Source organism: Bacillus cereus group sp. BfR-BA-01355, from assembly GCF_022663675.1.
GTDB classification, from domain to species: domain Bacteria; phylum Bacillota; class Bacilli; order Bacillales; family Bacillaceae_G; genus Bacillus_A; species Bacillus_A thuringiensis_S.
In genome coordinates, this window is sequence record NZ_JAKUFY010000032.1 from 1 (window position 1) to 56,719 (window position 56,719).

Genomic DNA, 56,719 nt, shown 5'->3' on the forward strand with positions numbered 1-56,719 from the left:
TAGCGGAGCAATTTGCTGAAAAAGATAATAAAAAAGAGCTTCCTAGCTTTGGGAATACATTGTTTACAATTTTACTTCCAGTATTTCTTATGCTTGGTGCATCAATAGCAGAAGTTGCATTAAATAAAACGAGTCAACTAGCACAAGTATTACACTTTACTGGAGATCCGATTGTCGCTTTATTAATTGCAACTATTTACTCTTTCTTTAGTCTTGGATATGCAAAAGGTTTCTCGAAAGATAAAGTATTACAATTTACAAATGATTGCCTTGGTCCAATTGCAAACATATTGTTAGTGATTGGTGCAGGCGGCGCATTTAATAAAGTACTATTAGATTCTGGAATTGGAACGACAATTGCAGATATGGCGAAAGAATCGCATATTTCACCGATATTATTAGGGTGGGGAATTGCGGCACTAATCCGAATCGCAACTGGATCGGCAACTGTTTCTATGATGACAGCAGCTGGAATTGTAGCACCGATTGCAGCAAGTATACCTGGTGTAAATGTTGAATTACTAGCACTTGCAACAGGCGCAGGGTCATTAATTTTATCACACGTGAATGATTCGGGATTTTGGATGATTAAAGAATATTTCGGAATGACTGTGAAAGAAACATTATTAACATGGACCGCAATGGAGACTATACTATCAGTTGTAGCACTTGGATTAATTTCGATATTAAATATATTTGTATAGAATGGGAGATTGATTAATATGAAACTAGGTTTAATTGGATTAGGAAAAATGGGATTCCCATTAGCTGAACACTTACATGAAGACAAGCATGAAGTAGTTGTATACGATGTAAATAAAGAGCTTGTAGAAAAGGCAGGAAAACTAGGAATTACTGCACGTCATACATTAAAAGAAATGATCGCTGAATTAGAAGCTCCTCGTACGATCTGGGTAATGGTGCCTGCAGGAGAAGTTGTAGAGTCAGTATTAAAAGATGTGTATCCGTTATTAGATGAAGGTGATATCGTTATTGAAGGTGGAAATTCATTCTATAAAGATACGTTACGCCGTGCTGAAGAAGCAAAAAGCTTCGGATTACATTATGTAGATATCGGTACATCTGGCGGTGTAGAAGGAGCTAGATACGGTGCTTGTTTAATGGTTGGTGGAGAAAAAGAAATTTATGACCAATTAGAACCTTTATTTAAAGATTTAGCAGTAGAAAATGGCTATTCTTATGCTGGCCGCGTTGGTAGTGGTCATTTCTTGAAAATGGTTCATAACGGTATTGAGTACGGCATGATGCAAGCAATCGCTGAAGGATTTGAAGTACTAGATAAGAGTGACTTTGATTTCAATTATGAAGATGTTGCAAAAGTATGGGCGAACGGATCAGTAATCCGCGGTTGGTTAATGGACTTAACTGAAAAAGCATTTGCAGATGATCCTAAACTTGATGGCATTAAAGGTGTAATGAACTCTTCAGGAGAAGGGAAATGGACTGTTGAAACTGCGCTTGAGTTACAAGCAGCGGCACCAGTAATCGCGATGTCATTATTTATGCGCTATCGTTCTCAGGAAGATGATACATTCCATGGAAAAGTAGTTTCAGCACTACGTAATCAGTTCGGTGGACATGAAGTTGTAAAAAAATAAGGATGTTTTTGAAAAGAAACTTGTGCATAAGCGCAAGTTTCTTTTTTATAGTTTAAGAAATTACTAATTTACAAATACCAATCAATCATCGTTTTGTTGTCACAAATGACAGCTTCAACATTCATTGATTGAACAATATATTCTATATTTTCTTCTTTAGCTAATAATAAGGTTGTAAAGGAATCGTATATACTCATAAACGCATACTCATTGTCTTCGCCAGTAATAATTAACTCATTATTGCTAATGTCCCAAATATCTAATGGAGTAGTATTATTTACCTGTAATAATCCGTTTGTATCAAGAATTGGTTCAGAGAAATATAGATTTCTTGCACCTCTAGAACCGAGGAGTTTAAGTAATTTGTGTAATAAAAATATAGACGTATAATCTTCTGTTGGATAATAAAAATCTTTTTTTAAGTTTGAATGTAGCTTTTCAGCTAAATCCTCTCTTTTATATTCTTCTGAAAAGGCACTAATGGAAGTCAACATGGCCATTGCTAGGTCTGCGTATGAATGTAATCCACTACAAGACATCATTTCCTTCCAAGAAACGGACTTCCCATTATGAATGATTTCTTCAGCGCTAGGATAGATGTGCTCATATGGTCTTTTTCTCACAGACTTTTCCCATCCTAAAGGCATTTGGACAAAAGGATGTAGCAATATAGCTGCAGATTTAAAGTTTCTTGGTAGTTGTTCTAAAATTGGTGATTTGTCATCTAGCCAAATGTAATCCAACAAAATATAACCTCCTCTTAGACTTTGAAATGTACGGATTCCCGTATTATGTTTTTTTATATTGATTGTATCAAATATAAAGCGAAGCATGAAATATGTCCCAACATAAAAGTAAGAATAAATAAAATGAAGTTTTCATAAATAGTAAAAGGGTGCTTATGTCATCAGTATAGCTAAAAAATGTTGTTACATATGAGAAGAGCGTGTTAATAAAATATGAGGTGGTTAAATGGGAAATGAGCAAGTGAAGTCTGTAAAGGAAGAAAAAAAGTTATGTCTTTGTATGATCGTCAAAAATGAGTCTAGAATTATGGAAAGATGTTTAAATGCAACAAAATCAATTGTAGATTATGTTTCTATTTGTGATACTGGATCGACGGATAATACGCCTGAAATTATTGGAAATTGGTGTAAGGAAAATGAGATACCTGGGACAGTTCATCATGAGCCGTTTAAAAACTTTGGTTATAACAGAAGCTTAGCAGTTTCATTAGCGCAAAAAACATATCCAGAAGCGGATTATTTATTAATATTAGATGCGGATATGATTTTAGAGGTTGATCCGAATTTCGATAAAACGAGCTTAACGGAAGATCATTATCTTACATTGCAATATGATGTTCATATTAAATATTGGCTTACACGTCTATTAAAAGCTTCTTTACCATGGAAATCTGTCGGTGTTACTCATGAGTATTGGGATATAGATCGTTCAAAAGTTGGAGCGAATTACAATACGAGGGTAGATCGGTTAGAGACTCTTGTCGTGAATGATCCCGGAGATGGGGGGAGTAAAGCTGATAAATTTGAAAGAGATGAGAGGTTGTTGTTACAAGGAATAAATGACCCAGAAACAACGCCAGATTTGCATATAAGATATTTATTTTATTTAGCCCAGACTTATTTTCATTTAAGTCAATTTGAAGATTCGATTAAATGGTATAAAAAACGAGTGGAAGCAGGGGGATGGGTTGAAGAGGTATTCTATTCGTTATTGCGAATAGGATTTTGTTATGAGCAGTTAGCAAATCGTTCAGCAAATAAACAAAATGAAGTGACAGATGCTGATGAAAAAGAAAATGTTAAAGGGCAAGAAGAGCAATATTTAGCATTAGCTGTTTTTTATTTTCAAAAAGCGTGGGAATATAGACCAACTCGGGCTGAGCCATTATACCAACTTGCAAGGTTGTATCGATTACGATCTCAAAACAATATTGCTTTGATGTATGCTCTGCAAGGGAAGGAAATTCCTTTTCCAAAGGATGATCTTCTATTTGTAGATTATCATGTGTATGATTACTTATTTGACTATGAAATTTCTATTAGTGCTTTCTATATACCTCATAAAAAACATTTAGGGGCCGTGTCGCAAAAGTATTTGGAATCGATTAAAGAAGAGATTCCATTTCATATAGCAAATATAGTAGAGAATAATGCGAAATTTTATTAAATACATTTTCGGTTAAAGGAGTAGTGGAGTAATCATGGAATTAATGCGATGGGCGATTGAACTAGGAGAATCGGTGCATGGAAATACGTATGAAGAATTGATGCCACTACTAGACTATTATTATGATCGTGATCATTTAAAAGCGTATTGTATCGCAAATCTTCTTTTAAACATGGATGTATTAGATGAACATCGTGAAAGAATCGAATTAAGAAGATGCATCGCTGCTTATTATGCTGGATTATATAAAGTAGCAAGAAAACATGCAAATGAGTTAGCACTTAAACATCCGGATGTAGATTTATATAAAAATAATTTAAAATTAATGGAAGCTTATTTGAATAAAGAATATGATTATTGTCTTTTTATATGTCCAAAGACATACGGTAGTTTCATAGATGTTGCGCGAGCTTTAAAGTGGCGGTTGGAGCAGGAGGGAAATACAGTAATTATATCAGAAACAATACTGGAAAATGTAAAGAATACAGTTGTTTTTGGAGCACATACATACGCATATAACCCGAATCTTCTTCCGAAAGATGCAATTATTTATAATTTAGAACAGCTATACGAAGGAAGTCCATATGCGCACCCCCTTTATTTAATATTATTAAAAGATAGAGTGATTTGGGATTATAGTAAACAAAATATAGAATGGCTAAAACAAAAAGGGGTAGGAAAAGAAATAAAACATGTAGAAATGAACTATGCTCCAACTTTGGAAATAAAAAAAGATGCATTTGAAGATGAGATTACTGAAGATATTGATATTCTGTTTATAGGTGCCCTTAATCCGAGGCGGCAAGCTATTTTTGATCATCTAAAAGCGATTGCCCCGAATTTAAATATAGTTTTTAAAAATAATGCGTGGGGAATTGTTAGAAATGAATTGATTGCTAGAGCTAAAATTATATTAAATATTCATTTTTACTTATCAGGAATTCTTGAAACACCTCGCGTGTCTTATGCAGTCGCAAATAAGAAATTTATTATTTCCGAAAATAGTAATCCAGAAGATGAGGTAGAGTGGCCGGGAATTGTATTTACTCCGTACGAAAAAATAATTGAAAACGTAATGAAATATATAGAATTACCAGAAGAACGGAAAAAATTAGCGGAAAAAGCATATAATCATTTTGAAGCAAATGAAAGTTTAGGTACATTGAGTCTGAGAGATGAAACAAAGTAATTATACGAAACTCATACGAAAGTATGAGTTCTTTTTTGTTTATCATACTATTTTATGAAACAAGTTAACTCTTTATATTGTGTTTTGTATAGAAATTTCTGATAATATATAAGTAGAACTTGAAAACAAAGGGGAGAAATAATCATGAAACTAGTCGTTATTAACGGTACACCAAGAAAATTTGGTAGAACTCGCGTGGTGGCAAAATATATTGCGGATCAATTTGAAGGGGAATTATATGATTTAGCAATTGAGGAGTTACCTTTATACAATGGAGAAGAGTCACAACGTGATTTAGAGGCAGTAAAAAAATTGAAAACGTTAGTGAAAGCTGCGGATGGGGTTGTATTATGTACACCAGAATATCATAATGCGATGAGCGGTGCGCTGAAAAACTCTTTAGATTACTTAAGTAGTAGTGAATTTATTCATAAACCAGTTGCGTTGTTAGCGGTTGCTGGTGGCGGTAAAGGTGGAATAAATGCATTAAACAGCATGCGAACGGTCGCTAGAGGTGTTTATGCAAATGCAATTCCAAAACAAGTTGTGCTTGATGGATTACATGTGCAAGATGGTGAACTTGGGGAAGATGCCAAACCATTAATTCATGATGTAGTTAAAGAATTAAAAGCATATATGAGCGTATATAAAGAGGTGAAAAAGCAACTAGGAGTGGAGTGATATGTCCTCACTTTATCATGATTCTCGCTTGTATTACATTCTAGGGGCCAATAGTCTATCTGCTATTGGTTCCGGAATTGTTATGATAACGATTCCGTGGCTGTTAATTAAAGAGAGTGGAGGAGAGACAACGTTTGGTTATGTTTCTATCATTGCAACCCTCATTATGTTTTTATTAACACCACTCATTGGGCAAAGTATTGATCGTTTTTCAAGAAAATCTTTATTGCTATGTAACGAAGGAATCGGAATTGCCGTAATTGGAATAATGGTTATATGGGGATTTGCGGGGCAACCTTATCATTCTATTCACTATATTCTTATTTATATAGCCGGATCATTCTACTATTTATTATTTTATCCTACAATATTTGCGTTCAACCAAGAGATATTTCAAGCGGAACATTATAAAAGTTTAAGTGGAACGATGGAAATACAAGGACAGTTAACACAAGTTATTTCTGGAGCGGCCGCGAGCTTCTTAATTGAAATTGTATCTTTGAAGTGGATTTTGTTAGTAGACATGTTAACTTTTGCTGGAGCATTTTTTCTTTTCTTATGTATACCGTACGTAAAGAAAAAAGAAGTGAAAAGAAAAATAATATTTAAGAAGCAATTGTTTGAAGGAATTCACTTTATGAAAAAACGTCCTAAGCTCTTTTGGTTCTTACTGGCCACTTATATGCCGTTTATAGGTGTTATGATGGCAAATTATTTAATACCAGTTTATATTTCGGATATACTTAAAGTCAATGCCTTTGTATACGCAATAGAGGGGATGATGTACGGTGTTGGAGCGGTTGTTGCAGGAATCTGTATTCCACTCATAATGAAATATGTAAAAACAGAAGTTTCAATCGTTATGACGATGTTCATTTATGTAATTTCAATTACCGTAATGATTATTGAACCTTCCGTAATTTTCTTATATGGACTTGCAATTTTTCATGCAGTTGGAAATGCGGGTACAAGAGTGGCGAGAAATGTATTGATGATGGAGGAAATTCCAAACGAAGTAATGGGACGTGTAGACAGCTTATTTCGCCTAATTGGTACTGGAATACGAATTTTATTATTAATGTTGTTTACAGCGGGTGTATCTAAAGTCGGAGTCATGCTGCCGTTTTACGTATTAAGCTGCATATTGATCTTCTCATTAGGAATCGCTATTTATTATGTACTATCACAACGTAAAGTAGCGGCGCATGTTTCTAATAAATCAATCGTTTGAAAAAACACTTCTGCCTCCCTTTCTTTTTCTATATAATCAAAAGAAAGGGAGTGAATACTTATTTATGAACAAATGGATCTTTCTTATAATTTTATTATTACCGCCACTATACATCATTTATATGACGTTTCGAATGAACAAAGTTGCTCGTGAAAAATTGAGCTATCACTCTCCGTACGTTCTTATACTGGGTGCAAAGTTATTTGGAGATAGACCGTCTTTATCTCTTCAAAATCGTTTGGATGTAGCGTTGGAGTATTTATTTTCCCATCCTGAAGCGAAAGTAATTGTTTCAGGTGGTCAAGGAGAAGATGAAGATATATCGGAAGCTCACAGCATGAGAAACTATTTAATGGTACATGGTATAGATGAGAGTCGTATTTTAATAGAAGATCAATCTACAAATACGTATGAAAACTTAAAGTTTAGTATGGATTTATATAATGTGAAACATGCGGTAGTTGTAAGTAATACGTATCATTTATATCGAACGAAAATAATTGCAAAGCGTTTAGGCATGAAGATGGAGGCACTAGCTGCTGAAACACCAATTCGTTCTAAGAGAAAAATGTATGTTCGCGAATATGCTGCTATTATGAAAACAATATTGTTCGATCGTTAGAGCTCAAATGCGAGCTCTTTTTTAATTTAAAAGCGTATCATTTGAAATGAATGCCATATTCCATCAAAATAAAGGAAACAACAGTAAAGGAGTTGTATTTGTGATTCAATTTAATCATGTGTCAAAATCGTATGAAGATGGCACGAAAGCAGTGGATTCATTGCATTTAGAAATTAAAAAGGGAGAATTTTTTGTTCTCATCGGTCCGAGTGGTTGCGGGAAAACAACGACAATGAAGATGATTAATCGTTTAATCGAAACGACTGAAGGGTCGATTTTAATCGATGGAAAAGATATTCAACAATATAATATAAACGAATTACGTTGGGATATAGGATACGTGTTGCAACAGATTGCTTTGTTTCCTCATATGACAATCGCTGAAAATATTGCAGTTGTTCCTGAAATGAGGCAATGGAGCAAAAAGGAAATAAAAGCACGCGTCGATGACTTGTTACATATGGTTGGATTAGATCCGGATATATATCGAGATCGTATGCCTGATGAATTGTCAGGAGGACAAAAACAACGTGTCGGTGTCGTGCGAGCATTAGCCGCAAACCCGAAAATCGTTCTTATGGATGAACCATTTAGTGCGTTAGATCCATTAAGTAGGGAACAGCTTCAGAAGGATATTGTACAGTTGCAAAAAAAGATTCAAAAAACAATCGTGTTCGTAACACATGATATGCAAGAAGCATTATCACTTGGAGATCGCATTTGTATTATGAAAGAAGGAAAAGTTGTTCAACTAGATACACCAGAAGGAATTATACATAATCCGAAAAATGAATTTGTAGAGGAGTTCATTGGAAATCGTGGACGAACTTGGTATGAGGAGAAAAGTGTAGCAGATGTATTGCCGCTTGATCAAAGTGTGCAATTAGAAGGGCAGGCACTATCATTACATTCTTCTTTAGAAGAAGCGCTAGTTCGTGTGCGTGACGAGGAGGTCGTTCCAGTTGAAGAAAACGGTCAATATATTGGAGCGTTAACAAGTCGTCATATTGTCAATTACATTGTTGAACAAATGAAGGAAAGAGGTTAAACAGTGACTAATTTTATACAAACGTTCCAAGAACGAAAAATAGAATTACTAACTGCATTAAGTGAGCATTTACAAATATCGCTTATTTCATTATTTTTTGCAGTAATTATAGCGGTGCCACTTGGCATTTTATTAACAAGAAAAGAACGAATGGCTGAATTTATAATAGGAACTTCTGCGGTAATGCAGACAGTGCCATCACTTGCATTACTTGGACTATTAATTCCGTTAGTAGGAATCGGAAAACTTCCAGCGATTATCGCATTAGTTGTGTATGCACTATTACCTATTTTACGAAATACATATACAGGAATAAGGGAATTAGATGAATCACTAATAGAAGCCGCGAGAGCTATGGGGATGAATAGTTGGAGAAGGTTGTGGAAGGTAGAACTTCCTCTTGCATTGCCTATCATTATGGCCGGTATTCGTACAGCGATGGTATTAATTGTTGGAACGGCTACATTAGCAGCTCTCATTGGTGCTGGTGGGCTAGGTAAGCTTATATTATTAGGTATAGATCGAAATGATCATGCACTTATCATTTTAGGGGCCGTACCAGCCGCGTTACTCGCTTTATTCTTTGATATAGTACTTCGCATACTTGAACGACCGAAACGCTCTTCTAAGCGTGTTATACTGACGATATGTATAGTTGTAGTAATGATTGCTTCTCCATTTCTTTGGAGTACAGAAAAGAAAGATATTGTTATTGCGGGCAAACTTGGATCAGAACCTGAAATTTTAATTCAAATGTATAAGCAGCTTATTGAACAAGATACCGATTTACACGTACAATTAAAACCAGGTCTTGGGAAAACAGCATTTGTATTTGAAGCGTTGAAATCAGGTGAAGTAGATGTGTACCCAGAATTTTCAGGAACAGCGCTATCTACTTTCGTGAAAGAAGAACCAAAGAGTACAAATCGTGATGAAGTATATGAGCAGGCTCGCGTTGGACTGGAAAAGAAATATAATATGATTATGTTGATGCCAATGGAGTATAACAATACATATGCACTAGCCATGCCGAAAAAAATAGCAGATCAAAAGAATATAAATACTATTTCTGATTTAGGGAATGTTGCGCAGGAAGCCAAAGTAGGATTTACATTGGAATTTGCTGATCGTGAAGATGGTTATAAAGGAATGCAAAAATTATATAACTATAAGTTCTCGAATGTTAAAACGATGGAGCCGAAGCTGCGTTATAGCGCAATTCAATCTGGAGATGTTAACGTAATTGATGCATATTCAACAGATAGTGAATTGGAGCAATACGGACTAAAAGTGCTAAAAGATGATAAAGGGTTATTCCCACCTTATCAAGGAGCACCATTATTAAGAAAAGAAACGTTACAGAAATATCCTGAACTTGAAAAGGTATTAAATAAATTATCTGGAAAGATTACAGATGAAGAAATGCGAAAAATGAATTATGAAGTTAATGTGAATGGTAAAAGTAGTGAAGAAGTCGCAAAACAATTTTTACAAAAAGAGAATTTACTTCGTTAAATTTACAAGAAATATACAAATTTATATGTTTGAAATGACCGTTCATTACAAAATGAGCGGTTTTTTTGTGCATACTTATACATTTTTTCAAAAAAGTATTCCATTTTTGTTCATTTTCTTTTAGAATAAGTAATGTTTTCCTGAAAAAATATAAGAGAAACGTCTATTAGAGAAAAAGGTGACTTTAATAGTTGAACGAACATAACACCTAGAATGACAGATGGGGTGGTACAAATAGAAAAGAAATTAGGATTCTTTCCATTAATCGCATTAGTAGTTGGAACGATGGTTGGTGGCGGTGTTTTTAGTTTACCGCATGATTTAGCAGTAGGAGCAAACAGTGGCGCAATAATAATTGGCTGGTGTATTACAGCGATGGGAATGATTCCACTTGCGCTCGTATATCAAACGTTAGCAAGACAAAAACCGGAACTTGAAGGTGGAATTTATAGTTATGCACGTGCTGGTTTCGGTGAATATATTGGGTTTAATAGTGCTTGGGGATATTGGCTAGCAGGAATCTTAGGTAATGTCGCAACAATTATGTTACTGTTTAGTACATTAGGTTATTTCTTCCCAATTTTTAAAGGAGGAAATAATGTTGCGTCAATCGTTGGGGCATCACTTTTATTATGGACACTTCACTTTCTAATTTTATTTGGAATTCGTGAAGCTTCTATTATGAATGTTATCGCAACAATAGGAAAGTTAGTTCCAATCGTACTATTTATCGCTGTAATGGTAACAGCATTTCGCTGGGACACATTTACACATGATTTTTGGGGGGAAGGAACAATCTCAGTTTCCGCTATACTTGGTCAAGTGAAAAATACAATGCTTGTAACACTTTGGGTTTTCATTGGAGTTGAAGGAGCGGTTGTATTATCTGGAAGAGCGAAAAATAGCCGAGACGTTGGTAAGGCAACAGTAATGGGGCTTATTTTAGTAATGTCCATTTATATTTTAATTTCTGTCCTATCAATGGGAGCTATGACAAGAGGCGAACTTTCTGTGTTAGAAACTCCGTCAATGGGACATGTATTAGAGCATGTTGTTGGTCCATGGGGGGCAGGTGCGATTAATATCGGGTTAGTTGCTTCACTTGTCGGTACATTAATTGGCTGGTTTTTACTTGTTTCTGAAATTTCTCATGTAGCAGGAAAAGATGGCGTATTTCCAAAAGTCTTTACGAAAACAAATAAAAAGCAAACACCGCACATGGCATTATGGATTTCAAATGGTGTTGCTCAAATTATATTTATCATCGTTCTGTTTTCAGAATCAACATATCAAATTATGTATTTCATTGCATCAACATCAATTTTATTACCATATTTATTATCAGCGTTATTCCAATTAAAATTAGTCATTACAAACGAGCTAAAAGACGCTAAATTAAAAAATGGAGCGTTAGCTTTAATTGCTTCGATTTACTCTGTATGGCTTCTTTATGCAGCTGGTTTAAAGAATTTACTACTAGTTTCAATTGTGTATGGAATTGGAATTATTGTTTACACGTTTGCAAGAAAAGAACAAGGGAACCGTTGTTTTGCAGGTGCAGAGAGATATGTGATGTGGGCAATTATTGTTGCGGCTATCACATCACTGTATATGTTATTAACTGGAAATATAAAAATGTAAAAAGTCCTTTTTATTTAAAGGGCTTTTTTCTTTGTTTAGAGAATATTTACTACATAAGATATTCAGGAGGGATGAGAATGGAAGAAAAAGAACAGTTGTCTAGAATAATTGATTTAGCTAGTGAGTTAAGGAAAGTATTAGTGCAAGAATCTTTTTTTAATCATCATCCTGAATTGAGAGGAGTCATTGAAAATTTAGCAAGTTCTGTTGAAAATTTGGCGGAATTACAAAAAAGTAAAGATGAAAATGCTGAAGATCGATTACGTTACGTACTTGCTAAAATGAAAATTGCTCATAATGCAATTTTACAAGAGAAAAAAGCATTTCCTTCTCATTAATATACGTTTTAATTTTGAACCTGGCGGATAACGTCAGGTTTTTTATTTCTAGTTTTTCGTTTCTTTCATACACTAAGAATAGTATGAAAAAAGAAGGTGACTAAGGTGAGATTACATAAAGCTCTTCAGCCAAGTTTTATAAAACGAATGTACTATATGAGATTTTTAGGGAAATTTACAAAAGCAGAGAAAGAGAAGAGTGGAGAGAATTTCTTTGTACAATGCTTATCGCCAATACCATTCACTTTACAGGAACAATTTGCAAATGAACCATATGTATTTGAAGGGGTATGTAGTAATAAAAAGAATGAAAAAATCTTTTCGGAATTAAAGAAGAGGAAATTAGAAAAGCAATTAGTGATGTTTCGTCTTTATTATGAAAGAGGAAATGTATACGTGGAGTTAATATGTACAGAAGAACCGAAAGAAATAGCAAGCAGCTATAAAATGATTCCTGCACCTAAAGTTACAAATAATAAAAAAAGAGAGTCTTTAGAACGAAAACTTAGCAACGGTTATTTATCATTTCTTATGCCAAAATTTCCGAAAGACTTTGAGCCTCCCGAATTATTGTGGCATGATGGAAGACTGTATGGAAACATATCCTTAAAGTCATCAATTAGCTCAATCGCATATTTTGAACAGAAACGGGAATGTAAATATATAAACTGCAGTGACTGGACGAAGTATGTAGAAATAGCGGTAGAAGATCAATTATATTTTGTAAGTGATCATGTGTATGAGCAATTAAAAAAACGAATGCATGAAGAAGGTAAGATAGTTGAAGTAGAGGATATAAAAGTGCAAAAAGAGGAATGGGAATGGGATGAGCGTGAATCGTCCTTTTTACAGTATGTACAAAGTATGGTGCATAATAAAGGGCTATATTTGGATGAAACGGATATTTATAATTTCCATATAAGTGTAAAAACAAATATGTTAACGATTCTTGGTGGTATACCGGGCGTTGGGAAATCACGTTTTGTGCAAACTTATGCAGAAGCATTAGGGTTACAGTATGGGGAGGAATTGGTTTGGATTCCAATTTCGCCATCGTATCAAGAACCACATGATTTACTTGGTTACCTTCATCCGAATGGTACTTTTATTGAAAGTGAAACGAAGTTAGTTAGGACGTTAATGAAGGCGAAAGAAAATCAAAATCAACTGTATATAATCGTTTTTGATGAAATGAACATGTCTCATATTGAGCATTGGTTTACTCCATTTCTCTCTGTTCTTCAACTTGAAACAAAAAATCGTATTTTAAACTTGTATGAGGGTGTTCAGGACATTGAGAATTCAATTCCATCAACAATTGAAATTGGAGAAAATATTATATTTGTAGGTACTGTGAATTTTGATGAAACAACGAAAGAGCTCTCCGATCGATTATTAGACCGAACGAACCTAATAACGTTACAGAAAATTCCGTTTTGTGAGATGGGCATGGAACAGGGGAAAGTCGTATTACACCCACCTTTGAAAGTAACAGCGGGAGAATTTCGGATAAATTGGATGAGAAATAAAGCGATGATTGAAGTGTTTTCTGAAGAAGAATTAGAGCTATTAGATAAGTTGCATGTCGTATTGTCATCACATGATGCGTCTAAGGGAATTTCTTTCCGATGTGCAAATGCAATTGCGACTTATTTGCAAAACATACCGTTCCAAAATAACCATACCTATATGATCAGTAGAGAAGAGGGGTTTGATTTACAAATAAAGCAGCGTGTATTAACGAAAATCAGAGGGACCGAAATGATGGTTGGGTCTTTACTTTCTGAAGAAGCAAAAAGGGGAGCGACCTTAGTACCTCTTTTGCAATCTGCACTTGCAAACAGAGTATCTACATTTGAACATTCTTTAGCATATATACGAGAAAAACGTAGGGAACTGGAGCTGTATGGATATGCAAAATGAAGGGCGTTACGAAACAAAAATCGTTGATACGAATGAAACGCTCCCTTTTGTATTAAAGTTAATCATTGGAAATGAGGGGAAAGGAGATTATATTTTATTAAATCGTCTTTGTACATCTACTACAGCATTGGTTCAATGTATTTATAAAGTACAAGAATTAAAACCAATTAGATTGCAGTATAATTATGAAATCCCAATGAATATTACTTTTATATGGAATAAAGTATATGAGGGACAGAAAAATATAAAAGAGGCTCAATATGAAATAAATGAAAAAAAACAAAGAGTATTAATATATGAACATGGGAAAACAGAATTCTTTTATCCATGGCGCTGCGGTTTATACCATTTTGAAGTGCGCATAGAAGATACAACGTATTATGGCGCTTTTCAAATCGTACCGAAAAACTTTTTTGATGATCAATTTGAAATGATTCAAGACTATGTGAAGTCAATTTTAAATGAGTTGATTTTGGATAGAGGTTATTATAAAAAGACTTTCTCTGCACTTAGCGATATTGAGGATTCTTCTTATTTAGTGTTGCTTAGAAAGTTACCCCAAAAAATGAAAATGATAAAGCAAATCTTTAAGAAAATAGAATCAAGTTCAAAATTTATAAATGCATATAAATGGGAAGGAAAAGAGCGAAAGCCAACAAGAAGAGGAACTATAGTGGCAGAAAGAAAACCTTATGCCAAACATTATAATCGTAAGTTTATGGAACAAAAAAATAGTAAGGAAAATGCATTTCTTAAATATAAAGCGATGCAATTTTATCATTATTTAATTGAAGCTAAAAGTTTTTTACGTCAAACAATTGAAATCTTAGAAAGAGAAAAAAAGAAAAAATCAGAAGAGTTTCAAGCCGTAAAAACGATTATACAAACAATTGAGCGAAATGGATCGGTAACCGATAGAGAGAAGCAAAAATATAAAAATATACATTTACTAAAAGAAGCCGATTTACGAAAGAGCTCAATGAAAATACAAGAATATAAAATATTGGCGCATATCGTGCATGAAAATGTACAATACTTTCAAATGTTAATGCACTCTTCGTTTTGGAGGGAAGTTACTGAAACAAGTAACATGAACTTACATGATTTACCGATACCACATCAACAATTACTACATCATTTAGAAGTACTCCCGCAATATACGGATCAATCTCCATCGTTATTATTTGTTTATAAGCCAACGTTTTTAGTGTATGAATATTACGCTTTTTTTATCGTTATTTCAATTTTAGAGCAAATTGGTTTTGAGGCTAGAAACTCAATTCGTGAACAAATACAAGAACATTTTTATGTAGATGGATTACAAGATGGAACGACAGTAGTTTTAGAACGAGATGATATAAAGGTGCATGTCGCATTTAATGATTTAATTGAAACACATCCTCTTATTGCATTAAGTAAAGGTAGTAATTTTTACAATGGTGAGGATACGAAGAAGCCAGATATTCGCTTAGACTGTTATGTAAAAGAAGATGGGAACTACGTATATAAATCTTCTATTATTATTGAAGTGAAATACAGTCCAATGTACAATATTTTTCAGCATGTCGGAAATACAAAAGCAACTGAGCAAATGTATAAGTACTGGTCTATAAAGTATGTAGAAGAACAGGATGGAAAGCGAGTCTATTATCGAAGGTCAATTTATGAAGTCATTTGTGTATATCCAGGAAGCCATATGCATAGTAAAAAAATTGAGTCTGGATGCGGTGTTTTCTTGCAGTTATATCCATATAAGACGAAACAAGGGGAAGAGAAATTAGCTGGAAAACATGGGATGGTACAAATTTTTGAAAAATGGTTAAAAAGCATTCAGAAGTAAAAGAAATCCTTTTTCATAAAGGATTTTTTTAGATTAAGAAGAATTATATGCTGTATGGAAAGAAACATAATGTAATTTAGGTTTGAAAAGTGATACGAATGTGTTATTAAAAGGAATGTGAGCGCGGGATAAAAGTCGATTAAATTGGAATCTAATTCACTTTGCAGAATATAATAAGTCATAAATATTTTTAGTTGCATACGAAGATTTGTTCTTATATGATAGATAGTGAAAGCGTTATCAAAAACAGAGCGGCGATGGGAAAGGCGGTTAAATATGTTCCAGCGTGTTCAAACAAAGGAAGAACATTTTGGGTTCGAGCAACTATGGGGAGATTTTTGTGAAGAAAGAAACTTAATGTTTGTAGAACGTAATTTAAATCCATCACGATTTTTATTAATAGAAGATGAACATCCTATTGGTACAGTAGAATGTATTAAGTATACGGTACCTGAACAATCAAATTCTGAGTTTTTCTATCCGTTTTCTAAAAATGATTTAGTAAAAGATTTGAAGAATGTGTATGAAATAGGCAAGTTAAGTATTTCGAAAACATCTCGTGGGAGAGGACATTTCAAAAGGTTAACAGCTATTTTATTTATACATGCGTTAGAAACAAAAGCTGAATGGTACATTGCAGCAGTGACAAAAAGAATGTATATGTATTTACTTACACTCGGTTTTCCAATTGAACCGATAGATAATCCATTTCAGTTTCATGATACTTTACAAGGTGTACCAGTAAGAATTCATGCTCGAAAAGGGGTTACGCATTTGTATTCTTTAAAAGAATTTCGTGATGTGATTCAAGGGAATGCTCATGCACAGGCATTAATTGCAGAATACAGTAAAAATATTATGTTAACGAAATAAAACGAAGTGAATATGTATAATAAAGAGAATAATATTTTTATAAGATATAACTCTTCATTAAAAAAGACCCTTATTATTTTAATAAGGGTCTAAAAATTATAATCCAAATATACTAAAAATCATTTTGCGGCGCTTCGGTTTCTTTTCTCGTTCGTATGTTGGTTTTGAATCAGGAGTAATATAAATGGGTTCTTCTTTCGTTAGCGCAGCTTCTAACTTTTGAATTCGCTCTAACATTTCCTCCATTTCACGACGGTGTTGTAAAAGTTGGTACGTGACGACATCATTTGCCTTATCTTGCATTTGTTCTTCCATTCGATCGAGCCTTCTTGTAATAGTGTTTAATTGATTAGCTAATTGCTCAAAATCATTCGATGATATGTTTTGAACAATTGTATTGACTTGAGTTTTTAATTCTTCAACCTCATTTGAGGAAGCCTTTTGAGTAGGTTGAGGATTTTGAGACTGCTCTATTTGAAATAGATGGTGTTCTAACATTTGATCGACATCATCTTGTGTGAAAATAAAGTGGCCATATTTGTTTTTTTCTATCGTAAGATTTAATTGTTGCGCGATCCGGACAACAGCCTTTGGGCTAACACCTAATTTTTTTGCGATAAATGGTGTTTTATATTCCAAAATAATCCCTCCTATATATATCCTGTTGAATGATTTCGAGCTATGAAGTAAGTTCCCTTCTAGTGCGACAAAAGAAGTGTGGAATCGGCAAAGAAAGTGTTTTTTCACGAAATTGAGTTGAGAAGAATAGTTCGTTTAAATAAAAATGTTTTATCGTAACATTTAGAATAATTTGACTAGTGTAAATGAATTAGATTATCATAATGATAAATATCTTTTTTATGTATGCATATAATATATAAAAAGGTGGTTGCTAATGTAGAATTTTGTTAGAGTATTAGAATGCTTACTTCACTTGAATATAATTAAGTAGGAGGTGGCTTCCTTGCTTACAATGTAAGTAAGGAAAAGTATTTGGACATATATAGTATAAGTATAGTGATTGTTTTAATTGCCTTAACGGCATTTTTCGTTGCAGCAGAATTTGCAATTGTTAAAGTGAGAAGTTCACGAATTGACTATTTAATTGCAGAAGGAAATAATCGTGCAACATCGGTCAAAACAGTCATTACAAACTTAGACGAATATTTATCTGCTTGTCAGCTAGGAATTACTGTTACAGCTTTAGGAATTGGGTGGTTTGGTAAACCTGCGTTAAAGCAAATGTTTGATACGCTTTTTGCAAATTGGAATATCTCTACTCAACTAGCAGACATTTTTGCTGTAATTTTAGTATTTTTTTTAATTACTTTTTTACATGTTGTAATAGGGGAATTGGCCCCAAAAACATTTGCAATTCAAAAATCTGAACAAGTAAGTTTGCTTGTTTCTAAGCCGTTAATTTTCTTTTATCGTATTGCATTCCCATTTATTTGGATATTAAATGGTTCAGCTCGAATCATTACGAAGCTGCTAGGGTTGAAACCGCCGAAGGGGCATGATGAGGTTCATTCAGAAGAAGAATTACGGTTGTTAGTTTCAGAGAGTTATAAAAATGGTGAAATTAATCAATCTGAATATAAATATGTAAATAAAATTTTTGAATTTGATGATCGGATTGCAAAAGAAATAATGGTACCTCGAACCGAAATGAATATTATAAGTAAAGAAATGCCTGCTGAAGAAGCTTTGCAAAAAATGTCTCGTGAAAAATATACAAGGTATCCAGTTGTTGATGGCGATAAAGACCACGTAATAGGTTTTGTGAATTTTAAAGATATTTTTACTGAGTTTGTACAACATAAAGCTGTTAATAAAAAGACAGTAGAGCAATATATGAGACCAATTATTTTAGTTATCGATTCTATCCCAATTCATGATTTGTTTTTAAAAATGCAAAAAGAAAGAACACATATTGCTATATTGATAGATGAATATGGTGGGACATCTGGACTTGTTACTGTTGAAGATATTCTGGAAGAAATTGTTGGAGATATTCAGGATGAGTTTGATACGGATGAGCAGCCAGAAATTCAACAAGTTAGTGAAACGAAGACGATACTAGAGGGAAAAGTACTTGTTAGTGAAGTGAATACGTTATTTGGTTTAGGGATTGATGATGATGGTGTTGATACAATTGGTGGTTGGATTTTAACGAAGAATATAGAGATTGCTGAAGAGGATTCCATTGAAATTGAAAATTATAAGTTTTGTGTGAAAGAATTAGATGGACACTATATAAAAAGATTGGAAGTTACAAAGATAGTAGAATCGATTGTTATTTTAGAAGATGAAAAACAAATTTCATTACAAGAGCAAATTAGCTCGTAAACTCTGCTAAATAGCAGAGTTTTTTTGAGCATAATGTTTTTTGAGGGATAGGGGCTATGATACAATGACATAAGCCAGACCTTTCACTAGGTGAATTATTGTTGTATACATATATTTGGAAGGAGAAGAAGTATGAAAAAGCATTTATATATAAATGGAGATTGGAAATCTGTAAACACGTATAAACCATTATACGCACCATATTCTGAAGAAATATTAGCAGAAATTGCACAAGGAACGGAAGAAGATGTAAAAGAGGCTGTTATTGCTGCAAAAAATGCAATGACAAAAATGAATAAATTATCCGCATATGATCGTGCGATTATTTTAGAGAAGGTTGCACAAAAAATGGATGAAAGAAGAGAAGAATTTGCAGAGATTATTGCAAAAGAAGCTGCAAAACCAATACGTGCTGCTAGGGGAGAAGTGGATCGTACTGTTCAAACATACAAATTTGCAGCTGAAGAAGCGAAGCGTATATATGGTGAGACATTGCCATTAGACGCCGCACCTGGTGCGGATGGGCGTATTGCATATACAATCCGAAAGCCGATTGGTGTAATAGGGGCTATTACACCATTTAATTTCCCATTAAATTTAGTTGCGCATAAAGTTGGACCTGCAATTGCTGCCGGAAATACAGTTGTGTTAAAGCCAGCTGATCAAACGCCATTATCATCTTATGCATTAGTTGAGTTATTTGAAGAGGCAGGATTGCCAAATGGAGCTTTAAATATCATTTCTGGTCCTGGCTCCACGGTGGGTGAGGCAATCGTTAAAAATGATTATGTTGCTTCTATTACTTTTACCGGAAGTCCAAAAGTTGGAATCGGAATAAAACAAAAGGCTGGGTTAAAACGAGTTACGTTAGAACTAGGATCAAATGCTGCTGTTATAATTGATGAAGATGTAGAGTTAACAGATGAAATCATTGAACGTGTAAAATGGGGAGCATTTGTTAATAATGGGCAAGTTTGTATTTCCGTACAACGTGTTTTTGTACATGAAACGAAAATGCATGAATTTCTTTCGAAGCTAAAGAAAGCGATGGAATCAGTAGTTGTTGGTGATCCACTGCTTGAAGAAACGGATGTATCAGCTTTAATTTCAAAAAAAGATGTAGAGCGAATTGATATGTGGGTTCAAGAAGCAATCAAGGAAGGAGCAACTATTTTACACGGTGGTAAGAAGCGGGATGCAAGAATTTTTGAACCGACTGTATTAACAAATGTTCCAAATCATGTATCTGTGCAGTGCCAAGAAGTATTCGGTCCACTCATGACAGTAAATACATTTAAAGAATTTGATGAAGCGATTGAGCAAGTAAATAATTCGCGTTACGGCTTACAGGCAGGAGTATTTACAAATAATTTATTTAAAGCAATGCGTGCAATCGATGAGTTAGAGGTTGGTGGTGTCATGATTAATGATATTCCAACGTTCAGAGTAGATCATATGCCTTATGGTGGTGTGAAAGAAAGTGGCACGGGGCGCGAAGGAATTAAATATGCAATAGAAGAAATGACAGAAATGAAATTAGTATGTATTAAAAAATAAATTAGAAAAACTTAAACTTTGCGCTAAAAAAACGAGTAGGAAATGTTTACGATTCCATACTCGTTTTTTACGCTTCTAGTAACTATTTAATTAAGTGTAACTTTTACTTCATTTCTTGTTTGAAAATAGTATCTTCTACATAAATTTGTTCTTTATCTACAGCAGTAGCATGAGTTAATACTAAACCGATTGGTGTTTTTGTATCTTTATTTTGAACAATTGTAAAAGGAACATTTTTTTCGTTTGCTAATTTAATGTATTTTGATAAATGTGGGTAAGCAATGCCACCATTTAGGAGGAGTTGTAATGATTGAGAAGAGCGCATGCTACCCGCCACTTCAGAGTATACATTACTTTGCATTACTTGACCGATCGTTAAAGCGATTTCTACACGCTCACGTAATGTAGTTAAATACATATTACGTTCTTCTGGTTTGTTTTGCTTTTGGCCGTAAATGCCTTCTTGGAGATAATCTTCCACATTTTTATTTACCATATTTTTCACACCTTTCATTTTCTATTGTACGCAAGAATTAAAAATGATGCAAAAAAAAGTCGTGTTGACTACGGAAATAATGAAAATGTGTGAAGGAAAAAGGGTATTTGCATACAATTAGTTAAATAAGAAAGAAAAAAATAATTTTATCAACAGAAATTAACAAAATGTGACAAAAATCTATTAACGAATCATCTTTTTTGTGTTAATATTCAAAATATAAAGGGTATTCGTCGTATGGAAATGGAGGGAATGGAGGTTTTTCCAATCGATAAGGATATTAAAGAAATATTTTGTTCACACTTGAAAAACAATAGGCACCAATTCGTAGAGAACTGGAAAAACAAAATGATAATTTCCGAAAAAGATCCATTTAAACTAGAAGTAGTTCAAAATGGAGAGGATTTACTAGAGTTGATTATCGAACTTACTATGGAAGATAAAGATATAAATTATCTTCAACCGTTATGCGAGAAAATTGCTATTGAACGTGCTGGAGCAGATGCGAATATTGGAGATTTTGTTTATAACGCAAACGTGGGAAGAAATGAACTTTTCGAAGCGATGTGTGAATTAGATGTTAGCGCTCGTGAATTGAAACCAATTATGGCAAAAATACATACTTGTTTTGACAAATTAATTTATTATACCGTTTTAAAATACTCGGAAATTATATCGAAGAATTTAGAGGAAAAACAGCAATATATTAATGAAACACATAAAGAAAGGCTGACGATTTTAGGGCAAATGTCAGCTAGTTTTGTACATGAATTTCGTAATCCGCTTACTTCCATTATGGGATTTGTCAAACTATTAAAGGCAGATCATCCGAGTTTATCGTATTTAGATATTATTTCGCATGAATTAGATCAATTAAATTTTCGTATTTCGCAATTTTTACTCGTATCGAAAAAAGAAATGTGGAATGAATCGGAACGGTTTTGGCTTAATGACTTGTTTCAAGACATTATACAATTCTTATATCCGAGTTTGGTCAATGCGAATGTTTCAATTGAAAAGAATTTACCGTATCCAATTCCGCTTGTTGGTTATCGAAGTGAAGTGAGACAAGTATTTTTAAACATATTAATGAATTCAATTGATGCTCTTGAATCAATGAAAGAAGAACGAAAAATTATCATTGATGTATTTGAAGAAGATCAAGCTATTCGAATTGTGATAAAAAATAATGGACCAATGATTCCAGCTGAAAATGTAGAAACGATTTTTGAACCGTTTGTAACTACTAAAAAGTTAGGAACTGGTATTGGCTTATTTGTATGTAAACAAATTGTGGAAAAACATAATGGGTCCATTATGTGTCGATCAGATAACGATTGGACAGAATTTCAAATTGCATTTCAAAAATAAACAGTCTACACCAAATGAATGGTGTAGACTGTTTTAATTTGTGAGTATAACGGCTTCTAATTTAGGATCTTTAGTTGAATAACCTACTATTGAAATTGTATAAATAACATTTGGTTCAACATTGAATTTCGGTATAGTCAATAAAACGTTTTTATTATTTGCGAGTGAAATTTCAATATCCGCTGTACCGGGGCTAACTTGCAAAAAATCTGTTATCTGTTTAAAGAGTACATTTTCAAATAAATGATCTCCATCTTTTAAATCGACATTTACAACAGGGGTATCTGGAGAGAAATGTGCAAAGCGTATTTTGGCTTGACCAGCTGGTAAATGTGTATTATCAAGTATAGGTTGTAATTGTAGGTGATTATCACTATTTATTGCAGCAAGAGTATAAGTATGATTTCCCATTATTGGTACCAATGCTGAAAAGATTGGAGTTTCATTTCCGACAGGGACAATATCTATACGGTATTTACCTTGTACTAATGATAAATAAGGGCTGAATTGCTTAAATGAAATATTTTTAATAACTTTTTGTCCGTTTACTAAAATGTCAACCGCCGGTATATTTGGATCGGCATGAAAAATTCTTATATGTGACGGTAAAGTAGCTTCTTGTGAATCCCTTGTTTCATGCGCCTGTACAAGTTTTGAAAGTGCATCGCAATATTTCATATATAATTCTATATATTTTTTAGGATTACGAAACTGATAGTAACGTGCGAGCTGTTCGTATTGCGTAACTTCTTGTCCATATTTTTCAATTTCAGATTGAGACATGAACATTCCTCCTTTGTCATCATTAAAATTATATGCGAAGCAAGAAAGCGGTTATGCGAAAAAATGATTTTATAAAGGGGAAAATTAAAAATTTACAACAAATATGTTGTCATAAAGAGGTGCTTGTGCTTACGAGTATTTTGCAGAGTAAAGCAGTACATATGATTGCACGAAAGTAAAATAAATGCCAAATTGAAAGTGCATTTCAATAACATATTGAATACATGTCCAGCAATCGCTAGAAAACTAGGGTTTTTTTTAATTATAGGCAAATACACATACAAAGTGATAATTGTCCTACATAAATTATAAAGGAAAGGTAGTTTGAATCTGAGGAAAGGGGTGCCACTTCGGGATAGGGATATCCTGATAGTAATTGTGAATGAAGTTATGAAAAGGTTTTGTGTTATAGGCTGTAGGATGAATTTGTAAACTTGATTTTTCTATTTATTTTAGCAATTGACAGTATTAACCCATAAGAGAGCGTCATGACGAACTGATTAATGTGGTTAATCGGTTCTTTTTTTATAGTTTAAAAATGAAAAATTTACATATTAAATATGAATCTGAACTGATTAGAAAGGTGTAGCGTTGTCGAAATTTGTTTTAAAATATGCAATTTAAAGTAGGATAATAGGAAGGAGTTTAACGGGAGTTCCGTCGAAGTGTACAGAATGTCGGCATTTGAGGGCAGCTGGCATTATGCTATAAAAACATTTGGTGATGTAGTCATTTCATATAAAAGGGAGGGTTACTTGGGCGTATAGAAAAGGGTTGGTCTTCATTTTTAAGTTCTGAATTTTCTGTTTTATAGGTATTTTTAAGCACTCATTTGTATATTTTATAATAGTTTTTTGATAAATTCACTGCTTTTGCAGAGGATTCTTTTTTATGAAAGAAACGTCAATTTTCTTCATATATATATACAAATTGGAGAAATGGGGGAGCGCTATGCGCGATTACTTAATTAAACCACTTGTTGGTCAGCCGTATCCAATGATTTCACATGGAAAAGGTGTTTATTTGTATGATCAAAATGGTAATAAATATTTTGATGGTTCGTCAGGAGCAATTACGGCAGGTATTGGGCATGGCGTAAAGGAGATTGCAGACGTTATTAAAAAGCAAGCTGAGGAGATTGCTTTTGTTTATAGATCACAGTTTACGAGTGAACCAGCTGAAAAATTAGCGAAGAAGTTAAGTGATTTAAGTGTAGGAGATTTGAACTGGAGTTTCTTTGTAAATAGTGGTACGGAAGCAAATGAAACAGCTATGAAAATTGCAATTCAGCATTTTCAAGAGCGAGGTATTCAAGGTAAGCATAAAATTTTATCGAGATGGATGAGTTATCACGGTATTACGATGGGTGCGTTATCGATGTCTGGTCACCCACTACGTAGACAACGTTTCGTATCTATTTTGGAAGATTATCCGACTATACCAGCTCCATATTGTTTCAGGTGTCCTGTTCAAAAGGTATATCCAACTTGTCAGCTGGCATGTGCGACTGAATTAGAAAGATCAATTGAAAGAATTGGTGCAGAGCATATTGCTGCTTTTATTGCTGAGCCGATTATCGGAGCAGCTGGAGGCGCGGTTGTTCCGCCAAAAGACTATTATAAAGTCATTAAAGATATTTGCAACCATTACGATATTTTATTTATTGCGGATGAAGTAATGACTGGGCTTGGTCGTACGGGAGCATGGTTTGCGATGGAGCATTGGGGTGTAGAACCTGATATTATGACACTTGGTAAAGGGCTAGGAGCGGGATATACACCGATGGCAGCGACAGTTGTAAGTGATCGTGTTATGGAACCAATATTACGTGGATCACGTTCAGTAATGAGCGGTCATACGTTAAGTGCAAATCCATTGTCTGCAGCAACGGCTTTAGCTGTTATTGAATATATGGAGAAACATAATCTCCCTGAAAAAACAGCAGAAAAGGGAGAATATTTAATAAAAGGCTTACAGAAAGTTCAACAACAATCGACAATCATTGCTGATGTGCGCGGAAAAGGGTTGCTAATTGGAGTAGAATTGCAACCGTTTACAAAAGCGTCGGAGCTTATTTCGGTTGCAGCTAAAAATGGCCTGCTTTTATACCAAGCAGTTTCAGGGCAAGCAGGAAAAGAAGATAGTGCACTGCTAGTAGCACCGCCAATGACAACTACATATTCCGAGTTAGATGAATTACTTTCAATTTTCTCTAAAAGTGTGGAAGAGATGATGCAAAAAGGAGGGCATAGTATCGCATGACAACTATTACAAATACATTCGGTAAATTAAAAGAAATTGAGGAAGTAATTTCTTTGTTCCATGATGATATGACATTAATGTTTGGGGGATTTGGAGGGATTGGATCCCCTCCATCTTTAATACAGGCAATTTTAGAAAAAGGCGTTACAAATTTAAATTTGGTTGGAAATGACACTGGATTTCCTGATGTAGGTATCGGTCGTCTTGTTACAAATGAAAGAGTTAAATCACTAATTACTTCTCACATTGGCTCCAACCCAAATGCAGGAAGGCAACTAAACGAGGGAAGATTACAAATTGAGTTTTCTCCGCAGGGAACATTAGCAGAGCGCATTCGTGCTGGTGGTGTTGGTCTTGGTGGTGTTTTAGTTGATGTAGGTGTTGATACGATTGTGGAAGAGGGAAAACGAACGGTTGAAATGAATGGTAAGACATATTTAGTTGAAACAGCATTAACTGCTGAAGTTTCAATTGTATATGCGAAAAAGTCAGATCCGTTTGGTAACCTTGTTTTTGACAAAAGTGCACGAAATATGAATCCTCACGTAGCAATGGCTGGGGATATAACAATTGTAGAAGCAGAAGAAATAGTCCCGCTAGGAAGTTTAGATCCAGAGGAAATCGTCGTTCCAGGTGTTTTCGTAAATTATATTGTACCGTCGGAAGGAGTGAACTGGAAATGGGTATGGGCGTAGAAGTGAGAGATAAGATTGCTAGGCGAGCGGCGAAAGAAATACAAAATGGCATGATTGTAAATTTAGGTATTGGCATACCATCGCTTGTACCAAATCATTTGCCTGACGATATAAATGTTATGTTTCATGCGGAAAATGGAATCGTCGGAATGGGACCAACACCAAGTAAAGGGAATGAAGATGAAAATTTGTGTAACGCAGCAGGTTTACCAACTTCTCTTATAACAGGAGCGAGTTATTTCGATAGCTGTACAGCGTTTGGTATGATTCGAAAAGGTTTGCTAGATATAACGATTCTTGGTTCATTACAGGTAAGTGAAAATGGTGATTTAGCAAACTGGATTGTACCTGGAAAACGTGTTCCAGGCATTGGTGGAGCAATGGATTTAGCACAAAAAGCGAAGCGGGTCGTTGTTGTGATGAATCATGTTGATAAGTATGGAAATGCAAAAATTGTTTCAGAGTGTACATTGCCATTAACTTCAAAGAAATGTGTAGATTTAATTATTACTGATATGGCGGTCATGGAGGTAACTCCGAGTGGACTTATATTACAAGAATTAATGAGTCCATACACAGTAGAAGATGTAAAACGACATACAGAAGCTGATTTTCAAATTAGTTCTAACTTACTAGTAATTGAATGAAGGGAGATGTAATATGTGGAGCAATTAAAAAAGCAAGTTTGTGATTATATTGAGAGTCATGAAGAAGAAAGTGTAAAATTTTTAAAGCGATTAATTCAAGAAAAGAGCGTATCTGGTGATGAAAGCGGTGCGCAGGCGATTGTGATTGAAAAATTACGTGAATTAGGTTTAGACCTCGATATTTGGGAGCCTTCTTTTTCTAAAATGAAAGGTCATCCTTATTTTGTATCACCCCGTACAAGTTTTTCAGATAGCCCAAATATTGTAGCAACTTTAAAAGGAAGTGGCGACGGGAAATCTATGATATTAAATGGGCATATTGATGTAGTTCCGGAAGGGGATGTGAATCAGTGGGAACATCATCCTTATAGTGGTGAGAGAATAGGAAATCGTATATATGGCCGTGGAACGACGGATATGAAAGGCGGAAATGTCGCACTCATGCTTGCGATGGAAGCGATTATTGAATCTAGCATTGAATTAAAAGGAGACATCTATTTTCAAAGTGTAATAGAAGAGGAAAGTGGCGGAGCAGGGACATTAGCAACTATATTACGAGGATATAAGGCAGATGGTGTCATTATTCCAGAACCTACTAATATGAAGTTTTTCCCGAAACAACAAGGTTCCATGTGGTTTCGTCTACGTGTAAAAGGGAAAGCAGCACACGGTGGAACGCGTTATGAAGGGGTTAGTGCAATTGAAAAAAGTATGTTTGTTATAGAACATGTAAGAAAGCTAGAGGAGAAAAGAAATAGTCGAATCACAGATCCGTTATTTAAAGGAATTCCGATTCCAATTCCAATTAACATTGGGAAAATTGAAGGAGGGAGTTGGCCAAGTTCTGTTCCCGATGAATTAATTTTAGAAGGAAGATGCGGTGTTGCGCCGAATGAGACTATAGAGGCGGCAAAAGAAGAATTTGAGAATTGGATTGCTGAATTAAATGATGTGGACAATTGGTTTGTTGAAAATCCAGTAGAAGTAGAATGGTTTGGAGCGAGATGGGTTCCTGGTGAATTAGAAGAAAATCATGAACTTATTACCGCACTTCATCATAACTTTGTTGAAATCGAAGGGAACGAACCAATTATTGAAGCATCTCCTTGGGGGACTGATGGAGGTTTATTTACACAAATCTCAGGTGTACCAACTATAGTATTTGGTCCAGGAGAGACAAAAGTAGCACACTATCCAAACGAGTATATAGAAGTTGATAAAATGATAGCTGCCGCAAAAATTATTGCATGTACATTACTAGATTGGTGTGAGGTGAAAAAATGAAATACTATGAATCTTTTAGAGAACAGACGAATTGTTATACAGTAGAAGGCGTTTTAGATTATTTTAATAAACGTATCCGAGTAGACCACTATACAGGAAATGTTGAAAGTATTATACAGACAATTGACGAACTAGCAGAGAAACATTCTTTCACTAAATGTATTATTAAAGGAAAGGGAGAGCATGTTTCAACATGGCTCTCTTTCGGTTTTTTGTTGGAAGCAACGATACCTCATTATTTTCAAGGACACGATGCATACTTTTTTGTGAAATATAATAATGATGAAAGACGAAATAGTATGCATTGGACTGAGGAAGATACTATATTAAGCGGTGTAAAAGGAAAAGAAATAAAAGAAAAAGTAGTTCCAGAGAAATTTCTGCTGAGAAAAGCGACTGAAGAAGATGCAGAAGAATTAGCAACTGTATTCGGAAAAGTATTTGAAGTGTATCCGACACCTTTAAATGAAGCGAGTTATGTATTACAGACGATGAAAGAAGACGATACAATTTACTACGTGTATGAATTTGAGGGGGAAATTATTAGTACAGCATCTGCAGAAATGAATATAAAAGAAGGGAATGCAGAATTAACAAATTGTGCTACTTTACCTGAATATCGTAAACATGGATTTATGAAAAGTTTACTAATTAAATTAGAGGAAGAGCTCCGAGAAAAATCTATTTTCTGTTCCTATACAATTGCTCGATCGCTTTCTTTCGGAATGAATGCTGCATTTCATCAATTAGGCTATACGTATACAGGAAGACTGGCGAATAATTGCTACATTTTCGATAAGTTGGAAGATATGAATATATGGGTGAAAGATTTATCTAGCTATTCGAAAGCAGTAAAAATTCCGCCTCAAAATTCGGCTGTAAAGCAAAATAGTTAGGTGGAGCTGGGTGTTCGAAAAAGCCGTACTAATTAAAATATAAAATTGATCAAAATTATAGAACGGAATCGTCATGCTTACAATCGCACATAGGTATGCCGAAAATTCGGCATGTAATTGCTGGATTTTCGGCAAAAGGGGGGATGACATTGCTAGCAGTTTCGACACAAGAAGTCATTGAAGCGATTTTGGGCAGCATTGATGAGGCTATACACGCTGTAGATGAAAATGGAATTACAATATTTTATAACTCTGTAGCTGCAAAACACGATGGATCCAAGATTGAAAAAGTGTTAGGGAAGCATTTGTTAGAAGTGTTCCCGTCTTTATCAAGGGAAACGAGTACATTGATGAAAGTATTAGATACAAAAAAACCTATCGTACATCAAGTACAGCATTATCAAAATTTAAATGGTGAAGATGTTTGTACAGTAAATACGACGTTACCTATTTTTATAGATGGGAATATTGCCGGGGCTGTTGAAATTGCAAAGGATTACTCTACAATTCAAAAACTTACTGACACAATTGTTGATTTACAGTCGAAAATAAAACGGTCATCTAGAAAAAAATTGATTAAAAAGCATGCTGCATTTGAGACGATAGTGACAAATGATACGCGGTTTAAACAGACGAAAGAGCTAGCACAAAAAGTAGCACCAACAGACGCAAATGTTTTAATATATGGTGAAACAGGAACAGGAAAAGAACTGTTCGTACAAGCAATTCATGAAGCTTCTAAAAGAAAAAACAAGCCATTTATTGCACAAAACTGTGCAGCTTTACCAGAGTCGTTATTAGAAAGTTTATTGTTTGGAACGACAAAAGGAAGCTATACAGGAGCGATTGAAAGAGCTGGGCTATTTGAACTTGTTGATGGTGGTACATTATTTTTAGATGAACTGAATTCAATGCCTCTTGATTTGCAGGCAAAAATGTTACGAGTGTTAGAAGATGGAGTCATTAGAAGAATTGGTGATAATAAGACGAGAAAAGTAGATGTTCGCGTTATTACCGCAATGAACCAGCCTCCAGAAATATGTTTACGAGAGAATAAAATTCGCACTGATTTATATTATCGCTTAAACGTATTTTCATTATATATCCCACCGCTTCGTGAAAGAACTGAGGATGTACTATTATTAGCATCTTATTTTTTGAAAGAATATAATAAAAGTTATAAAAAAGGTGTACTTCAAATTGATGAGGAAGCGAAAGATAGACTGCAAGCTTATCAGTGGCCTGGAAATGTCCGGGAGTTAAAACATACGATTGAACATGCTGTCATAATTGCAGAAGGTAATACATTAACAGCTAATTGTTTACCGCGTACATTTCGGAAAGAGAATCTTCCGAAGAAGAAGAGCATATTGCCACTTAGAGAAGCACTTCATCAAACAGAAAAAGAATTAATAGATCAAGCGTTGATTGAAACGGAAGGGAATATATTACAAGCCGCAAAAATGTTAGGTATCCCTCGTCAAACGCTTCAATATAAACTGAGCAAGTACGACAAAACCGCCGAATAATCGGCGGTTTTTGTGTGTTTGCACGAATAAAAGAGCGTTTACATATATAAAAAGTAATGAATATAATGTTAAGTATTGATTTCATACAACGCTTAAAAATATTTTTTCGCTTATGTAATAGGGTTCTCCGCACATTTACTTATCAACAATGTAAAGTTGGCATAACTATTGCTTATATAAAGGATGAGCGTATAAAAAGGGGGAATAGCAATGTTACATGATGTATACAAACCAAATCGTCACTGGAAGGATATCGAATTATGGAAAGATGTTACTGAAGAGCAATGGAATGATTGGGTTTGGCAATTAACGAATACGATCAAAACGTTAGATGACTTAAGAAAAGTAATTAACTTAACACCTGAAGAAGAAGAGGGCGTTAAAATTTCAACGAAAACGATCCCGTTAAACATTACACCGTACTATGCTTGGCTAATGAATCCTGATGATCCACGCTGTCCGATTCGGATGCAATCAGTACCGATTTCGGAAGAGTTATATAAAACAAAATATGATTTAGAAGATCCGCTTCACGAAGATGAAGATTCACCAGTTCCAGGGCTAACACATCGTTATCCGGACCGTGTACTATTCTTAGTAACAAATCAATGTTCTATGTATTGTCGTTACTGTACACGCCGTCGTTTTAGTGGACAAATTGGAATGGGTGTACCGAAGAAACAATTAGATGATGCGATTGCTTATATTAGTGAAACACCACAAGTACGAGATGTATTAATCTCCGGTGGTGATGGACTTCTAATTAACGATAAAATTTTAGAATATGTATTAAAAAATTTACGAGAGATTCCGCATGTTGAGATTATTCGTATCGGAACGAGAGCACCAGTAGTATTCCCACAACGTATTACAGAAAATTTATGTAACATTATTAAAAAATACCATCCAGTATGGTTAAATACACATTTCAATACATCTATTGAAATTACTGAAGAATCGAAAAAGGCATGTGAAATGTTAGCGAATGCTGGTGTTCCAGTCGGAAACCAAGCAGTAATTTTAGCTGGTATTAACGACAGCGTTCCAATTATGAAAAAACTTATGCATGACTTAGTAAAAATCCGTGTACGTCCATATTACATTTATCAATGTGATTTATCTGAAGGTATCGGTCACTTCCGTGCACCAGTATCTAAAGGTCTTGAAATTATTGAAGGTTTACGTGGACACACATCTGGTTATGCTGTTCCGACATTCGTTGTTGATGCGCCAGGTGGAGGCGGTAAAATTGCACTTCAACCAAACTATTTAATCTCACAAAGTGCAGATAAAGTTGTACTTCGTAACTTTGAAGGTGTTATTACGACGTATCCAGAGCCAGAGAGCTATATTCCAGGAAGAGCGGAAGGATACTTTAAAGAGATTTATCCGAACTACGAAGAAAAACGTTCAGATGTTGGTATCGCAGGTCTTATGAGCGATAAGAAATTTAACCTCGTTCCAGACGACTTACAGCGTATGAACCGTCGTAAAGACTACGAAGATAATGATACTCATGCATCTTTAAAAGATAAACGTGATAAGCGTGATCAATTAAAAGATAAAAAATATCAAGCACAAATGGCTAAATTAGAAGAAAACGACAAAAAAACTGAGGGTGATGCAGTATGAATTGTATGTGGTGTGACAGTACAGAAGCGAAAGAAAGCTTGAATACTGTATATTGGGAATTACCAGATGGTACGAAAGCCATTGAAATCCAAAAGACACCATGTATTTCTTGTTCCTCGTGCGGGATGGACTATCAATCAGACCATACAGTAAAAGAAATTGAAGATCAGTTATTTTTAATTTATACGAAAGATTTACCAAAACAACTAACATATGAAGAATTAATGGGAAGACCACGTCTATTAAAAAGAAATTACTTCGACTTTTAACCAGCTTTTATGCTGGTTTTTTTCTTTTTTGCCTTGTATAATGTACCCAAGTTAGAAAGGTAGGGAATATTTTTGAAAAAGACATTTTACCATTATATGATGAAGCATCGTGCAGCTTTATTTAGAAATGAAATTTCAGATTTAGCAGAGGCGATGTATGATGATTTAAGTTTTCCGAAGCAATCTGAAGACTATGATGAAATTAGTTCATACTTAGAGTTGAGCGGAATGCTAGAAAGTATGTCTATATTTGATGAAGCCTGGGATTTATACATACAAGATAGATAAAAACTATTTGAAAACATACAGAATACATTACTTTATTTAAAGTGAAGTATTCTGTATGTTTTTTTATTGATTTGAAGCTAGTCTAGTTACTAGCTTTTCTTTTGAGTGTAACGTAAATTTTATAAGATTATAATTTTTATTGAAAAAATTTATGAATATAAGCTTCTGTGATAAGCGTTTTTATGTAGGTTGCATATACTGTTATCAAAATCACGACGTCAAAAAAAGGAGAGATAGAGATGGCAAGAAAAAAACAACCTAAATATAACGTAGGGGACATAGTCGTGATTACGCTATATGGAACCGTTGGGAAAATCACAAATATGAAGGTTTTAGATGGAGTTTATGTATACGAAGTCAATAATCACGATGGATTTTACGTAGAGCAAACGCTGCAGCACGTTACAGAGCAAGATATGAAGAAGGGCGATACGGAGTGGATTGAATTAAATTATAATTTCACGTTTGGTGATCTTGTGCAAGTAACTGGATATGATAAAGATGTTTTCCGTATTGTTGGTTTTCGTACAGAAGTATGGAGATATAAGAATGACGCATGGGAAGATACAATTTATGAATTGTCACGGATTACGGATGGTGAATGGTTAGAAGCGGATGAGTCAGATTTAACGTTACTTGCCAATGCTCAAACGGCAAATGCAATTTTGAAGAAACTGAAACAAGATAAAGCAGGTATGAATAAATTAGATTTAGGTAAGTTAAAGTCAATTAACAACTCGAAAAAAGTGAGTGTTAAGACGAATCGTCAAGAAATCATTGATGGATTACTTGATATTTATAACGATTATCAATTATTGTTCGATACATTTAAAGATGAAGAATATAAAATTGTAATGGATGTTGTTCATAATTATTTAGTTAAATTGACAGAGAAAAAATAGTTAACTAGAAAGAGAGAATAAATTGAACAACAACATATGCAGTATAAGGTATGCCTACAATTATTAAAAAAATAAAAAGCCACTTTATAAGAGAGTCTGCCCATTGATCTTCATGCATGAACTCTTCTTTTGTTTGTCCTACTTCATATTGATTTTCCATTATTATTTCCCCCTTTGAATAGCTTGTACTACAATCGTATGCATCTCGTCCAAAGCTTATGACCTATAAAAAAATAAAATCTATTTTTCTAATCTCATATACATAATTTTGAGATTTTTTCATAAAACAGAAATAAAGGAGTGATGCTCATGAAGGAAATTGAAGTCGTGATTGATACGGAAGAGATTGCGGAGTTTTTTTATGAGCAACTAATTGAAAGAGGGTACGTCCCGAAACGAGAAGAAATTGAAGATCTCGCAGATATTACATTTGAGTATTTATTAGAGAAATGCATGATTGATGAAGTTTTTGATGAAGAGGATGAATGAAAGTAACGACGGGCATAACTCGTCGTTTTTTTACTCTTTACAAACCTGTCACAAATATAGTCAATAATTATTGGTATAATTAAAATGAAATTTTACTCAAGAGGTGAAGGGATGTTCAAAAAAATTATTGATTCTTTATTAGGAAAGAAAAAATATCGTTCGTATTCAAGTAGTGATTACCGTCGTAGAGGGCGCTCGTATTCAAGTAGCGATTATAAACGACGTTCATCTGGTTATGGACATCAACATTATAAAAGAAAACGTAAAAGCCGTAGCTTCTTTTCAAGTAGCTGATGAAATGGCGTCGTGTACTAGCATTATTTGATAGACCACTGCGGAAAAATACAATTGTTGCAGAACGTTATAAAATTGAATCAGTAATTGGAATGGGCAGTTATGGGGTCACATATGTCGTTAATGATTTACAAGTAAATAGATATAAAGTCTTAAAACAATTAAGACAAAGTAAACAAAGATATGAGTCTGGTAGAAAATCATTTGAACAAGAGAAAATGATTTTACAAACATTAAATCATCATGCAATTCCTAGTCTGTATGATCATTTCATATGGGAGAAAAAGAGCTTCTTTGTGATGGAGTACATGCCTGGTAAAAATTTTGAAGATTATATTTTCATAGATGGGTATGTATATACAGAACGTGAAGTTTTTGAGATTTTATATGAAATATTAGAAATTGTATCGGTGTTTCATAGTGAAGGCATTATTCACCGAGATTTACGCATTCCAAACATATTAATGAAAGAAAATCAAATTAGTATTATTGATTTTGGATTGGCTAAATGGAAAGGTGAGGGTGATGAGAGAGCTACAACTTACGAAGGTGAACAAGCTTTGATGCGAGAAGTCCACTTTCGTAGCGACTTTTATGCACTCGGTCATTTCTCGTTATTTTTATTATATGCAGGATATGAATCTAATGAAAAACAGGAAAAACCATGGTACGAAGAATTAACTTTGGAAAATTATAATCGCGAAATGCTTATGCGAATGTTACAAATAAAAACGCCGTACTATGAGAATGTACAAGATTTAAAACAAGATGTAGCTTCTGCTTTAGAAAGGATGGAGACTCCATGTTTCAAAAGTTTTTAGCAAGCGTTGGTATTGGGAGTGCAAAGGTAGATACTGTTCTTGAAAAAGATGAGTATATTGTTGGGGAAGAAATAGTTGGAAAGGTTCATATAACTGGAGGTTCAGTTAGCCAGCAAATTGAAAGCATTTACTTAACATTATCGACGTCGTATGTACGAGAAGTGGATGATAAAAAAGTAACAGCAACGTATGATTTAGAGCGAGTACGCTTAACAGAACCATTTTCTATAGAACCGAATGAAAAAGTTGAAATTCCATTTTCTTTTCCAATGCCAATTGAAGCACCACTTACACTTGATATGAAAACGGTTTGGATTCATACAGGTCTTGATATTAAACATAGTATAGACCCAAGTGACCGCGACTACGTTCAAGTGTTACCCAATGCATTATTAAGTAGTGTTTTAGATAGTGTAAATGAATTAGGGTTTAAAGCACGTCATATAGAATGTGAAGAATTACCGCATCGATTACGTAAGCAAGTTCCATTCGCACAAGAATTTGAGTTTATTCCAGTTTCTGGAGAGTATTATGGGAAATTAGATGAATTAGAATTATTAATCTTGCCACGTGCATACGATCGACTAGAAATTATTATGGAAGTAGATAGAAAATCTCGTGTTTTAGCTGGATTATTCGCTGAGGCGCTTGATCTTGATGAGAAGGTGATTCGTTTTACCGTAACAAGAGAAGATATCCCTGAGATGAAGCAAAAAATTAATAATTATATTTTTTAATAAACTATGCATAAAAAAGAAATGGAGAGGAAAACTAAAACAACCGCTCCATTTTTTTGCATAGTGAGGTTATGTATGTGAAACGATATCGACATTTATACTTGCTAAGTTTTACGTTACTCATTTGTTTTGTCGTATTATCACTTTCGTATCATACCGCTTGTATTGAGAATTTTGACAATATAGTCGCACATTTTATTCAAAGCTTTCGAAACGATTATTTGACGACCTATTTTACTTGGGTGTCTTTTATCGGTTCCAAAAGGATATTTTTCCCATTACTCATTATTCTTGTAATGTATTTTCTCGTTAGAAAAAAGTTGCTTAGTGCATTGCTTCTAACAATTAATTACTACGGATCTCGTTATTTAAACAGTCTGCTTAAACTATGGTACGAACGAGCAAGACCTGATGTTACGCAGCTTGTTACTGCAACTGGATATAGTTTTCCGAGCGGTCATACGATGAATGCTACGGCTTTTTTAGGATTTATTGCATACGTCACAATTACTGAAGATCGTATTTCGTTGCATAAAAAATTGCTAATTATTCTTATAGCAAGCTTTGTTGTATTATCTATTTCAGTTAGCCGAATATATCTTGGCGTGCACTATCCATCTGACATATTAGCAGGATGGGCAGCTGGCGGTAGCTGGCTCGTTTTATGTGTTATATTCCATAAAACGTTCATAAAAAAAGAACCTATGTCATAATAGGTTCTTTTTTCATTGGCTCAACATGAATGTGTGCATGGTAAATTCCAAACTTTTTGCGAAGCATAGCTTCGATGTTGTCGGTAATACAGTGACTTTCTCCAACATCCATACGAGCATCTACTTCAATTGTAATATCAACGTACGTTTGATTCCCGTACATACGTGCTCGAATATCTACAATGTTTTCCACACCGCCAATATGCTCAATAGCATCAGCGTATTCCTCCATTTTATCAGGATCAATTCCATCTGTTAGCATATGAGAAGATTCTACGAAAATCTCCCATGCAGTTTTACAAATAATAAGACCAACAATTAAAGCGGCAATAGGGTCTAAAATAGGCATTTGGAACTGAGAACCGACAATACCTACTACAGTACCGATACTTACGAGTGCATCTGATAAATTATCTTTTGCAGCAGCTTCTAGTGATTTACTTTTTGTTCGTGCTGCAATTTTTTTCGTATACAAATACACGCAGTACATAACGACAGCAGAAAATAAAGCAACCCATGCAGCGAGTACATTAGGTGCTGCTTGTTTCGGATTTAAGAAAGATTGAATGGCACTAATAACAACTTCTAATCCGACTGTTGCCATAATGAAGGACGCAACAAGTGATGCGATTTGTTCGGCCCGTGAATGCCCATACGGATGATCTGGGTCACGAGGTTTACGAGATATTTTTAGACCAATTAATATCGCTAAAGAAGCACCGATATCCGTTAAGTTATTTAAACCGTCAGCACGTAATGCGCTAGAGAGGGTAATATAACTGATGATGATTTTCATAGAGGATAAAAATATGTAGGCCATAATGCTGACAATAGCACCTTTATCAGCTTCTTTATGAGAAAGAGTATCCATTTTAATCACTCACCTTTCTTTAAAGGAATTTCTTTCTATAAATAGAGTATCAAACGAAAGTCGTGTGGGTCTATACAAACATTGTTGACGTTTTATAGCTTTTTAAGAAGGGGATAACAAAGTTTCGTGAAGGAAAAATATGTTGAAAAGTACAAAGTCAGGGTGTGAACCTAATTAGAGTTTATTTACTAAAGAGATAGGAGGGTAGATGGATGAAGAAGCGAATACTTTTCTTACTATGTACTATTCTTATAATGACAGGGTGTAATTCATTAAACGATGAAAAACATCAAAAGATAATTGTGAAAACAGATGAAAGCCCTCTGAAAAATATTTTCCAGAGGGCTTTTATTTTAGTATGCTTCTAAAAACTCAGTAACTTGCTCTTCAGTTTTTGCATTAGCACTATGTAAGTGGCCTAGCTTCTCACCATTTTGGTATACAAGTAAACTTGGAATACCCATTACTTGATACTCTTCAGCGATACTTGGAAACTCATCTTTATTAATAGAATACCATTCAAATTTATTGAACTCTTCCATTACATCTCCGATAAAGTTGTCCATACGTACGCAATCTGGGCACCATGTAGTAAAGAACTTAACAACTACTGGCTCCTCGCTTGCGATGATGTCTTTGAATTCTTGTTCTGTTTTAATTTCTTTCATAAGTAAAACTCCTTTCAATATTACACGAATTTATATGCAAAATTCGTATTTGCAAACATGTTGCAAACTTATTATTTGTTTTTTAGTTTTGTAGTTCGTTCACACTTATAAAACTGTATTTTAAATTGTATATAACATGACTGCACTTCTAAGTGTGAAAATAACGGAACCTCACTTTTCTTTATAAGCTTTTTCCAGGATTGTGTCAAACTTCTGAATTTTATACAGCAATTAAAGAAGCCCACACTTTGATTGAGTGTGGGCAGAGTGACTAAAATTAATCGCTTATTAATTTCGAATAGATATTTAAATCGATAAGCTTTCCAGCTGATTTTTCGCTCTTTCTCAGAGTCCCTTCAAAAGTAAAGTTTAATTTTTCTAATACCTTTATGGAATTTACATTTGTAGGTTCAACTTTTGCTTCAACACGATATAGTTTTAAATGTGTAAAAGCATAATCTAATAAAGAGGATATTGCTTCAGGGGCATATCCTTTACCCCAAAATTTTTTTGAAATATCATAACCAATCTCAGTCTTTGAGTTTTCAAAATCTAAGGAATTATAGCCACATGAACCGATAATGTGATTAGATTCTTTTTCAATAATAGTAAAACGTATAGCTTTATTATTTTGAGCGAGTTCGTTAAGAAATTGAATCATATCTTTTGCCTGGCTTTCATCGGTGAAATTACTTATATTCATGAATTTAGTAATATCAGGATCAGACCATATTTTAAACATACTTAATGAATCAGATGCTTTCATTTGCCTTAAATATAATCGTTGTGTGTGTAGTTCAGTAATCAATACTTTTACCTCCGTTATGTTGTAAGAATAGGTAGTTTAAAAATATTGATATCTGCGCATAATTCAGTCCCTTCTAGATTAATTAACTTTTATTATACAAGAAAATTACTACAGTGAACAAAGGCGTTAATTGGTTTAGCTATTTTCTATAATTGATGGAATCAGAGAGACAAAGGAACATGGTTTCAGTGGATTTAAAGATTTTAGCCCGCTATTTGTGAGCAGTAAGACCCCACCTTAAAATTCAGCAGAAGCAAAGAAGTTAGGTGGGGGTCGGGCTGCCCGTAAAAGCCCGATTGGTGAGGGCTAATAATCAGTGGGGGATGAACACCCCCCATTGATTAGAGTTTCACTTTATTCAATTCTTTAACAAACCCCTTATCTGGAAATTAAAGAACGCCTTGGGAGAAAGGCGTTCCATGACCAAGGAATGTATGGAAAATGATACTAAATGATTCATAATGAGATGATCATAAGTATTGTATGTATTTCTCTAATGTATGTGAAGTCTTTATTTCATAATATCGAAAAAGAACATGCATATAAGCATGCTCTTTCACAAGAAAGATAGATTTCTATGAGTGGATGCCTCCATACAATAATATATGCTTGTCCAGTTAAAAGGTGAAAAGTTTTATTAAAATCGTTATTTCAATGGAGAAGCCCTAGGATTAGGAGGCTAGGGCTTCAAGTCATGGTATATCTCACACGAAATTATAAAAAGAAAAGAACGTACTGAAGATAACACATGAATATTTCATATTTTATTATAAAAACTGTATAAGGCTAGAATTTATATAAATGTAATGGAAATTAATTAATAAAAAATTTTATTAGGGATTTGCCTTAATCATTTATAACAGCCAAGAATATTTATAAAATATGACTGTAGAAACAGGTCCGATCTTTATAACGATGGAGGGAATTGGTGTGGACATAACTCAAAGTATGGCCAGAATAGTGGTTAATGGGAAAGATCTTCCGTTTACTTCAGTTAGAACTTCAATATGGAATCAAGGACCTGTAAATGATTTAATTGTTTCGACAAATCGGAGAGTCGAGGAGTTTTATCAATTTATGTGGTCACAAGTGCCAGTTACGCTCACAATGTATTTTCTTCAGGGAGCGGACTTGATGAGATTTGCTAGAATTGTTGGAATCAATTAAAGTGTAACGGGAGAATATATATATCATTTCTTTTGGGGATAAAATGAATTTAAAGCAGTTTAATAGCTGTTTTTTTATTTTATAGAGACATGATTCGAAGGCGAAGAATATGTATGGCTAGGAAGATTAGCTTAGATCGTGATATAGATAAATTATTATCGCTTCTGAGTTTTTAAAAAATTTTCAAGAAAATTGGGAGGTTCTAATTGGATATATATCAACGCTTGGTTATTAATAGGAAATATAATAAAGGTTAAAAAGTTTAATGGAAATTTATTTATTTTTTCGAATCATAAAATGAGCAATTTATGTGAAGAGAATAATGACTAGTGAGTGGTTTAATACATTTAAAGATAGGAACATAAAAAAAGCGGTGTTAGTAATATGTATTATACAAAACAATGTAGAGAAACGATCAATATATAGGTGTTATTTTTAAGGATGTTTATTTTTATAAGACAATATAATAAAGAAGGAACAGGTTAAGGGAAAGTTTGAATTTCTAACAGAGAGCTGTGTGATTAAATAGGATAAAAGTAATTATTTAATGTTGGGATAGGTTATAAATGGAGAACCAATTAAAAGAAATATTTGGTGCATTGATAGCAGCTATAGGTACAATAACTTCCGCTATTGGAAGTACACCGTTCTATTTTATAAGCAGTAATGTAAGGGAGAATCTGAATATATATGGAAACACATTGCAAGCAGTTGGTAACGCTTTAGAGGCTGATGGTCAAGGGGGAATTTCTCTTGAAAAAATTGGGAATGAAATCCAATCAATTGGTAATGTAACTGTAATATCAGGGTTAGTTATTGATTTTACAGATGAAACAAAAGTTAAATTAGTTATTTCTGGAAATTGGGCGCAGGCTTTAGGAGGACTTACAGCATTAGCAGATGAATTTGAAGATACTTCAGATAAGGATGAGTCTTTTAATGTTGTAGGAAACTTATTGCAAGCTATAGGAAATTCCTTGCAAGCGATTGGAGGAATATATGAGCTAAAAAGTATTAGAGGAGATCGGCAGGATAGTAAAGAAAATCTAGTAAATGATACAGGGGAAATTTTAGACAATCAAGCAAATAGTCAACCGGATAAAAAGAAAGAAGGCCAGTCAATAGATACCATAGGAAGTTGGATTCAAGCCGTAGGTTCTATATTTTCATTAATTGGACAAATACGTGAAGAAAGTGAGGAGTTAGAAGGGAGCGATAAATAGACTAGTTGTAAAAGAGCCTCACATATTGCGCATATTTGATAGTAGGAAATTTTTTTATTGAATGCTAAGTTTAAAATTATATGATGCAGTAAGTAAAAAGGGTTCAAGGAGTATTATTAGTTTAATAAAAAAGAGCGGTTAGCAAAAGCGAAAAGTTTTCATGAAAACTGGTAATAGAAACTGCTTTTTAGAAAAATAACATATACTTATTGAAAATGGAATACAGGAGTTCGTATTGTAGGTTTTGCATATGGCTATTCGTTCTCAGGAATTACACGTGAATTAGTAGGATTGTTAGTTTAGTAGTAATGAAACTTATGACGAATATTTCGATAGATGCCATTATCCAAGTGGTGTCTTTTTTTATTGTTAAGGAATAAATAAAAAAGAGAGTTTAAACCCTCTTTTTTATAATTATCTAACTATTATGCGCAAATTGGAATTCCTAATGCTATTAGAGTCAATGCTACTTGAAGAGAAAGTTCTAATCTAGCAATTTCGATTCCAGCAACTGAAATCACTAAAAGAGGTTGTCCATTAACGAACAAAACACAACTTTCCATGCTTACGCCTCCTTTCTAGTAATCTAATATAGTATATGGATTAAACTTAAAAAGTGTAATAGTTAAATGTATGAATTCAATATAATTAATAAATTAAACTATTATATTTAATAAATTAAAATTGACCTAACAGCTGCTTTTTTGTCACTTTATAAGAAGGGTCAGAATATATTAGAAGTATAAAAATTATAGGAGTGATAGATATGTTCTTTGCAAAGTTGCGTGGTAGAAATGAAGTTCCACCAGTAGAAACAGATGCTCGAGGAGAAGGTTTCTTTAAATTAAGCCGGGACGAGCTTAGCCTAAAATTTAAGTTGGATTTATTCGATATAGAGGATGTAGTAGCTGCACATCTGCATCTTGGATTAAAAGGAAAGAACGGTCCTGTTGTAGCTTTTTTATTTGGACCGATAACAAATCCAATTTCAATAGAGTGTGCAACTTTTACGGGAATGATTACTCAAGAAGATTTGGTCGGACCGCTAGTGGGTCAAACATTAGGCACTCTTATAAATGAGATTATATCTGGAAACATATATATTAATGTTCATACAGTACAACATCCTAATGGTGAAATTCGTGGACAACTAAATTATTGCTAATGAATTATGGCAGTAGGAAAATTTAGCGAGAAACAAAAAGCATCCGTTGAGTGTGCTTTTATTTAGAGAATGATATTTATATTGAAAATGTTTAACCTTAATAAGAGCTAGTGAATTAGCTTTTGCACTCACTGAAATATAGAATCATAACATATTTTGTAATAACTTATACGGAAGTGAGTTGAAAATCATGTTTTATTCATATTTTAATTCTCAAGCTGGCATGCGACCAGCGTATGGTACGTCTATAACGTATAGTGGAGCACAAAGTACAGTCCAAGCTATTCAACAAGCATTACAAATGCAAATGCAAATGCAGCAGCAAGGAGTACAACCATATTACTCATCCGTAGAGTATTTTTACCCAGTACATCATGTTACACCGTATGGAAGTTCTTTTCTTACTATTCCATATGGAACTGTATACAACTTATAACTAGTAAGGAATTATGTGGTGTATATAAATAAGGGTGCAGGTTAATAGCGCCCTTATGAACAATAAAAATAGCTAGTCCAAACCTTATAAATCAATCTTACATAATATGTAGTAATAAGTTTGAAAGGGGAATTAGTATGTCTTGTTATTACTACTGTAAGTATTGTAAGGAGTATAAAAAGAAGCACCATGATTGTTGTAAGAACACTAGTAAGTGCCATGATAACAAGGACAATCTTGTTAGAGCATCGGCATTTAGAGCTAGAAATACTGTGAATCAAAATGTTCCTGCTAATACTTTTGTGAAAGTGTTATTTCAAAATGAACAATTTGATTTAGCGAATGAGTATAATCCAGCAACATCTATTTTTATGCCGAAGACTAAAGGAGTATATTCTATTATTGGAACGATTGGTTTCTTTCCAAACGATCCAACTTTAAATTATAGAGCGCGTGTAGAAATTCGTGTGAATGGAAACGCAGCGATAGCTATAGATAATGACTTTTTTGGTCCAATAAGTTTTGGAAATGTAGTAAGTGTTTCGACGATTGTTCAATTGAATGCAGGGGATGAAGTTGAGGTTTATGCACAAAGTAGTATAGATGGAGTTTTAAGTCCTTTAGAAGATGGTGCACATTTTGAAGCAGCAAGATTTCCTTCTCCGATTAAATAAAGTCATTAAACATTGAGTTTACAGAAGCTTAAAGGTAAATCCTCACCGAAATGGTGAGGGTTTTTTACTCTATTAAAAATAGTAACAGGTCGTCCAAGCTATTCTAATCTATATAGCATACTATATAAAAATAAGTGTAAAGGGGGACTAACTATGTCTTATTATTACTGTAAGTATTGTAAAGATTACAAAAAGGAAAGTCATGATTGTTATAGAAAAAGTAGTAAATGTGATAGGAAGTATGTAAAGGTGAAGTGTTGTGATGATAAGAAAGAGGAGCTTGTAAGGGCATCGGCATTTAGAGCTGTGAATACAGTTAATCAACCTGTTCTAGCAAATACTCCTGTTAAAGTATTATTTCAAAATGAACAATTTGATCTAGCGAATGAATATAATCCAGTAACATCCATTTTCACTCCGAAAACTAGAGGGGTATATAGTGTATTAGGAAATATAACATTTTCTCCAAATGATTTTAATGTGAATTACAGAGCTAGAGTAGAAATTCGTGTAAATGGAAATCCAGCAATAGCGATAGATAATGATTTCTTTGGAACAGGAGTATTTTTTAATAATGATGTTTCAGTAACTACTATTCTTCAATTAGAAGCAGGAGATTCAGTTGAAGTTTTTGCAGAAAGTAGTATTGCGGGCGTAATTGTACAAAATGTTAATGGTTTAAATACGGTTCACTTTGAAGCGGCAAGATTTCCTTCTCCAATTAAATAAAACAGATCATTAAATGTTTTTTAGTAGGTTTAGTTAATCCCCTTACCAAATGGTGGGGGATTATTATTGTTTTTCTAAAATATATAAGTAAACAGGTAAAGTGTAGTTTAATTTGTAGAGGCTTTAACCTTATTTAGATAATGAAAAAAATAATATGTAAATAAGTAACATGCTTCTGAAAACTCAGTGTTAGTAAGTTTACTAGTTTTTTTATAGAACAAGAAAGACGAAATACATAAAAGATCGTATCATTACGTTTTTTCTTTACTATATAGAAATTACATATTGAACATAAATTTGTGTAGGGAATGCTAGTACACTGAAAAGAATAACATAAAGGCGATTACACTATATAAAAACAAAATCAATCCTAAGATGAGTAGTATTGGATGCAGCTTGAACATATTTGACCTCCTTGAGTACATAAAGAATTTTAATATATTGTTGGTCAATTTAGAAGGGGACGGTTACATAAAAAAAGAGCATACATAATAAGTACGCTCCAAAGAAAGATAGGTTTTATGAGTGGATAATCTCCATACGATAATATATGTCCTTTTAATAAAAACGTGTAAAAAATCAATGAATTATCAATGGAATATCATAAAATGAGTAATTTTAGTCTAGGAATGCAGTCATTTTCTTTCTCAGTTATTTTAGGTAACAAAGTTGTGAAAATCGTGCATTATGCGGACTAACAACGGGATAACGATCGTACTTCAGTTACATATTTCTTAAAGTCTGGATATTGCGTGATAGTTTGACATTTTGGGGTGCATAGTTGATTAATAATAGACACATTTGTAATTACTTCGTTACAAGGACCGAAAAATGTAACTTTTAGCTTTGAATTTGGTGGGATTTTGAACACGATAGGCTTTTTTTCCATGAAATCAGCTCCTAATATTGAGTATTATAATTTAATGGATATAGAGTCGTATTAGTATAATATGAAATTTCAGTGGATTTGCTTATAATAAAGAATTTCATAGTAGTAAAAGTGCTTAAAGATGTAAAAGGGAAATTGAGAATGCGAAATAAAATGTTTAATTAATATAATCAATAAATACGAAAATAGTTAATATAACTAATACATTTTTTAATTTGTTACATATCATGTTAGTAAGAATTGTATAAGGAGGTAGTATAAAATAGTGGAAGAAAATGTACAAGCTCAGCTTTCGCCACCGTGGATCACATATTTTAATGAATTAAAAAATTCAATAGGTGCTGATCCAACTGTTACAGTTGGGCCACTTATTCCTGTTGGTGGTAATTATATTATTTTAGTGCATGCGTTAAGTAATGAAAAAGCGAGAGCGTTAGCAACGTTTTTAAAATCTTTTGTACAATTTGGGAATGTAAGTGTGACAGTTATTGTAACGAATAATGAGAATGAAATTGTAAATCCATTTCCTTGTCCACTAGATGCATTTGAAATAGCTCATTTATTTCAAGTAGCACTAGAAAACAATCCTTATTTTGAACAAGTTGTGGTACAGCCTCAGTTCCCTGGCGGACCGAATGTTGTCTTTCCGGTGTTCACTGCGGAAGTCATTCAGTTTTTCAATGACGATATTTCTAACTTATGTCAAACGTTTACAGGTGTTGCTGCCAATGTATTTCGTGATGTAATGAATGATGAGGTTTGTGATAGCCCAATATTATTTTCTACAAGTTGTGTTATGAACAGTGAAAATACACAATTACAAAATAAAGATTTAACACCAAAATTGTTTTATTAGACTATAAAAAGACATTTTCAGTAATAGAAAATGTCTTTTTTATGCACCAATAGTGTTCAGGTTGGACAATTGTAGGTTAACAGGAATAATTTTCAATTAATTAAAATTTTTCTAAATCTCATATTTCATGGAAAGATAGTAATTTTGATTTAAGAATATATAGAAAATGAGGAATGATTTTTATTAACTGAAAGGGAATTGATACTGGAAGTTTTAAGTTAATATTATAAGAGGATTTTTTCTAATATCCGTAAAAATGATCAATACCTAAATTGATAGGATGAGACTACATAACAAATAGTAAGGTATATTTCGAATATGATAATATTTTTTGTGACATACATGTTAAAGCTAATAGAAATATTTCTGAAAGAGAATATATTTTGAAAAACAGTAACGATTCTTTTTATTTATATTATAGATAGCTAGTTTTAGAGAGATAAGGCTTACAATAAAACAAGCTATGAATAAGACATTAAAAAGGAGCTGGAATGTATGGGGTATATTGTAGATATTTCAAAATGGAATGGAACTATCAATTGGGATATTGCAGCATCTCAGCTAGATTTAGTGATTGCTAGAGTTCAAGATGGCTCTAATACGGTGGATTTTATGTATCAAAATTATGTTAGTGAAATGAAAAAGTATAGTATCCCATTCGGTAATTATGCTTTTTGCCGTTTTATATCTATTGCTGATGCAAAGAAAGAGGCACAAGATTTTTGGAATCGTGGTGATCAATCAGCTAAGTTTTGGGTGGTGGACGTAGAAGTTCAAACGATGGCAGATATGCAAGGCGGGACACAGGCATTTATTGATGAATTACGCCGTTTAGGTGCGGAAAAAGTAGGATTATATGTAGGGCATCACATGTATTTATCATTTGGAGCACGTAATATTGAAGCTGATTTCGTATGGATCCCTCGTTATGGAGGGAATAAGCCAGCATATCCATGTGATATTTGGCAATATACGGATTCAGGGAATGTTCCTGGGATTGGGAAATGTGATCTGAATCGATTAGTAGGAAATAAGTCACTTTCTTGGTTTATAGATTCGAACAAAGCAAATCAATCTAACATAGTGTATAAACAGCAACCGAATGGCATTGGTATTGCAGTTTCGAAATATCCTGATGGATACGGAATAAATTTATATGAGAATCCCATGAATCCTCAATTTACAGGTGCACTCACTCAGAAAATTCCATATTTAATCTTAACAGGTTATTGGGGAGGCGGTGAGCAAGATATGATTTGTTTAGGGAACGATAAGCAGTGGGCATATTTAAAACATTTTAAGGTGAAATGGTTTTATGCAACTTCGAAATATCCTGTCGGCTACAGAGTAAATTATTATGAAGAGCCTGAATGTATGAATTATAAAGGAAATATAGATGGATCGACATCTTTTCGAGTGTGGGGTAGAGTGGGAAATGCGGTAGATATCGGGCAGAATAGTTGGATACCTGAAGAACATGTAATTATTAAGTAACTATAGAAGCTATATTTTTTTTGGGGCATATAAAGAGTTTTCTTACTATACATAGTAAGAAAACTCTTTATATTTAAAAATGAAAATACATGATACATAGTCTACTCATATGAAATGAATTACATGTAGAAAACACACTGTTTTCACAATGACTGTGTATAGTTAATTTGCATAATGATAAAAGTGAGGTATTTGAATTGAAAAAGAAAAAGATATTTATTGGAACGATTATTTCATGCGTGATGCTAGCATTATCTGCATGTGGTTCCTCAGACAACGTAGTAACATCAAAAGTAGGAAATATTACAGAGAAAGAATTAAGTAAAGAATTACGACAACAATATGGAGAAAGTACTTTATATCAAATGATGTTAAGTAAGGCATTGCTAGATAAATATAAAGTTTCAGATGAGGAAGCAAAAAAGAAAGTAGAAGAAGCAAAAGATAAAATGGGTGAGAACTTTAAATCGACTTTAGAACAACTTGGATTGAAAAATGAAGATGAATTAAAAGAAAAAATGAAGCCAGAAATTGCATTTGAGAAAGCAATCAAAGCAACAGTTACAGAAAAAGATGTGAAAGATAACTATAAACCAGAAATGAAAGTAAGTCACATTTTAGTGAAAGATGAAAAAACGGCTAAAGAAATAAAGGAGAAAGTAAATAATGGTGAAGATTTTGCTGCCTTAGCAAAACAGTATTCAGAAGATACTGGTTCAAAGGAACAGGGCGGGGAAATATCTGGTTTTGCTCCTGGGCAAACAGTGAAAGAATTTGAGGAAGCTGCGTATAAATTAGATGCAGGCCAAGTAAGTGATCCAGTTAAAACAACTTACGGTTACCATATTATTAAAGTGACGGATAAAAAAGAATTGAAGCCATTTGATGAAGTAAAAGATAAAATTCGTAAAGATTTAGAACAACAAAGACTAGAAGATACGACAGGTAAATGGAAACAACAAGTAGTCAATGATTTATTGAAAGATGCTAATATTAAAGTGAATAATAAAGAATTTAAAGATACATTTAAATTTCTAGAAAAGAAATAATGACTGTAATCATAACTAGAAAAGGGAACTCATATAGAGTTCCCTTTTCTAATTAGTGTGTGAGTTATAAATAGATAGTAAGACAATACAATATTACATTTAAATATTAAGAATTACAATGGGAAATTATGGGTTTAAATTAAAGGAATTATAATTATTTCAATGGAAGTAGATATGATACGGTTTTCATTATGCAAGTTTGTTACATATATTTACTCTTTAATAATGGGTATCGAACATAATTTACAAAATAATACATATAATGTTTTTGAATAAATATTTAACGTGGATAATTAGTAAAAAGCTGAGCATTCGATTGGAAAGGATGTTCTTTTTAGTATGAAAATTTTAGGATAAAGAATGAATCGCTTTAAACGCGTCATTTACCATATCAATAAATTAAGGTGGAGAGAATATATGAAAGTAATCTTTCAGGGAGAGGGCGGCGCGAAAATTTTTGAGTCATATGATGAAAATATAAGTGATTTATTAGCAATATTAAAAGAAACGAAAGGGATTAAAATAGGGATGGTTGAGTATAAAGTGTTAAAGTACGAACTTAATTATTTTCGTCATCCGAAAAAATCGGATACAGAGAGAGAGTTACATATAATAGTACAACCTATGTATATGTAATAAAATATAATAATAAAAATCACTGATTCAGTTTTGCAAAGTTTCATAGAGTATGTAAGAAAAGAGAGTGTTGTAAATGTTCTCTTTTCTTATGCTTTGTGAGTTCGTTCATCATAGTATATGTTTTCAGTTATAGATGGTTAATAAACGAAAAAATTTAAAACTTTTTTGTTTGGGTAGGGATTTTATATATGAATAAATATACTATGAAGTATTTTTTATACGAATATTGGAGGAGTATAAAATGAGTTTAGCTAGTTACATAGGCTGTAATGTAGAAATTCCGTTAACGGTTCCAGATTCTAATGATGTAATTGTTTTTGGACCGTGTTTTTCAGATGAAAGTATGCTTGAAATTGTACAAGAGTATCAATTCCAAACAAATTTCACATATGAGGTTTCAACTAGTTGGGGAATTGAACTTGTCGAGTGGCAAAACGTAAAGGAAAAAAAGAAGCGAAAGAAAAACTTTTAACTTTATGCAAGATTATGGAAGGCTATTTGGAAGATGGAGACTATTTCGAATTATTTAGTTGTTGGGTTGGTGATGAAGGTAAGGAACGAGTAGGGGAATTGAAATTAAAAATAAATCATTTTAATATAGATGAATTATGTATTCCAGAAAGAACATTAGTTAGGATAGAAAAATAAAATTTGAAATATTTTTTAGAAAAAGGCGATTTCACTTTGTGTGAAGTCGCTTTTTAGTTGTTATATGTATTTCATTTTACATAAGAAATGAGAAGTTTATTTGATAAAGGAAAAAGAAAGTATAGAGGTAAATAAAATTGTGTTTTTTGTTAAAAAATAATAAGTATGGCTCTTCTCAAAAGAACGTAAGTTCGTGTATAATAAGAACTAATGTTCCTTAGAGGGATAACCTAATTATAATTTAGAAGTAAATCCGAGTTTAGTGAGTATTAAAAATAACTAAGGGATAGTATGACTAAATAAATGTATAAATGATCAAGGAGATAAAAAATGAACGATGTAAAGATACAAAAAGAAGAAAGAGAGTGGGTTCCGTTTACAGTAATATCCGAACAACTTTTAAATATGAGAAAGATTATTGGAGAGAAATTAAAAGTACAAAAACCGCTTTTAACAAATGAAGCAAAAGAGAGAATTTCTGATAAATTATTAAATTCATTACTGTCTGAGAAAGAAATATTGGTAACATATTTTGAAGATGGCTACATATTAACAAGCTACATGACAGTTGTACATATTAATCCGGTAAAACAAATTGTAATTTGTACAGACGCCTTTTATAAAACTTACGTATTTAACGCTATGGATATTATTGAAATAACGTAAAAGAAGCTGAATATTAAATGGCAGCTTCTTTTATTTCTGATTTATGAAATAAATAATACAAGAAAAAGCAGCTAGCTTCGTGCTAGCTGCTGAGCCCCAGGGAAAGGGAGAAAAAGATAGGGTACTCCAAAATCAACAAGAGCTGTCAAACAGCCTGATTATAGTATAGACAAATTAAAATTTTCTATACAGAAAGTTAAACATAAGATTAGGCTGTACCCACTTGGTTTTGATCTGCAAGGTCAGAATCAAATGTATTGGTCGCGCTAACACCGCTAAAAGTATTAACAACAAAACCAACGTTTGATGCGCCGGAGCCATTATAAGCTTTCGTATTTTCTTTCGGAGAAACGTTGTAGAAATCACCTAAGTTAAATGAACCATTACTATTTTGTACAACTAAATTTCCTACAACTGATGGCATAATTTTCACCTGCTTTATAATAAGTTGTTAACATTACTATATGGAGTTATAGTCCAGATGGTTCATACAATAAAAATTGTGGGATAGTAAAACGTTTGGAGCATGGATTTCAATAAAAGTGTGTTAAAATTAATATAATAAAGTTGAGTATTTTTTTGAAAAATTTATATAATTAATATATATGAAAATAAAGGAGGCAAAATGTAATGAAAGATATTATGAAAAAAGTTGATTTAACAGATGCCAAATCAAGTAATCTTGTTGCACTAATTTATAGTAATGAAGTTATATTAGTTGAAGACGCATTTTGTCCAAATGAAATAAAATTAAAGTTTAATGAAATTGCAATTTTATCTGCAATTAAAACAGCTCATATTGCGAAAGTTTCTATTAGGAAAGAACTTGAAGCGCTTTTTCATGATACGGGTGTTATATTAGTGAAACAAAATGTTGATTATGGTAGTAGTCAATCTATTACCATGCATTTTGAGCAATTTAAAAAATTGCAATATGAGATTGAACATTTAAATAAAAGTATGTCATAAGGCAGCTAAATAAAGGTTCTATCATAAAGGTGGAATGTGTTGTGTTGAAAAAGTGGTTTAAAAATTATTTGGGTGAATCGCATTGTAAACATAAATATATTTTTATTAAGATGCAGGATAATGAGGATTTTAAAAAAAGGTACATTAGGTGTAGTTTATATTTACCAGTGTGAGAAATGTGGAAAAGAGAAGTTGAAATGTAAAAACAATAATGAAATAAACAATGAATTTTTAGATAGGTAGCAAAAAGTAACCATGATGGTTACTTTTTTTGTTTATGTATGCAATATCAAAACTATTACTAAAGTATGAGTTGAGTTGATACTATAGTAAATGGCTGAATAAAAATGAAGAGAGTAATATATAGGGAAGGAGGATGAGCGAAATGAAGAGAAAAGAAATTGGTAAGTCTGTAATTATTACAGGTGTGACACAAGGGTTAGGACGTGCGATGGTTGATCGATTTCATGAATTAGGGTGGAACATATATGGTTGTGGACGCTCAAAAGATAAAATTGAAGAACTAAAAAAACAGTACAGTAAAATACATGATTTCCAAGTAATTGATATTTCAGATTCTCAGCAAGTTAACAATTGGGCAAATTATATACTTAATAGACATAAGGCTCCCAATCTGATAATAAATAATGCATCGATTGTAAATCAAAATGCACAACTTTGGAAAATTACGGCTCAAGAATTTGAAAATGTAATGAATGTAAACGTGAATGGTGTAGTAAATGTAATAAGAGCGTTTGTTCCAGCAATGGTAGTTAGGAAAGAAGGGATTATCATTAATATGAGTTCTAGTTGGGGAAGAGAAGGTGAGGCTGAGCTTGCGCCATATTGTGCCTCGAAATTTGCTATTGAAGGTATCACTAAATCTATGGCCCTGGAATTACCCTATGGCATGGCTGTAGTTGCTTTAGATCCTGGAGGGAGTATTAGTACTCCAATGCTGAAGTCATGTGCTCCACAATATATAAATGAATCACCTACACCTGAAACTTGGTCACATAAAGCAATTCAATATATATTGAATATAACAATAGATAAAAATGGAGATTCGTTGACATGTCCAGCATGCATATAAAAAAGCACCTTTAAGGTGCTTTTTTATATTGGTAGTACATTATATCATTCACAAAATCACATATGAAAAATAAAATAAACGATTAAGGGTGAGATTTGTTTGTTTTGAAAGCTTTAGAAAATATTTAAATAGGTGATAAAAATGAATCCACGCGGTTTAAAAGTGACAGGGGCATGGTTTCAAGTGGGAGGGAACCTTACAGCTGCTATTGGGACGACAAGAGGATTTATTGGAGAAGAGAAAGTTGAATCGGACCTTGTTATTGTAGGGAGCTCATTACAAGCCCTCGGGTATATATTACAAATCATTGCGAGCAAGTATGATGACGGGGAAGAAAAAAGAGAAAATCAAAATATAGGCTTAGAGAATCAAAGTAAATTACTTGATAAAATAGGAATTGAGTTATTAGCATTAGGGAATATATCAAATGTAATAGGAACATATTTTAATATAAATGAACAATTGAAAGAAAATGATTTTCTTATTATTATAGGGAACAGTTTACAATCAATCGGTGCTTTTTTAGGAGTAGAAGCAGCTTTGATGGATATAAATGTACTACAGAAAATTATTATACTAGGTAACTCCATGCAAAGTTTAGGAGCTGGATTACAAGCGTATCAAGGCGTTTCAAATTTATTGAAAGATGAGAGAGAAAATGAAGATAGTATTTTTGATAAGAAGGATGAGAGAATAATTGCACTCATTGGTATTTGGATACAAGCGCTTGGAACGTTAATTTCTGCAATTGGAGTAACTGCAATAGAGGAAGAAAATAGGCTAGCAAACAATGAAAAGTCTGAAATACTTATATAAGTAGAAGGAGAGACATTGATTTTAGAGGCAAGTTAAGATTAAAATAGTAGTAGGTTTCTTTGCGTATATTTTGAAAAGTGATATATAAAATACAAAATAAGGAGTTTTCAAGGGATGATGTATTTATTAGCAATTTTTCTTCCGCCTGTTGCTGTATTATTTTGTGGAAAACCAATTCAGGCAATAATAAATTTCATATTAACACTAATATTTTGGGTTCCAGGAGTTATACATGCAATTCTTGTAGTGCATGATAAAAAAGCTGATCGGCGTTTGAAAAAACAAATTCAAGCATATGATGAAATTAATAAGAGGAATCGAAGGTAATTTATCTGTAAAATATTTTTTAAAAAAAGGAGGATTAACCTCCTTTTTTTAGTGGGTGTTAAGTTTAAATTTTTGTGTGGCGGAAAGAATTTTTAATGTAAGTTTTATGATAATAACTTTTAGATTGTGCATGTAATAGGCCAGTATAGATACTTTCTGGTACATTAAAGAAATCGTACATACCATTCTTTAATTGGATTCGCAAAATCATAGAAAAAGGATTGTAGCCAACAGCAACTATATTTTTTGAAATCACGGGAGATAGCTTCATCATTACGCAACTCCTCACTTTTCATTTTTAATAATTTCTTGTAGATGTTGAGGTTATGAAGTTGAAATCCTTATAATTTAAGAGGTATTATACTTATATGCAATATATTAAATGTTTGTTATACGTAATTATAAGGAAGTTCACACGAAGTACATATCGTTGTGCTATTTTTATTTCACCTTTGATTTATAAATAAGAAAATATTGACCATTTGAAAAAAAGGTATATTATTTATACGAGGTATTAAAAATTCACTTTTTACATTCTATGCTTAAAGGGGCAGCGTTATTAGGAAAAATAGAAGTGAAAATAGTTTGTATAAGAAGTATTCTAAAAATTATAATCTGTGAATTGGGAAAATATTGAATGCTCCAGGTCAATATACTTTCTTAATCAAATTCATTTTAGAAAGTGACCTCAATATTTTTAAGTAAATCAACGGGAGAATTGAAAGGCAGGAGAAAGTAACATGTCAGAAAATTATCGTTCTCGAGAGGAACGACGACAAGTTAAAAAGAAAAAACAGCCAGCGTCTAAAACACAAAAACCAAAAGGTAAAACATCATTCTTTCGCAAGTTTTTAATTACTTGTTTATTACTTGGTATTGTTGGTTTAGTGGCGGGGGTTGCTACCTTTTTTGTAATGATTAAGGATGCACCAAAACTTGAGAAAGCAAAACTTGTTAATCCGTTATCCTCAAAAATTTATGATAAAAACGGGGATTTGGTATATGAATATGGAAAAGAAAAAAGGACGAATGTTACGTATGAGCAAATACCTAAATTAGTAGAAAATGCATTTTTAGCGACAGAAGATTCACGTTTTTATGAGCATAGCGGAGTAGATTTTAAAGGTACTGCCCGTGCTGTTCTAGTAAGTCTTAAAGGAGATTATGGTTCTCAAGGTGGAAGTACGATAACACAGCAAGTTATTAAAAACTACTTCTTATCAATGGACAAAACACCAAAGCGTAAGGCACAAGAAATATATTTAGCTTATAAGCTAGAACAACAGTATTCAAAACATGAGATATTAGAGATGTACTTAAATAAAATTAACTTAGGAAACCGTTCATATGGGATCGCAACAGCAGCACAAAACTACTATGGTAAAGAATTGAAGGACTTAACATTACCAGAAGTTGCGATGCTTGCAGGTTTACCGAAAGCACCGAATAACTATGATCCAACGAAAAAAGAAAATGTTCAAAAAGCAACAGAAAGAAGAAATGTTGTTCTAAACTTAATGAATCGACATGGATATATAACAAAACAGGAAATGGAAGAAGCATCAAAAGTTGACGTAGAAAAGGGACTCAAGCCTGCAACTCAACTACAAACAATGCCATATCCTGCATTTATGGATGCAGTTGTGAAAGAAGTAGAAAAAGAATTGCCAGATGCTAATATAGGTTCTGACGGTTTAGAAATTTATACAACGTTAGATCCGAAAGCACAGAAACTTGCTGATAATATTTTAAATAATAATATCATTGATTATCCGAACGATAAATTCCAAGGTGCATTTACATTTATGGATACGAAAACAGGAGAAGTTCGTGCTATAGGTAGTGGCCGTGGAGAAAATAAAGCTGTATTTAAAGGGCACAATATGGCAATTGAATTAGATCGTGCAGCTGGTTCAACGATGAAGCCGATTTTCGACTACGCTCCTGCAATTGAATATTTAAAATGGGCTACGTACCATCAAATTGATGACTCTCCATTTAAGTATTCAACGGGACAAGAAGTACGAAATTCAGATAGAAGTCACATGGGTCCAATTACAATGCGTGTAGCATTAGAAAAGTCACGAAATATCCCAGCAATTAAGACTGCGAAAGAAGTCGGAATTAATAAATCAAAAGACTTCTCTGAGAAATTAGGCATTACATTTAATGCAGCACCGACTGAATCAACAGCGATTGGTACAAATGAAGTATCACCAACTGAAATAGCGGGCGCTTATGCGGCATTTGGTAATGATGGTAAATATACGAAACCGCATTTTGTTAAGAAAGTCGTTTATCCAGATGGTAAGTCACAAAGTTTTGGACAAAAACCAAAACAAGTTATGACAGATTCTACAGCATATATGATTACAGATATGCTTCGTTCTGTAGTTAGATCAGGTACTGGTACATCTGCAAATGTAGCATCTTTAGATGTAGCTGGAAAAACGGGTACGACAAACTACTCATCAAAACAATTAGCTCAATATAAAATTCCAGAAAGTGCAACTCGTGATAGTTGGTTTGCTGGATATACACCGCAATATACGATGGCAGTATGGACTGGGTATATGAAAGATGGCAAAGACGAGTATATTAGTAGTAAAAATACGAAAATTGCACAGTTGATCTTTAAAGAAATGATGAGCGAAATGGCTACAGATAAATCACGCTTTAAAATGCCAAGTAGCGTCATTCAAGAAGGTAGTGAGCTACGTATAAAAGGTGAAAAACGTGATTCATCGCCAAATACTAGCGTACCGGATACAACGGAGCAACCAAAACAAGATCAACAGCAAAAAA

The 56,719-nt window shown here is 33.4% G+C and carries 62 protein-coding genes and 1 pseudogene; 51 read left to right on the forward strand and 12 right to left on the reverse strand.

From position 1 onward, the window contains the following. Together MR167_RS13100 and gnd are read left to right on the forward strand one after the other, a co-directional pair. On the forward strand, positions 1-704 hold a 704-nt coding region (locus tag MR167_RS13100; protein ID WP_242314796.1), incomplete at its 5' end, for a GntP family permease. 18 nt (positions 705-722) lie between these two features. Beyond that, entirely contained in the window at positions 723-1,619 is an 897-nt protein-coding gene (gene gnd, locus MR167_RS13105) for a phosphogluconate dehydrogenase (NAD(+)-dependent, decarboxylating) (RefSeq protein WP_000765981.1), read from the forward strand. A 68-nt stretch (positions 1,620-1,687) separates the two neighbouring features. Here gnd and MR167_RS13110 read toward each other — a convergent pair whose 3' ends face one another. Further along, positions 1,688-2,452 carry a DUF2711 domain-containing protein gene (locus MR167_RS13110; RefSeq protein ID WP_016098471.1) on the reverse strand — a complete coding sequence of 255 codons (765 nt, stop codon included), beginning with the start codon at positions 2,450-2,452 and terminating at the stop codon, positions 1,688-1,690. Between the two features lie 139 nt (positions 2,453-2,591). Between MR167_RS13110 and MR167_RS13115 the strand changes: the two genes are divergently transcribed. From MR167_RS13115 to MR167_RS13170, 12 genes are all read left to right on the forward strand, one after another. Beyond that, a complete protein-coding gene (locus MR167_RS13115; protein WP_000526233.1) occupies positions 2,592-3,812 on the forward strand; it encodes a glycosyltransferase in 1,221 nt (406 codons plus the stop codon). Positions 3,813-3,846: 34 nt separating this feature from the next. Continuing rightward, positions 3,847-5,001, forward strand: a complete 1,155-nt coding sequence (locus MR167_RS13120; protein ID WP_000422331.1) for a CgeB family protein — start codon at positions 3,847-3,849, stop codon at positions 4,999-5,001. A 144-nt stretch (positions 5,002-5,145) separates the two neighbouring features. Continuing rightward, positions 5,146-5,682, forward strand: a complete 537-nt coding sequence (locus MR167_RS13125; RefSeq protein WP_000780355.1) for an NADPH-dependent FMN reductase — start codon at positions 5,146-5,148, stop codon at positions 5,680-5,682. A gap of 1 nt (position 5,683) precedes the next feature. Beyond that, on the forward strand, positions 5,684-6,913 hold the full coding sequence (locus MR167_RS13130) for an MFS transporter (protein WP_016077771.1): 1,230 nt from the start codon (positions 5,684-5,686) through the stop codon (positions 6,911-6,913). A 64-nt stretch (positions 6,914-6,977) separates the two neighbouring features. After that, a complete protein-coding gene (locus tag MR167_RS13135) occupies positions 6,978-7,535 on the forward strand; it encodes a YdcF family protein (protein WP_014895232.1) in 558 nt (185 codons plus the stop codon). Positions 7,536-7,635: 100 nt separating this feature from the next. Continuing rightward, positions 7,636-8,583, forward strand: a complete 948-nt coding sequence (locus MR167_RS13140; RefSeq protein ID WP_000614075.1) for an ABC transporter ATP-binding protein — start codon at positions 7,636-7,638, stop codon at positions 8,581-8,583. A 3-nt stretch (positions 8,584-8,586) separates the two neighbouring features. Next, on the forward strand, positions 8,587-10,098 hold the full coding sequence (locus MR167_RS13145; protein ID WP_000181021.1) for an ABC transporter permease/substrate-binding protein: 1,512 nt from the start codon (positions 8,587-8,589) through the stop codon (positions 10,096-10,098). A 213-nt stretch (positions 10,099-10,311) separates the two neighbouring features. Next, a complete protein-coding gene (locus MR167_RS13150) occupies positions 10,312-11,739 on the forward strand; it encodes a basic amino acid/polyamine antiporter (protein WP_000129439.1) in 1,428 nt (475 codons plus the stop codon). A 77-nt stretch (positions 11,740-11,816) separates the two neighbouring features. Then, complete coding sequence (locus MR167_RS13155) at positions 11,817-12,077, forward strand: hypothetical protein (RefSeq protein ID WP_000391447.1); 261 nt, start codon at positions 11,817-11,819, stop codon at positions 12,075-12,077. Between the two features lie 105 nt (positions 12,078-12,182). Beyond that, complete coding sequence (locus tag MR167_RS13160; protein WP_001236574.1) at positions 12,183-14,000, forward strand: AAA family ATPase; 1,818 nt, start codon at positions 12,183-12,185, stop codon at positions 13,998-14,000. After that, on the forward strand, positions 13,990-15,840 hold the full coding sequence (locus MR167_RS13165; protein ID WP_002162815.1) for a hypothetical protein: 1,851 nt from the start codon (positions 13,990-13,992) through the stop codon (positions 15,838-15,840). The genes MR167_RS13160 and MR167_RS13165 overlap by 11 nt, the downstream gene beginning before the upstream one ends. 276 nt (positions 15,841-16,116) lie before the next feature. Continuing rightward, the gene (locus tag MR167_RS13170) at positions 16,117-16,713 is read left to right on the forward strand and encodes a hypothetical protein (protein ID WP_000487795.1); all 597 of its coding nucleotides are present in this window, start codon (positions 16,117-16,119) and stop codon (positions 16,711-16,713) included. Between the two features lie 96 nt (positions 16,714-16,809). On the opposite strand, the gene racA is transcribed toward MR167_RS13170, so the two are convergent. Next, positions 16,810-17,352, reverse strand: a complete 543-nt coding sequence (gene racA / locus MR167_RS13175) for a chromosome-anchoring protein RacA (RefSeq protein ID WP_000456012.1) — start codon at positions 17,350-17,352, stop codon at positions 16,810-16,812. Between the two features lie 354 nt (positions 17,353-17,706). Between racA and MR167_RS13180 the strand changes: the two genes are divergently transcribed. Together MR167_RS13180 and MR167_RS13185 are read left to right on the forward strand one after the other, a co-directional pair. Next, positions 17,707-19,062 carry a hemolysin family protein gene (locus MR167_RS13180; RefSeq protein WP_000356245.1) on the forward strand — a complete coding sequence of 452 codons (1,356 nt, stop codon included), beginning with the start codon at positions 17,707-17,709 and terminating at the stop codon, positions 19,060-19,062. Between the two features lie 132 nt (positions 19,063-19,194). After that, positions 19,195-20,619 carry an aldehyde dehydrogenase family protein gene (locus tag MR167_RS13185; protein ID WP_000716437.1) on the forward strand — a complete coding sequence of 475 codons (1,425 nt, stop codon included), beginning with the start codon at positions 19,195-19,197 and terminating at the stop codon, positions 20,617-20,619. Positions 20,620-20,722: 103 nt separating this feature from the next. Here the strand turns inward: MR167_RS13185 and MR167_RS13190 are convergent, their stop codons facing one another. Next, positions 20,723-21,115 (reverse strand): YueI family protein, encoded by a 393-nt coding sequence (locus MR167_RS13190; RefSeq protein WP_000247560.1) that lies wholly within the window; start codon positions 21,113-21,115, stop codon positions 20,723-20,725. 237 nt (positions 21,116-21,352) lie between these two features. Between MR167_RS13190 and MR167_RS13195 the strand changes: the two genes are divergently transcribed. Continuing rightward, on the forward strand, positions 21,353-22,486 hold the full coding sequence (locus tag MR167_RS13195) for a BA2291 family sporulation histidine kinase (RefSeq protein ID WP_000425087.1): 1,134 nt from the start codon (positions 21,353-21,355) through the stop codon (positions 22,484-22,486). A gap of 33 nt (positions 22,487-22,519) precedes the next feature. Here MR167_RS13195 and MR167_RS13200 read toward each other — a convergent pair whose 3' ends face one another. Beyond that, positions 22,520-23,269 carry a DUF4397 domain-containing protein gene (locus MR167_RS13200; protein WP_000083279.1) on the reverse strand — a complete coding sequence of 250 codons (750 nt, stop codon included), beginning with the start codon at positions 23,267-23,269 and terminating at the stop codon, positions 22,520-22,522. A gap of 951 nt (positions 23,270-24,220) precedes the next feature. Here MR167_RS13200 and MR167_RS13205 point away from each other — a divergent pair. The 10 genes from MR167_RS13205 (at position 24,221) to MR167_RS13250 (ending at position 33,673) form a co-directional block, all read left to right on the forward strand. Beyond that, positions 24,221-25,531 (forward strand): aspartate aminotransferase family protein, encoded by a 1,311-nt coding sequence (locus tag MR167_RS13205; RefSeq protein ID WP_001205879.1) that lies wholly within the window; start codon positions 24,221-24,223, stop codon positions 25,529-25,531. Beyond that, on the forward strand, positions 25,528-26,226 hold the full coding sequence (gene atoD / locus MR167_RS13210) for an acetate CoA-transferase subunit alpha (protein WP_000208111.1): 699 nt from the start codon (positions 25,528-25,530) through the stop codon (positions 26,224-26,226). The genes MR167_RS13205 and atoD overlap by 4 nt, the downstream gene beginning before the upstream one ends. Then, positions 26,211-26,873, forward strand: a complete 663-nt coding sequence (locus MR167_RS13215; RefSeq protein ID WP_000525278.1) for a CoA transferase subunit B — start codon at positions 26,211-26,213, stop codon at positions 26,871-26,873. The genes atoD and MR167_RS13215 overlap by 16 nt, the downstream gene beginning before the upstream one ends. A 15-nt stretch (positions 26,874-26,888) precedes the next feature. Then, positions 26,889-28,157: a peptidase gene (locus MR167_RS13220; RefSeq protein ID WP_000436696.1), complete on the forward strand. Its 1,269-nt coding sequence runs from the start codon at positions 26,889-26,891 to the stop codon at positions 28,155-28,157. Beyond that, complete coding sequence (gene ablB / locus MR167_RS13225) at positions 28,154-29,053, forward strand: putative beta-lysine N-acetyltransferase (protein WP_000878599.1); 900 nt, start codon at positions 28,154-28,156, stop codon at positions 29,051-29,053. Before MR167_RS13220 ends, ablB begins: the two co-directional genes overlap by 4 nt. Before the next feature lie 143 nt (positions 29,054-29,196). Beyond that, a complete protein-coding gene (rocR, locus tag MR167_RS13230) occupies positions 29,197-30,582 on the forward strand; it encodes an arginine utilization transcriptional regulator RocR (RefSeq protein ID WP_014895234.1) in 1,386 nt (461 codons plus the stop codon). Between the two features lie 210 nt (positions 30,583-30,792). Then, entirely contained in the window at positions 30,793-32,214 is a 1,422-nt protein-coding gene (gene kamA, locus MR167_RS13235) for a lysine 2,3-aminomutase (RefSeq protein WP_000902145.1), read from the forward strand. After that, positions 32,211-32,483 carry a YokU family protein gene (locus MR167_RS13240; protein WP_000995766.1) on the forward strand — a complete coding sequence of 91 codons (273 nt, stop codon included), beginning with the start codon at positions 32,211-32,213 and terminating at the stop codon, positions 32,481-32,483. Before kamA ends, MR167_RS13240 begins: the two co-directional genes overlap by 4 nt. Before the next feature lie 72 nt (positions 32,484-32,555). Continuing rightward, complete coding sequence (locus MR167_RS13245) at positions 32,556-32,771, forward strand: YozE family protein (RefSeq protein WP_000750717.1); 216 nt, start codon at positions 32,556-32,558, stop codon at positions 32,769-32,771. 239 nt (positions 32,772-33,010) lie between these two features. Then, positions 33,011-33,673, forward strand: a complete 663-nt coding sequence (locus MR167_RS13250; protein WP_000101498.1) for a hypothetical protein — start codon at positions 33,011-33,013, stop codon at positions 33,671-33,673. A 4-nt stretch (positions 33,674-33,677) separates the two neighbouring features. Here MR167_RS13250 and MR167_RS13255 read toward each other — a convergent pair whose 3' ends face one another. Further along, a complete protein-coding gene (locus tag MR167_RS13255) occupies positions 33,678-33,833 on the reverse strand; it encodes a DUF3930 family protein (protein ID WP_000431485.1) in 156 nt (51 codons plus the stop codon). A 149-nt stretch (positions 33,834-33,982) separates the two neighbouring features. Here MR167_RS13255 and MR167_RS13260 point away from each other — a divergent pair, with 149 nt between their 5' ends. From MR167_RS13260 to MR167_RS13280, 5 genes are all read left to right on the forward strand, one after another. Further along, positions 33,983-34,162, forward strand: coding sequence for a YozD family protein (locus MR167_RS13260; RefSeq protein WP_000658451.1), 180 nt, complete (start codon positions 33,983-33,985; stop codon positions 34,160-34,162). A 111-nt stretch (positions 34,163-34,273) separates the two neighbouring features. Next, positions 34,274-34,456, forward strand: a complete 183-nt coding sequence (locus MR167_RS13265) for a hypothetical protein (protein WP_000473371.1) — start codon at positions 34,274-34,276, stop codon at positions 34,454-34,456. Beyond that, complete coding sequence (locus tag MR167_RS13270) at positions 34,456-35,277, forward strand: serine/threonine protein kinase (protein WP_000872072.1); 822 nt, start codon at positions 34,456-34,458, stop codon at positions 35,275-35,277. The genes MR167_RS13265 and MR167_RS13270 overlap by 1 nt, the downstream gene beginning before the upstream one ends. Beyond that, positions 35,259-36,014 (forward strand): sporulation protein, encoded by a 756-nt coding sequence (locus MR167_RS13275; RefSeq protein WP_242314798.1) that lies wholly within the window; start codon positions 35,259-35,261, stop codon positions 36,012-36,014. The genes MR167_RS13270 and MR167_RS13275 overlap by 19 nt, the downstream gene beginning before the upstream one ends. 77 nt (positions 36,015-36,091) lie before the next feature. Next, complete coding sequence (locus MR167_RS13280; RefSeq protein WP_002082842.1) at positions 36,092-36,727, forward strand: phosphatase PAP2 family protein; 636 nt, start codon at positions 36,092-36,094, stop codon at positions 36,725-36,727. On the opposite strand, the gene MR167_RS13285 is transcribed toward MR167_RS13280, so the two are convergent. The 3 genes from MR167_RS13285 to MR167_RS13295 all read right to left on the reverse strand — a co-directional run bounded on the left by MR167_RS13285 (position 36,717) and on the right by MR167_RS13295 (position 39,074). Beyond that, complete coding sequence (locus MR167_RS13285; RefSeq protein ID WP_000380385.1) at positions 36,717-37,598, reverse strand: cation diffusion facilitator family transporter; 882 nt, start codon at positions 37,596-37,598, stop codon at positions 36,717-36,719. The genes MR167_RS13280 and MR167_RS13285 overlap by 11 nt on opposite strands. 353 nt (positions 37,599-37,951) lie before the next feature. Next, positions 37,952-38,266: a thioredoxin family protein gene (locus MR167_RS13290; RefSeq protein WP_000658787.1), complete on the reverse strand. Its 315-nt coding sequence runs from the start codon at positions 38,264-38,266 to the stop codon at positions 37,952-37,954. Positions 38,267-38,543: 277 nt separating this feature from the next. Continuing rightward, entirely contained in the window at positions 38,544-39,074 is a 531-nt protein-coding gene (locus MR167_RS13295; RefSeq protein WP_000627265.1) for a GNAT family N-acetyltransferase, read from the reverse strand. Between the two features lie 882 nt (positions 39,075-39,956). Between MR167_RS13295 and MR167_RS13300 the strand changes: the two genes are divergently transcribed. Both MR167_RS13300 and MR167_RS13305 read left to right on the forward strand, forming a co-directional pair. Then, the gene (locus MR167_RS13300; RefSeq protein ID WP_002082840.1) at positions 39,957-40,241 is read left to right on the forward strand and encodes a hypothetical protein; all 285 of its coding nucleotides are present in this window, start codon (positions 39,957-39,959) and stop codon (positions 40,239-40,241) included. 566 nt (positions 40,242-40,807) lie between these two features. Continuing rightward, on the forward strand, positions 40,808-41,464 hold the full coding sequence (locus MR167_RS13305; RefSeq protein ID WP_106081175.1) for a DUF6944 family repetitive protein: 657 nt from the start codon (positions 40,808-40,810) through the stop codon (positions 41,462-41,464). 425 nt (positions 41,465-41,889) lie between these two features. Here MR167_RS13305 and MR167_RS13310 read toward each other — a convergent pair whose 3' ends face one another. Then, positions 41,890-42,027 carry a DUF3956 family protein gene (locus tag MR167_RS13310; RefSeq protein WP_000443218.1) on the reverse strand — a complete coding sequence of 46 codons (138 nt, stop codon included), beginning with the start codon at positions 42,025-42,027 and terminating at the stop codon, positions 41,890-41,892. Between the two features lie 203 nt (positions 42,028-42,230). Between MR167_RS13310 and MR167_RS13315 the strand changes: the two genes are divergently transcribed. The 4 genes from MR167_RS13315 (at position 42,231) to MR167_RS13330 (ending at position 44,468) form a co-directional block, all read left to right on the forward strand. Next, positions 42,231-42,629 (forward strand): CHRD domain-containing protein, encoded by a 399-nt coding sequence (locus MR167_RS13315; RefSeq protein WP_000464544.1) that lies wholly within the window; start codon positions 42,231-42,233, stop codon positions 42,627-42,629. A 190-nt stretch (positions 42,630-42,819) separates the two neighbouring features. Next, entirely contained in the window at positions 42,820-43,065 is a 246-nt protein-coding gene (locus tag MR167_RS13320; protein WP_242314800.1) for a DUF3947 family protein, read from the forward strand. 137 nt (positions 43,066-43,202) lie between these two features. Next, complete coding sequence (locus MR167_RS13325) at positions 43,203-43,739, forward strand: C1q-like domain-containing protein (protein ID WP_014894775.1); 537 nt, start codon at positions 43,203-43,205, stop codon at positions 43,737-43,739. Positions 43,740-43,892: 153 nt separating this feature from the next. Beyond that, positions 43,893-44,468, forward strand: coding sequence for a complement C1q domain-containing protein (locus tag MR167_RS13330; RefSeq protein WP_000122944.1), 576 nt, complete (start codon positions 43,893-43,895; stop codon positions 44,466-44,468). A 694-nt stretch (positions 44,469-45,162) separates the two neighbouring features. Here the strand turns inward: MR167_RS13330 and MR167_RS13335 are convergent. Further along, positions 45,163-45,357 carry a hypothetical protein gene (locus tag MR167_RS13335; protein ID WP_000412557.1) on the reverse strand — a complete coding sequence of 65 codons (195 nt, stop codon included), beginning with the start codon at positions 45,355-45,357 and terminating at the stop codon, positions 45,163-45,165. A 265-nt stretch (positions 45,358-45,622) separates the two neighbouring features. Here MR167_RS13335 and MR167_RS13340 point away from each other — a divergent pair, with 265 nt between their 5' ends. The 7 genes from MR167_RS13340 to MR167_RS13370 all read left to right on the forward strand — a co-directional run bounded on the left by MR167_RS13340 (position 45,623) and on the right by MR167_RS13370 (position 50,709). Next, the gene (locus MR167_RS13340) at positions 45,623-46,213 is read left to right on the forward strand and encodes a hypothetical protein (protein WP_000392278.1); all 591 of its coding nucleotides are present in this window, start codon (positions 45,623-45,625) and stop codon (positions 46,211-46,213) included. A gap of 495 nt (positions 46,214-46,708) precedes the next feature. Beyond that, positions 46,709-47,707 (forward strand): glycoside hydrolase family 25 protein, encoded by a 999-nt coding sequence (locus tag MR167_RS13345; RefSeq protein WP_242314802.1) that lies wholly within the window; start codon positions 46,709-46,711, stop codon positions 47,705-47,707. 197 nt (positions 47,708-47,904) lie between these two features. Next, a complete protein-coding gene (locus MR167_RS13350) occupies positions 47,905-48,756 on the forward strand; it encodes a peptidylprolyl isomerase PrsA (RefSeq protein ID WP_242314804.1) in 852 nt (283 codons plus the stop codon). Between the two features lie 417 nt (positions 48,757-49,173). After that, positions 49,174-49,392, forward strand: a complete 219-nt coding sequence (locus tag MR167_RS13355; RefSeq protein WP_000864273.1) for a hypothetical protein — start codon at positions 49,174-49,176, stop codon at positions 49,390-49,392. Positions 49,393-49,636: 244 nt separating this feature from the next. After that, positions 49,637-49,867: a hypothetical protein gene (locus tag MR167_RS13360; RefSeq protein ID WP_014895236.1), complete on the forward strand. Its 231-nt coding sequence runs from the start codon at positions 49,637-49,639 to the stop codon at positions 49,865-49,867. Further along, a complete protein-coding gene (locus tag MR167_RS13365; RefSeq protein ID WP_003264217.1) occupies positions 49,822-50,043 on the forward strand; it encodes a hypothetical protein in 222 nt (73 codons plus the stop codon). Before MR167_RS13360 ends, MR167_RS13365 begins: the two co-directional genes overlap by 46 nt. 330 nt (positions 50,044-50,373) lie before the next feature. After that, complete coding sequence (locus MR167_RS13370) at positions 50,374-50,709, forward strand: YolD-like family protein (protein WP_002082834.1); 336 nt, start codon at positions 50,374-50,376, stop codon at positions 50,707-50,709. Between the two features lie 208 nt (positions 50,710-50,917). On the opposite strand, the gene gerPF is transcribed toward MR167_RS13370, so the two are convergent. Further along, positions 50,918-51,133, reverse strand: a complete 216-nt coding sequence (gene gerPF / locus MR167_RS13375; protein ID WP_001141569.1) for a spore germination protein GerPF — start codon at positions 51,131-51,133, stop codon at positions 50,918-50,920. Between the two features lie 206 nt (positions 51,134-51,339). On the opposite strand from gerPF, the gene MR167_RS13380 reads away from it, so the two are divergent. From MR167_RS13380 to MR167_RS13400, 5 genes and pseudogenes are all read left to right on the forward strand, one after another. Next, positions 51,340-51,678 carry a hypothetical protein gene (locus MR167_RS13380; RefSeq protein ID WP_000651908.1) on the forward strand — a complete coding sequence of 113 codons (339 nt, stop codon included), beginning with the start codon at positions 51,340-51,342 and terminating at the stop codon, positions 51,676-51,678. A gap of 41 nt (positions 51,679-51,719) precedes the next feature. Next, positions 51,720-51,921: pseudogene (locus MR167_RS33345) on the forward strand (hypothetical protein). A 142-nt stretch (positions 51,922-52,063) separates the two neighbouring features. Beyond that, positions 52,064-52,771 carry an SDR family oxidoreductase gene (locus MR167_RS13390; RefSeq protein ID WP_000823053.1) on the forward strand — a complete coding sequence of 236 codons (708 nt, stop codon included), beginning with the start codon at positions 52,064-52,066 and terminating at the stop codon, positions 52,769-52,771. A gap of 141 nt (positions 52,772-52,912) precedes the next feature. Continuing rightward, the gene (locus MR167_RS13395; protein ID WP_001069566.1) at positions 52,913-53,587 is read left to right on the forward strand and encodes a DUF6944 family repetitive protein; all 675 of its coding nucleotides are present in this window, start codon (positions 52,913-52,915) and stop codon (positions 53,585-53,587) included. 114 nt (positions 53,588-53,701) lie between these two features. Then, positions 53,702-53,914 carry a YqaE/Pmp3 family membrane protein gene (locus MR167_RS13400; protein ID WP_000990219.1) on the forward strand — a complete coding sequence of 71 codons (213 nt, stop codon included), beginning with the start codon at positions 53,702-53,704 and terminating at the stop codon, positions 53,912-53,914. A 64-nt stretch (positions 53,915-53,978) separates the two neighbouring features. Here the strand turns inward: MR167_RS13400 and MR167_RS13405 are convergent, their stop codons facing one another. Then, complete coding sequence (locus tag MR167_RS13405; protein ID WP_000977080.1) at positions 53,979-54,188, reverse strand: KTSC domain-containing protein; 210 nt, start codon at positions 54,186-54,188, stop codon at positions 53,979-53,981. Positions 54,189-54,654: 466 nt separating this feature from the next. Here MR167_RS13405 and MR167_RS13410 point away from each other — a divergent pair. Continuing rightward, a partial coding sequence (locus MR167_RS13410) for a transglycosylase domain-containing protein (protein ID WP_242314806.1) occupies positions 54,655-56,719 on the forward strand: 2,065 nt, incomplete at its 3' end.

Excerpts from the sequence above, each read along its gene's own strand:
- gnd (WP_000765981.1), top strand. The coding sequence starts at position 723 with ATGAAACTAGGTTTAATTGGATTAGGAAAAATGGGATTCCCATTAGCT.
- MR167_RS13110 (WP_016098471.1), bottom strand. The coding sequence starts at position 2,452 with ATGCTTCGCTTTATATTTGATACAATCAATATAAAAAAACATAATACG.
- MR167_RS13115 (WP_000526233.1), top strand. The coding sequence starts at position 2,592 with ATGGGAAATGAGCAAGTGAAGTCTGTAAAGGAAGAAAAAAAGTTATGT.
- MR167_RS13120 (WP_000422331.1), top strand. The coding sequence starts at position 3,847 with ATGGAATTAATGCGATGGGCGATTGAACTAGGAGAATCGGTGCATGGA.
- MR167_RS13125 (WP_000780355.1), top strand. The coding sequence starts at position 5,146 with ATGAAACTAGTCGTTATTAACGGTACACCAAGAAAATTTGGTAGAACT.
- MR167_RS13130 (WP_016077771.1), top strand. The coding sequence starts at position 5,684 with ATGTCCTCACTTTATCATGATTCTCGCTTGTATTACATTCTAGGGGCC.
- MR167_RS13135 (WP_014895232.1), top strand. The coding sequence starts at position 6,978 with ATGAACAAATGGATCTTTCTTATAATTTTATTATTACCGCCACTATAC.
- MR167_RS13150 (WP_000129439.1), top strand. The coding sequence starts at position 10,312 with ATGACAGATGGGGTGGTACAAATAGAAAAGAAATTAGGATTCTTTCCA.
- MR167_RS13155 (WP_000391447.1), top strand. The coding sequence starts at position 11,817 with ATGGAAGAAAAAGAACAGTTGTCTAGAATAATTGATTTAGCTAGTGAG.
- MR167_RS13165 (WP_002162815.1), top strand. The coding sequence starts at position 13,990 with ATGCAAAATGAAGGGCGTTACGAAACAAAAATCGTTGATACGAATGAA.
- MR167_RS13170 (WP_000487795.1), top strand. The coding sequence starts at position 16,117 with ATGTTCCAGCGTGTTCAAACAAAGGAAGAACATTTTGGGTTCGAGCAA.
- MR167_RS13185 (WP_000716437.1), top strand. The coding sequence starts at position 19,195 with ATGAAAAAGCATTTATATATAAATGGAGATTGGAAATCTGTAAACACG.
- MR167_RS13190 (WP_000247560.1), bottom strand. The coding sequence starts at position 21,115 with ATGGTAAATAAAAATGTGGAAGATTATCTCCAAGAAGGCATTTACGGC.
- MR167_RS13195 (WP_000425087.1), top strand. The coding sequence starts at position 21,353 with ATGGAAATGGAGGGAATGGAGGTTTTTCCAATCGATAAGGATATTAAA.
- MR167_RS13200 (WP_000083279.1), bottom strand. The coding sequence starts at position 23,269 with ATGTCTCAATCTGAAATTGAAAAATATGGACAAGAAGTTACGCAATAC.
- MR167_RS13205 (WP_001205879.1), top strand. The coding sequence starts at position 24,221 with ATGCGCGATTACTTAATTAAACCACTTGTTGGTCAGCCGTATCCAATG.
- atoD (WP_000208111.1), top strand. The coding sequence starts at position 25,528 with ATGACAACTATTACAAATACATTCGGTAAATTAAAAGAAATTGAGGAA.
- MR167_RS13215 (WP_000525278.1), top strand. The coding sequence starts at position 26,211 with ATGGGTATGGGCGTAGAAGTGAGAGATAAGATTGCTAGGCGAGCGGCG.
- ablB (WP_000878599.1), top strand. The coding sequence starts at position 28,154 with ATGAAATACTATGAATCTTTTAGAGAACAGACGAATTGTTATACAGTA.
- rocR (WP_014895234.1), top strand. The coding sequence starts at position 29,197 with ATGACATTGCTAGCAGTTTCGACACAAGAAGTCATTGAAGCGATTTTG.
- kamA (WP_000902145.1), top strand. The coding sequence starts at position 30,793 with ATGTTACATGATGTATACAAACCAAATCGTCACTGGAAGGATATCGAA.
- MR167_RS13240 (WP_000995766.1), top strand. The coding sequence starts at position 32,211 with ATGAATTGTATGTGGTGTGACAGTACAGAAGCGAAAGAAAGCTTGAAT.
- MR167_RS13250 (WP_000101498.1), top strand. The coding sequence starts at position 33,011 with ATGGCAAGAAAAAAACAACCTAAATATAACGTAGGGGACATAGTCGTG.
- MR167_RS13255 (WP_000431485.1), bottom strand. The coding sequence starts at position 33,833 with ATGGAAAATCAATATGAAGTAGGACAAACAAAAGAAGAGTTCATGCAT.
- MR167_RS13260 (WP_000658451.1), top strand. The coding sequence starts at position 33,983 with ATGAAGGAAATTGAAGTCGTGATTGATACGGAAGAGATTGCGGAGTTT.
- MR167_RS13265 (WP_000473371.1), top strand. The coding sequence starts at position 34,274 with ATGTTCAAAAAAATTATTGATTCTTTATTAGGAAAGAAAAAATATCGT.
- MR167_RS13270 (WP_000872072.1), top strand. The coding sequence starts at position 34,456 with ATGAAATGGCGTCGTGTACTAGCATTATTTGATAGACCACTGCGGAAA.
- MR167_RS13275 (WP_242314798.1), top strand. The coding sequence starts at position 35,259 with ATGTTTCAAAAGTTTTTAGCAAGCGTTGGTATTGGGAGTGCAAAGGTA.
- MR167_RS13285 (WP_000380385.1), bottom strand. The coding sequence starts at position 37,598 with ATGGATACTCTTTCTCATAAAGAAGCTGATAAAGGTGCTATTGTCAGC.
- MR167_RS13290 (WP_000658787.1), bottom strand. The coding sequence starts at position 38,266 with ATGAAAGAAATTAAAACAGAACAAGAATTCAAAGACATCATCGCAAGC.
- MR167_RS13300 (WP_002082840.1), top strand. The coding sequence starts at position 39,957 with ATGACTGTAGAAACAGGTCCGATCTTTATAACGATGGAGGGAATTGGT.
- MR167_RS13305 (WP_106081175.1), top strand. The coding sequence starts at position 40,808 with ATGGAGAACCAATTAAAAGAAATATTTGGTGCATTGATAGCAGCTATA.
- MR167_RS13310 (WP_000443218.1), bottom strand. The coding sequence starts at position 42,027 with ATGGAAAGTTGTGTTTTGTTCGTTAATGGACAACCTCTTTTAGTGATT.
- MR167_RS13315 (WP_000464544.1), top strand. The coding sequence starts at position 42,231 with ATGTTCTTTGCAAAGTTGCGTGGTAGAAATGAAGTTCCACCAGTAGAA.
- MR167_RS13320 (WP_242314800.1), top strand. The coding sequence starts at position 42,820 with ATGTTTTATTCATATTTTAATTCTCAAGCTGGCATGCGACCAGCGTAT.
- MR167_RS13325 (WP_014894775.1), top strand. The coding sequence starts at position 43,203 with ATGTCTTGTTATTACTACTGTAAGTATTGTAAGGAGTATAAAAAGAAG.
- MR167_RS13330 (WP_000122944.1), top strand. The coding sequence starts at position 43,893 with ATGTCTTATTATTACTGTAAGTATTGTAAAGATTACAAAAAGGAAAGT.
- MR167_RS13335 (WP_000412557.1), bottom strand. The coding sequence starts at position 45,357 with ATGGAAAAAAAGCCTATCGTGTTCAAAATCCCACCAAATTCAAAGCTA.
- MR167_RS13345 (WP_242314802.1), top strand. The coding sequence starts at position 46,709 with ATGGGGTATATTGTAGATATTTCAAAATGGAATGGAACTATCAATTGG.
- MR167_RS13355 (WP_000864273.1), top strand. The coding sequence starts at position 49,174 with ATGAAAGTAATCTTTCAGGGAGAGGGCGGCGCGAAAATTTTTGAGTCA.
- MR167_RS13360 (WP_014895236.1), top strand. The coding sequence starts at position 49,637 with ATGAGTTTAGCTAGTTACATAGGCTGTAATGTAGAAATTCCGTTAACG.
- MR167_RS13370 (WP_002082834.1), top strand. The coding sequence starts at position 50,374 with ATGAACGATGTAAAGATACAAAAAGAAGAAAGAGAGTGGGTTCCGTTT.
- gerPF (WP_001141569.1), bottom strand. The coding sequence starts at position 51,133 with ATGCCATCAGTTGTAGGAAATTTAGTTGTACAAAATAGTAATGGTTCA.
- MR167_RS13380 (WP_000651908.1), top strand. The coding sequence starts at position 51,340 with ATGAAAGATATTATGAAAAAAGTTGATTTAACAGATGCCAAATCAAGT.
- MR167_RS13390 (WP_000823053.1), top strand. The coding sequence starts at position 52,064 with ATGAAGAGAAAAGAAATTGGTAAGTCTGTAATTATTACAGGTGTGACA.
- MR167_RS13395 (WP_001069566.1), top strand. The coding sequence starts at position 52,913 with ATGAATCCACGCGGTTTAAAAGTGACAGGGGCATGGTTTCAAGTGGGA.
- MR167_RS13400 (WP_000990219.1), top strand. The coding sequence starts at position 53,702 with ATGATGTATTTATTAGCAATTTTTCTTCCGCCTGTTGCTGTATTATTT.
- MR167_RS13405 (WP_000977080.1), bottom strand. The coding sequence starts at position 54,188 with ATGATGAAGCTATCTCCCGTGATTTCAAAAAATATAGTTGCTGTTGGC.